Annotated in this window: 43 protein-coding genes (1 of these 43 running past the window's edge); 20 read left to right on the top strand and 23 right to left on the bottom strand. The window is 63.3% G+C overall.

Features of this window, described 5'->3' with window-relative positions; all coding sequences use genetic code 11:
- From HY836_RS09415 to HY836_RS09400, 4 genes are all read left to right on the top strand, one after another.
- A partial coding sequence (locus tag HY836_RS09415) for an electron transfer flavoprotein subunit beta/FixA family protein (RefSeq protein ID WP_290675758.1) occupies positions 1-493 on the top strand: 493 nt, incomplete at its 5' end.
- An 11-nt stretch (positions 494-504) separates the two neighbouring features.
- Positions 505-1,437, top strand: coding sequence for an FAD-binding protein (locus HY836_RS09410; protein WP_290675756.1), 933 nt, complete (start codon positions 505-507; stop codon positions 1,435-1,437).
- A 212-nt stretch (positions 1,438-1,649) separates the two neighbouring features.
- Positions 1,650-3,455, top strand: a complete 1,806-nt coding sequence (locus HY836_RS09405; protein WP_290675754.1) for an acyl-CoA dehydrogenase — start codon at positions 1,650-1,652, stop codon at positions 3,453-3,455.
- Between the two features lie 124 nt (positions 3,456-3,579).
- Positions 3,580-4,542 carry a nitronate monooxygenase family protein gene (locus tag HY836_RS09400; RefSeq protein WP_290675752.1) on the top strand — a complete coding sequence of 321 codons (963 nt, stop codon included), beginning with the start codon at positions 3,580-3,582 and terminating at the stop codon, positions 4,540-4,542.
- Positions 4,543-4,583: 41 nt separating this feature from the next.
- Here the strand turns inward: HY836_RS09400 and HY836_RS09395 are convergent, their stop codons facing one another.
- Together HY836_RS09395 and HY836_RS09390 are read right to left on the bottom strand one after the other, a co-directional pair.
- Positions 4,584-6,428 (bottom strand): hybrid sensor histidine kinase/response regulator, encoded by a 1,845-nt coding sequence (locus HY836_RS09395; RefSeq protein WP_290675750.1) that lies wholly within the window; start codon positions 6,426-6,428, stop codon positions 4,584-4,586.
- Positions 6,429-6,457: 29 nt separating this feature from the next.
- The gene (locus HY836_RS09390) at positions 6,458-7,195 is read right to left on the bottom strand and encodes a response regulator transcription factor (RefSeq protein WP_290675748.1); all 738 of its coding nucleotides are present in this window, start codon (positions 7,193-7,195) and stop codon (positions 6,458-6,460) included.
- 171 nt (positions 7,196-7,366) lie between these two features.
- On the opposite strand from HY836_RS09390, the gene HY836_RS09385 reads away from it, so the two are divergent.
- The 5 genes from HY836_RS09385 to HY836_RS09365 all read left to right on the top strand — a co-directional run bounded on the left by HY836_RS09385 (position 7,367) and on the right by HY836_RS09365 (position 16,109).
- A complete protein-coding gene (locus HY836_RS09385; RefSeq protein WP_290675746.1) occupies positions 7,367-8,902 on the top strand; it encodes an HlyD family efflux transporter periplasmic adaptor subunit in 1,536 nt (511 codons plus the stop codon).
- 12 nt (positions 8,903-8,914) lie between these two features.
- A complete protein-coding gene (locus tag HY836_RS09380; protein WP_290675744.1) occupies positions 8,915-11,083 on the top strand; it encodes a PqqD family peptide modification chaperone in 2,169 nt (722 codons plus the stop codon).
- Positions 11,084-11,220: 137 nt separating this feature from the next.
- Complete coding sequence (locus tag HY836_RS09375; protein WP_290675742.1) at positions 11,221-13,089, top strand: DEAD/DEAH box helicase; 1,869 nt, start codon at positions 11,221-11,223, stop codon at positions 13,087-13,089.
- Positions 13,090-13,196: 107 nt separating this feature from the next.
- Positions 13,197-14,504 carry an efflux RND transporter periplasmic adaptor subunit gene (locus HY836_RS09370; protein ID WP_290675740.1) on the top strand — a complete coding sequence of 436 codons (1,308 nt, stop codon included), beginning with the start codon at positions 13,197-13,199 and terminating at the stop codon, positions 14,502-14,504.
- 81 nt (positions 14,505-14,585) lie between these two features.
- Entirely contained in the window at positions 14,586-16,109 is a 1,524-nt protein-coding gene (locus HY836_RS09365) for a diguanylate cyclase (protein WP_290675738.1), read from the top strand.
- On the opposite strand, the gene HY836_RS09360 is transcribed toward HY836_RS09365, so the two are convergent.
- Both HY836_RS09360 and HY836_RS09355 read right to left on the bottom strand, forming a co-directional pair.
- Positions 16,110-16,955 (bottom strand): urease accessory protein UreD, encoded by an 846-nt coding sequence (locus HY836_RS09360; protein ID WP_290675736.1) that lies wholly within the window; start codon positions 16,953-16,955, stop codon positions 16,110-16,112.
- A 59-nt stretch (positions 16,956-17,014) separates the two neighbouring features.
- Entirely contained in the window at positions 17,015-17,554 is a 540-nt protein-coding gene (locus tag HY836_RS09355) for an MOSC domain-containing protein (RefSeq protein ID WP_290675734.1), read from the bottom strand.
- Between the two features lie 136 nt (positions 17,555-17,690).
- On the opposite strand from HY836_RS09355, the gene HY836_RS09350 reads away from it, so the two are divergent.
- Entirely contained in the window at positions 17,691-18,254 is a 564-nt protein-coding gene (locus HY836_RS09350; RefSeq protein ID WP_290675732.1) for a DUF1415 domain-containing protein, read from the top strand.
- A 9-nt stretch (positions 18,255-18,263) separates the two neighbouring features.
- A complete protein-coding gene (locus tag HY836_RS09345) occupies positions 18,264-19,181 on the top strand; it encodes a prenyltransferase (RefSeq protein WP_290675730.1) in 918 nt (305 codons plus the stop codon).
- 21 nt (positions 19,182-19,202) lie between these two features.
- Here HY836_RS09345 and HY836_RS09340 read toward each other — a convergent pair whose 3' ends face one another.
- Both HY836_RS09340 and HY836_RS09335 read right to left on the bottom strand, forming a co-directional pair.
- On the bottom strand, positions 19,203-19,868 hold the full coding sequence (locus HY836_RS09340; RefSeq protein WP_290675728.1) for a YceH family protein: 666 nt from the start codon (positions 19,866-19,868) through the stop codon (positions 19,203-19,205).
- A gap of 77 nt (positions 19,869-19,945) precedes the next feature.
- Positions 19,946-20,854 carry a LysR family transcriptional regulator gene (locus HY836_RS09335; RefSeq protein ID WP_290675726.1) on the bottom strand — a complete coding sequence of 303 codons (909 nt, stop codon included), beginning with the start codon at positions 20,852-20,854 and terminating at the stop codon, positions 19,946-19,948.
- Between the two features lie 94 nt (positions 20,855-20,948).
- Here HY836_RS09335 and HY836_RS09330 point away from each other — a divergent pair, with 94 nt between their 5' ends.
- Positions 20,949-22,004 carry an SDR family NAD(P)-dependent oxidoreductase gene (locus HY836_RS09330; RefSeq protein WP_290675724.1) on the top strand — a complete coding sequence of 352 codons (1,056 nt, stop codon included), beginning with the start codon at positions 20,949-20,951 and terminating at the stop codon, positions 22,002-22,004.
- Between the two features lie 12 nt (positions 22,005-22,016).
- Here the strand turns inward: HY836_RS09330 and HY836_RS09325 are convergent, their stop codons facing one another.
- From HY836_RS09325 to HY836_RS09300, 6 genes are all read right to left on the bottom strand, one after another.
- Positions 22,017-22,424 (bottom strand): MAPEG family protein, encoded by a 408-nt coding sequence (locus HY836_RS09325; RefSeq protein ID WP_290675722.1) that lies wholly within the window; start codon positions 22,422-22,424, stop codon positions 22,017-22,019.
- Between the two features lie 188 nt (positions 22,425-22,612).
- Complete coding sequence (locus HY836_RS09320) at positions 22,613-23,707, bottom strand: alkene reductase (RefSeq protein WP_290675720.1); 1,095 nt, start codon at positions 23,705-23,707, stop codon at positions 22,613-22,615.
- A 72-nt stretch (positions 23,708-23,779) separates the two neighbouring features.
- On the bottom strand, positions 23,780-24,373 hold the full coding sequence (locus tag HY836_RS09315) for a TetR/AcrR family transcriptional regulator (RefSeq protein ID WP_290675718.1): 594 nt from the start codon (positions 24,371-24,373) through the stop codon (positions 23,780-23,782).
- Between the two features lie 126 nt (positions 24,374-24,499).
- Complete coding sequence (locus HY836_RS09310) at positions 24,500-25,285, bottom strand: ABC transporter permease (RefSeq protein WP_290675716.1); 786 nt, start codon at positions 25,283-25,285, stop codon at positions 24,500-24,502.
- Positions 25,282-26,058, bottom strand: coding sequence for an ABC transporter ATP-binding protein (locus HY836_RS09305; RefSeq protein ID WP_290675714.1), 777 nt, complete (start codon positions 26,056-26,058; stop codon positions 25,282-25,284). The genes HY836_RS09310 and HY836_RS09305 overlap by 4 nt, the downstream gene beginning before the upstream one ends.
- The gene (locus HY836_RS09300; protein WP_290675712.1) at positions 26,058-27,095 is read right to left on the bottom strand and encodes an ABC transporter substrate-binding protein; all 1,038 of its coding nucleotides are present in this window, start codon (positions 27,093-27,095) and stop codon (positions 26,058-26,060) included. Before HY836_RS09300 ends, HY836_RS09305 begins: the two co-directional genes overlap by 1 nt.
- Before the next feature lie 145 nt (positions 27,096-27,240).
- Here HY836_RS09300 and asd point away from each other — a divergent pair, with 145 nt between their 5' ends.
- Positions 27,241-28,083 (top strand): archaetidylserine decarboxylase, encoded by an 843-nt coding sequence (gene asd, locus HY836_RS09295; protein WP_290675710.1) that lies wholly within the window; start codon positions 27,241-27,243, stop codon positions 28,081-28,083.
- On the opposite strand, the gene HY836_RS09290 is transcribed toward asd, so the two are convergent.
- The 7 genes from HY836_RS09290 to HY836_RS09260 form a co-directional block, all read right to left on the bottom strand.
- On the bottom strand, positions 28,080-29,042 hold the full coding sequence (locus HY836_RS09290; protein WP_290675708.1) for a pseudouridine synthase: 963 nt from the start codon (positions 29,040-29,042) through the stop codon (positions 28,080-28,082). The genes asd and HY836_RS09290 overlap by 4 nt on opposite strands.
- A 12-nt stretch (positions 29,043-29,054) precedes the next feature.
- On the bottom strand, positions 29,055-29,948 hold the full coding sequence (locus tag HY836_RS09285; protein WP_290675706.1) for a rhodanese domain-containing protein: 894 nt from the start codon (positions 29,946-29,948) through the stop codon (positions 29,055-29,057).
- 53 nt (positions 29,949-30,001) lie between these two features.
- Positions 30,002-30,631 carry a PEP-CTERM sorting domain-containing protein gene (locus HY836_RS09280; protein ID WP_290675704.1) on the bottom strand — a complete coding sequence of 210 codons (630 nt, stop codon included), beginning with the start codon at positions 30,629-30,631 and terminating at the stop codon, positions 30,002-30,004.
- Between the two features lie 127 nt (positions 30,632-30,758).
- Positions 30,759-32,021: a M20/M25/M40 family metallo-hydrolase gene (locus HY836_RS09275; RefSeq protein ID WP_290675701.1), complete on the bottom strand. Its 1,263-nt coding sequence runs from the start codon at positions 32,019-32,021 to the stop codon at positions 30,759-30,761.
- Positions 32,018-33,799, bottom strand: coding sequence for a 2-oxo-4-hydroxy-4-carboxy-5-ureidoimidazoline decarboxylase (uraD, locus tag HY836_RS09270; RefSeq protein WP_290675699.1), 1,782 nt, complete (start codon positions 33,797-33,799; stop codon positions 32,018-32,020). Before uraD ends, HY836_RS09275 begins: the two co-directional genes overlap by 4 nt.
- Before the next feature lie 14 nt (positions 33,800-33,813).
- Positions 33,814-34,785 carry an allantoinase PuuE gene (gene puuE / locus HY836_RS09265; protein WP_290675697.1) on the bottom strand — a complete coding sequence of 324 codons (972 nt, stop codon included), beginning with the start codon at positions 34,783-34,785 and terminating at the stop codon, positions 33,814-33,816.
- Positions 34,786-34,810: 25 nt separating this feature from the next.
- Positions 34,811-35,596, bottom strand: coding sequence for a GntR family transcriptional regulator (locus HY836_RS09260; RefSeq protein ID WP_290675695.1), 786 nt, complete (start codon positions 35,594-35,596; stop codon positions 34,811-34,813).
- Positions 35,597-35,692: 96 nt separating this feature from the next.
- Between HY836_RS09260 and uraH the strand changes: the two genes are divergently transcribed.
- From uraH to HY836_RS09245, 3 genes are all read left to right on the top strand, one after another.
- Complete coding sequence (gene uraH, locus HY836_RS09255) at positions 35,693-36,103, top strand: hydroxyisourate hydrolase (protein WP_290675693.1); 411 nt, start codon at positions 35,693-35,695, stop codon at positions 36,101-36,103.
- Between the two features lie 9 nt (positions 36,104-36,112).
- Positions 36,113-37,333, top strand: coding sequence for a urate hydroxylase PuuD (locus HY836_RS09250; protein WP_290675691.1), 1,221 nt, complete (start codon positions 36,113-36,115; stop codon positions 37,331-37,333).
- A 143-nt stretch (positions 37,334-37,476) separates the two neighbouring features.
- Positions 37,477-38,196, top strand: a complete 720-nt coding sequence (locus HY836_RS09245; RefSeq protein ID WP_290675689.1) for a PEP-CTERM sorting domain-containing protein — start codon at positions 37,477-37,479, stop codon at positions 38,194-38,196.
- 126 nt (positions 38,197-38,322) lie between these two features.
- Here HY836_RS09245 and HY836_RS09240 read toward each other — a convergent pair whose 3' ends face one another.
- From HY836_RS09240 to xdhA, 4 genes are read right to left on the bottom strand one after another with little or no spacing between them, the layout of a single operon-like run.
- The gene (locus HY836_RS09240; protein WP_290675687.1) at positions 38,323-39,750 is read right to left on the bottom strand and encodes an 8-oxoguanine deaminase; all 1,428 of its coding nucleotides are present in this window, start codon (positions 39,748-39,750) and stop codon (positions 38,323-38,325) included.
- The gene (gene xdhC / locus HY836_RS09235; protein ID WP_290675685.1) at positions 39,723-40,628 is read right to left on the bottom strand and encodes a xanthine dehydrogenase accessory protein XdhC; all 906 of its coding nucleotides are present in this window, start codon (positions 40,626-40,628) and stop codon (positions 39,723-39,725) included. The genes HY836_RS09240 and xdhC overlap by 28 nt, the downstream gene beginning before the upstream one ends.
- Positions 40,625-42,979, bottom strand: a complete 2,355-nt coding sequence (gene xdhB / locus HY836_RS09230) for a xanthine dehydrogenase molybdopterin binding subunit (protein ID WP_290675683.1) — start codon at positions 42,977-42,979, stop codon at positions 40,625-40,627. The genes xdhC and xdhB overlap by 4 nt, the downstream gene beginning before the upstream one ends.
- Positions 42,976-44,511, bottom strand: a complete 1,536-nt coding sequence (gene xdhA, locus HY836_RS09225; protein WP_290675681.1) for a xanthine dehydrogenase small subunit — start codon at positions 44,509-44,511, stop codon at positions 42,976-42,978. Before xdhA ends, xdhB begins: the two co-directional genes overlap by 4 nt.
- 146 nt (positions 44,512-44,657) lie before the next feature.
- Between xdhA and HY836_RS09220 the strand changes: the two genes are divergently transcribed.
- The 4 genes in view from HY836_RS09220 to HY836_RS09205 are tightly spaced (at most 19 nt apart) and all read left to right on the top strand, a layout consistent with a single transcriptional unit that may run on beyond the window.
- Positions 44,658-45,662 carry a LysR family transcriptional regulator gene (locus HY836_RS09220; RefSeq protein ID WP_290675679.1) on the top strand — a complete coding sequence of 335 codons (1,005 nt, stop codon included), beginning with the start codon at positions 44,658-44,660 and terminating at the stop codon, positions 45,660-45,662.
- Positions 45,663-45,681: 19 nt separating this feature from the next.
- The gene (guaD, locus tag HY836_RS09215; RefSeq protein ID WP_290675677.1) at positions 45,682-47,076 is read left to right on the top strand and encodes a guanine deaminase; all 1,395 of its coding nucleotides are present in this window, start codon (positions 45,682-45,684) and stop codon (positions 47,074-47,076) included.
- A complete protein-coding gene (locus HY836_RS09210; protein ID WP_290675675.1) occupies positions 47,073-48,608 on the top strand; it encodes an ABC transporter ATP-binding protein in 1,536 nt (511 codons plus the stop codon). Before guaD ends, HY836_RS09210 begins: the two co-directional genes overlap by 4 nt.
- Positions 48,595-49,240 carry the 5' portion of an ABC transporter permease gene (locus HY836_RS09205; RefSeq protein WP_290675673.1) on the top strand. The gene runs 416 nt beyond the window's last position, so only the first 646 of its 1,062 coding nucleotides appear in the window; it begins with the start codon at positions 48,595-48,597; the stop codon falls past the right edge of the window. The genes HY836_RS09210 and HY836_RS09205 overlap by 14 nt, the downstream gene beginning before the upstream one ends.

The following is a 49,240-nucleotide window of genomic DNA, read 5'->3' as shown; positions in this document are numbered from 1 at the left end:
TGAAACCGACGCTGACGTGCAGCCTCTGGCCGTGGCCAAGGTGCTCAAGGCGCTGGTCGACAAGGAAAAGCCTGATCTGATCATCCTGGGCAAGCAAGCCATCGATGACGACAGCAACCAGACCGGCCAGATGCTGGCTGCGCTGGCCAACCTGCCCCAAGGTACTTTCGCCTCCAAGGTGGAAGTGGCTGACGGCAAGGTGTCGGTGACCCGTGAAGTGGACGGCGGCCTGGAAACGGTCAAGCTGTCGCTGCCCGCCGTGGTGACGACCGACCTTCGTCTGAACGAGCCCCGCTACGTCACGCTGCCCAACATCATGAAGGCCAAGAAGAAGCCCCTGGAAACCGTGAAGCCGGCTGACCTGGGTGTGGACGTGGCCCCCCGTATCAAGACCCTGAGCGTGGCCGAACCGGCCAAGCGTTCCGCTGGTATCAAGGTGGCCGACGTGGCCGCTCTGGTCGACAAGCTGAAGAACGTCGCCAAAGTGATCTGAGGAGATAACCCATGACCGCTCTCGTTATTGCTGAACACGACAACAACAGCATCAAGTCCGCCACCCTGAACGTGGTGACGGCAGCCAAGGCGCTGGGTGGCGACGTGCATGTGCTGGTGGTTGGCTCCAATGCTGGTGCCGCTGCTGCTGCCGCTGCTCAAATCGCTGGTGTTTCCAAGGTCCTGCACGCTGACGGCGCCCAGTTCGCTGACGGCCTGGCTGAAAACGTGGCCGCTCAAGTGCTGGCCGTGGCTTCTGCCTACAGCCACCTGCTGTTCCCTGCTACCGCTGCTGGCAAGAACGTGTCGCCTCGCGTGGCCGCCAAGCTGGACGTGGCTCAGGTTTCGGAAATCACCAAGATCGTGTCGGCTGACACGTTCGAGCGCCCCATCTACGCCGGTAACGCCATTGCCACCGTGCAATCGGCTGACTCGGTGAAGGTGCTGACCGTTCGTGGTACCGCTTTCGACGCTGCTGCCACCACCGGTGGTTCCGCTGCCGTGGAAACCGTGGCTGCCGTGGCTGATTCGGGCTCTTCGACCTTCGTGGGTCGTGAAGTGACCAAGTCGGCTCGTCCTGAACTGACTGCTGCCAAGATCATCGTGTCTGGTGGCCGTGCGCTGGGCTCTGCTGACAAGTTCAACGAAGTCATGTCGCCTCTGGCTGACAAGCTCAACGCTGGCCTGGGTGCTTCCCGCGCTGCCGTGGACGCTGGCTACGCTCCCAACGACCTGCAAGTCGGTCAGACCGGCAAGATCGTGGCGCCCCAGTTGTACATCGCTTGCGGTATCTCTGGCGCCATCCAGCACTTGGCCGGTATGAAGGATTCGAAGGTCATCGTGGCCATCAACAAGGATCCAGAAGCACCGATCTTCCAGGTGGCCGACTTCGGTCTGGAAGCTGACCTGTTCACTGCCGTCCCGGAACTGGTGAAGGCGCTGTAAGCGCCTACCCCCTACGCGCTTTGTGCGCCCCCACGAGGGGCACCACCCGTGGACCGGCAAAGCCGAATCCACGGTGGTCACTGAATCGCCGAGGGGAATGCAAACATTGCTGCATATAAGGGATAATTCATGACAGGCTGCTGTCTGCTTGAATTTGCCCTCTGGGGGCGTCTTGCGAGACGCCCCCTTTGTCGTTTATCGGAGAAAAAAAGATGACTTTCCGCGCCCCAGTCAAGGACCAACTCTTCTGCATGAAAGAACTCGCTGGTCTGGACAAGATTGCCCAGATCCCCGGCTTTGAAGATGCAGGTTTTGAAACCGCCCAAGCCGTGCTGGAAGAGTCGGCCAAGTTCAACGAAGGCGTGGTGGCTCCCCTGAACTGGAGCGGTGACCAGGACCACGGTTCGTGGGACAACGGCGTGGTACGCGCCTCGGCCGGCTTCAAGGAAGCCTACAACGCTCTGGCCGAAGCAGGCTGGCAAGGCCTGCAGCAGCCCGTTGAGTACGGAGGCCAAGGCCTGCCCAAGACCATTGGCGCCGCCTGCATCGAGCAGACCACCGCTGCCAACCTGAGTTTCTCGCTGTGCTCCATCCTGACCGGTGGCGCCATTGAAGCCCTGCTGACCGCCGGCAGCGACGAGCTCAAGACCCGCTACATCCCCAACATGATCTCCGGCCAGTGGACCGGCACCATGAACCTGACCGAACCTCAAGCTGGTTCGGACCTGGCACTGGTGCGCTCCAAGGCCGTCAAGCAAGACGATGGCACCTACCGCATCTGGGGCCAGAAGATCTTCATCACCTACGGTGAGCACGACATGGTCGAGAACATCGTCCACCTGGTGCTGGCCCGTACCCCTGACGCGCCTGAAGGCGTGAAGGGCATCTCGCTGTTCGTCGTGCCCAAGTTCATGGTCAACGCTGACGGCTCGCTGGGCAAGCGCAACGACGTGTTCTGCGCCTCCATCGAAGAAAAGCTGGGCATCAAGGCGTCGCCTACTGCCGTGCTCGTCTATGGCGACAACAAGGGTGACGTGGGCGAAGGCGCCATCGGCTACATCGTGGGCGAAGAAAACCGTGGCCTCGAGTACATGTTCATCATGATGAACGCTGCGCGCTACGATGTGGGTGTGCAAGGTATCGGCGTGTCCGAGCGTGCTTACCAACACGCCGTGGCCTATGCCAAGGACCGCGTTCAGTCCCGCCCTGTGGACGGTTCTCAGCCTGGCTCTGCCGCCATCATTCATCACCCTGATGTCAAGCGCATGCTGATGACCATGCGTGCCCTGACGGAAGGCGCACGTGCCATGGCCCTGGTTGGTGCTTCGGCTTACGACACGGCTCATCATCACCCCGATGCAGCCACGGCCAAGCAGGCTCAGGCTTTCTATGAGTTCCTGGTGCCGCTGATCAAGGGCTTCAGCACTGAAAACTCCGTGGAAGTGACCTCGCTGGGCGTGCAAGTGCACGGCGGCATGGGCTTCATCGAAGAAACCGGCGCTGCCCAGTACTACCGTGACTCGCGCATCCTGCCGATCTACGAAGGCACGACCGCCATCCAGGCCAATGACCTGGTTGGCCGCAAGACCTCGCGTGACGGTGGTGCCATGGCCAAGGCCGTGGCAGCCATGATTGCCGACACCGAAGGCCAACTGGCTGCCCGCGACAGCGCCGCTGCCAAGAAGCTGGCAACCCAGCTGAAGGCTGCCCGCGAGTCCTTCCTGCAAGTGGTGGACTTCGTCGTGGCCAACGTCAAGACCAAGCCCAACGACGTGTTCGCCGGCTCGGTGCCCTACCTGATGCTGACCGCCAACCTGGTGGCCGGCTGGCAGATGGGCCGTTCGCTGATCGCCGCTGAAGACAACCTGGCCGCCGGCAACGACGCGCCCTTCATGGAAGCCAAGATCGCGACCGCCCGTTTCTACGGCGACCACATCCTGGCGCGTGTGGCTTCGCTGCGCGACACCATCCTCAACGGTGGTGAAAGCGTGACGGCTTTGTCGCTGGACGCTTTCTGATCGACCCGCAGTGAGCTGACATCAAGCCTGGTAGTTCAGGATTGATCGGCCCATACAAGGACGCCCCAATCGGTTCACGCCGATGAAGGCGTCCTTTTTTCATTGATAACGAGGAGACAAAGACATGGCATTGCCCGACGTACTCAAGCGCGTTCCCTTTCCCGTCATCGCTTCGCCGATGTTCATCATCAGCACGCCCAAGCTGGTCATTGCCCAGTGCAAGGCCGGCGTGGTGGGCTCGATGCCTGCATTGAACGCCCGCCCCGCAGCCCAGTTGGATGAATGGCTGGCCGAGATCACGGAAACGCTGGCGGCCTACAACGCGGCCAACCCGGACAAGCCAGCTGCGCCTTTTGCGATCAACCAGATCGTGCACAAGAGCAATGACCGCCTGGACCACGACATGGAGATGTGCGCCAAGTACAAGGTGCCCGTCGTGATCACCTCGCTGGGTGCGCGTGAAGACGTCAACCAGGCCGTGCACGGCTGGGGTGGCGTGGTACTGCATGACGTCATCAACAACAAGTTCGCCAACAAGGCCGTGGAGAAGGGCGCTGATGGCCTGATCGCCGTGGCGACCGGTGCAGGTGGCCATGCGGGCACGACGAGCCCCTTCGCGCTCATCCAGGAGATCCGTGAGTGGTTCACCGGCCCAGTGGCGCTGTCTGGCTCCATCGCGCACGGCCGTTCGATCCTGGCGGCCCGAGCCATGGGGGCTGACTTTGCCTATATCGGTTCGGCCTTCATTGCCACCGAAGAGGCCCGTGCCGTGGACGCCTACAAGCAGATGATCGTGGACAGCAACAGCGCCGACATCATCTACTCCAGCAAGTTCACCGGTGTGCACGGCAACTACCTGCGCCCCTCCATCGTGAATGCAGGCCTGGATCCCGATACCTTGGGCAACGGCGACCCCAGCCAGATGAGCTTTGGCAGCAAGGACGGCGGCGACGCCAAGGTCTGGAAGGACATCTGGGGTTGCGGCCAGGGCATTGGCGCGATCAAGCAGATCGTGCCGACGGCGGAACTCGTGTCGCGCCTGAAGGCCGAGTACGAGGCTGCACGCGCGGAGATCTGCAAGGGCTGAGCCCCTCGCGTGTGCGAACCCGCTGAGCCCACACGCGAGGCTCAGCGCGTGCTGAGCTTGAAGGCGATCATGGCGCGCAGCTTGTTGGCCACCACCGGTTTGATCAGCAGGTGGAAGTTGTATTTGCGTGCTTCTTCCTCGTGGCCGGTCATCGTGCTGCCGGTGACCATGATGGCAGGCAGATTCGGGCCGAACCTGGCGCGCATGGCCTTGATGGCGTCGATACCGGTTTGCTGCTCGGGCAGGCGGTAGTCCACGATCAGCAGATCGGGTGGCGAGTCCACCTTGCTGGCCCAGTCTGTCATGGCTTCGACCGTGTCGAATGCGCTGACGGTGGCGCCCCAGCCCTTGAGCAAGACCTCCAGGCCTTCCATCACCGCGATTTCGTCTTCCACCACGACGATGTGGCGGCGATCCAGCGTCACGCCGAGCGTGGCCTTGCTGGGGGCTGCAGCCGGTTGAAGGCGCGGCGCGCGGCCCACGGGCAGCATCAGCGTGAACACCGTGCCATGACCCACGCGTGAGCGCAGGGTCAGTGGCGCTTCCATCAGGTCGGCCAGTCGCTTGACGATGGCCAGGCCCAGGCCCAGGCCCTTGCGGTGATGCGGCTCCAGGGGGCGGTTGCTCTGCGTCTGGTAGAACTCCTCGAAGATGCGGCCTTGTTCCTTCTCGGTGATACCGATGCCGGTGTCCCAGATCTGCAGGCACAGTTGCTCGCCACGTCGGCGGCAGGTCACCAGCACGCCGCCGTCTTCGGTGTAGCGGATGGCGTTGGAGACCAGGTTGCGCAGGATGCGCTCGACGATGAGCGGATCAGCATAGACGTGGTGCTGGTCGCCCCGGAAATTCAGCATCAGGCCCTTTTCGAAGGCGTTGGGCTCGAAAGTGAGGCGGATGCGGTTGAACATGTCGCCCATGCAGAAGTGCTCGGGCTGGTTGTCGACGCCGCCAGTGTCGATCTTGGTGATGTCCAGCAGCTCACTGAACAGGCCTTCGAGCGCGTCCACCGAGCTGTTGATGCTGTTGACCAGGTGGGCGACTTCGGTGTCTTTGCTGCGCTGGCGCAGGGCCTCGGCAAACAGGCCCATGGCATGCAGCGGTTGGCGCAGATCATGGCTGGCCGCAGCAAAGAACTGGGTCTTGGCGCGATTGGCCAATTCGGCCTGACGCTGTGCCGCTTCAGCCGCGGCCATTTCACCCTTGAGTTGATGGGCCAGATTCTGGGTGTGCACCCTCAGGCTGACCATCTCGCCAAACACGTTGCGGAAACCTCGCCCCAGCGCCAGCGCACACAGCAGCACCAGGCAGAGGATGCCCGCAATCTGGACCTCGCCCTGGTTGTTTTGCAAGGCGGTGCGAACGATCATGGGCAGGAAGTACACCCCCATGCACAGCATGAAGAGCCGTGGTTGCGAGGCCATGTTGGGGACGGCACCCAGCGCCAGCGAATAGATCGTCAGGATCATCGCCGTGCGCTCCAGCGGGCCGCCATACGGATAGAACAGCATGGATGCCGCGCTCCAGAGCACGACGCCCAGGAACATGCCGATGTTCCAGCGCTTGAGCCAGAGCTCGTTGTCGGCCTGGCCTTGCAGCACGGCGCGGTCGTAGCTGAGCAGGCCGACGAAGCGGACGGTCCAGATCAAGGCAAAGGCCAGTGCCCACGCGCCGAGGAAGGTGTGGGGCGCGTGGTTCCAGTACACCGCGACGAACACGACCATGCCCAGGAAGTGGGCCATCAGGGCTGCACTCGTCTGGCGGTATACCAGCCGGGTGGTGTCCTGCGTCAGCGCTGCATCCGATGGTTGGGGCAGGGTGGGATAGGCCTCCGTATCGGCGGCGGGCGAGGCTGTGATGGCATGACTGCCCAAGGGGAGCACGCTCATGGTGGCTAGGTGTCTGTGCGTTGGGCAGATCAGCGGGGGCGCCAGGCGCCGGCTGCGCTGGCTGGTGCCACGACGCTGCCGCCTTGTTTTTGCAGGATCTGACTCACTGCAATCACGGCCTGGGTGCGAGAGCTGACACCCAGGGCGCGCAGCACCGCGGCAACGTGGTCTTTCACGGTTTCGACGGACAGGCCCAGTTCACGCGCAATCAGCTTGTTGGGCTGTCCCTTGAGCAGCAGATTGAGCACGTCGGACTGGCGTGGTGTCAGCCCCAGTTGCACCAGAGACGGAACGGTCTGGAAGGACGACACAGTGGCTTCACGTTGAACCTGCTGGATATGCGGCGAACTGCTGAGCTGGGTCATGTTGTCGGCGCCCATGCTCATCGGCGGCACATACACACCACCGGACATGACCTGTTGCAGGGCGTCAAACAAGGTTTCGTTGGTCGCCCGCTTGGGCACAAAGCCCATGGCACCCATGTCGATGGCTCGGATGACGTCGCTGGTGCGGTCGGAGGCTGAAATCACCACGACGGGCAGGGCGGGGTATTTGCTGCGCAGTTCGCCCAGGAGGTCAAAGCCGTCTTCGTCACCCAGATGCAGGTCCAGCAGGACCAGGTCGTAGCTGGGATCCTGGCGCAACGTTTCACGTGCGACCCGACCGCTGTCCGCTGCGGACACCGACACGTTGTCACCCAGGCCCTGGATGACGGACTGCAGGGCTGCCAGGATCAGCGGGTGATCGTCGATCAGCAAAACCTTCATGAAAAACTCCTGAATCGTGTTGGCAGCCTTCAAGAACCCACCTGAATGATCGTCAAGGTGTGAACTTTCTCCGTTTTTCAAGGCATCGGCTGCTTGAGATTTTCGGATCATAGGGGCAAGCCGGGTCAAAAAACCCCGACACCCCCATGTGTGTGAACCAGGAAAGCCGCGTTGAGCACTGTTGTCACGTCCCGCCCCAAAGAGGCAGAGGCCAAGCCGGCCGCGCCCGTGGTGCCCCCTGCTGGCACGCCAAGCCCGGCAAAGGCTGTTGTGCCCGACGCGCCATCAGAGACGCACGCGGTGGCGTGTTTGCAGGCATTTCTCGCCGAAAAGGACTGGACCGCCGGGGCGGCCGCCTTCGTGACACTGTTGAATCAGCAATTGAAGTGCCACCGGGTGGCGCTGGGTTGGGTGAGCGGGCAGTCCTTGCGCTTGCGCGTGCTGTCTGACGGCGTGCTGCTGGATGAAGGGGTGGCCTTGCCGGAATTGCATCAGGCCATGCTGGAAGCAGCGCATCAGCAGCAAATGTTGAGTTGGCCCTTGGCCTTGGCGTCTAGCCACGATCAATCCAAGGCCATTTCGATGGCGCACCAGACTTTGTGTCGGGTCCAGGGCTTGTCCGGCGTGACCACGGTGCCCCTGGCACAGGACGGTGTAGTACTAGGCGCACTGACCCTGGAGCGCACTAACCAGGTTGACCCCTTGCGTCCGATGTCCTTCGAGCAGCTGCAAGCGAACAAGGGCTTCAGCGATGAGGATCTTCGCTGGCTCGCACGCTTGGCTGGCCTGATGTCTCCGGCCTTGAGCCTGCGCTACCGGTTGGAGCAGCCCTGGTACGAGCGCGGTCGCGGGTGGGTCGAGTCCTTGCGCCTTCGGCTGGCCGATCCGCGGGAGCGCGCGCTTCGTTGGTCGGTGCTTGCCTTTTTCGGGGTCATGTCATTTGGCATTGGTTTGCCGCTTCCTTATCAAGTCACGGCGTCGGCCCGGCTGGAGGGGGCTGTGCAGCGTGTCATGAGTGCACCTCAGGATGGGTTTTTGCGCGAGGTGCATGTGCAGGCCGGTGATGTGGTGAAGGCCGGGCAGGTGCTGGCCGAGATGGCCGACGATGATTTGCAGAATGCCCGCCGCGCCCGATTGGCCGAAGTGAATCAACATGAAAACGCCTTTGCAGAGGCCTTTGCCCGTGGGGACCGTGCTCATGCTGTGATCGCTCAGTCGAAGGTGAGTGAGGCCAGGGCGCAAATGGCCTTGATCGAACAACAGATTACGCGTTTGAAAATCGCGTCTCCATTTGACGGCGTGGTCATTGCAGGTGATCTGCGACAGCAACTGGGCGCACCGCTCAAGCGCGGCGACAACCTCCTGACACTCGCGCCTGGGTTGGACTGGCGGGTTGTGATCGAGGTTGACGAGACCGATATCGCCGGCCTGAACAAAGGGCAGATGGCGCGATTGCGGCTGGCGGCCATGCCGGATCAGACGATTGGCCTGATGCTCAACCGCGTGACGCCTGTAGCGAAGTCGACACCCAATGGCGTGCGCTACGAGATCGAGGCCATCCCCACTGGTGCAGGCGCTGGCGCGAAAGGCTTGCGACCAGGCTTGCAAGGCGTGGCACGCATCGACATGCCGCCCAGACCGCTGCTTTGGCGCATGGCGGATCGCACCTGGCAATGGCTTCGCATGCAGGCCTGGACCCTGCTCTGATCGAGGCGGCCCATGCAGGACGTCTTGCTGTCCCCCTACTGGTATCGCATCGCGCAACTGCATCCGCGCTTGCGCCACCACGTCAGCGTGCGCATGCAGCAAACACGTGGTCAAGCCTGGTACGTGCTGCACAACCAGGCCACAGGCCGGTATCACCGCGTCAACGCGCAGGCGTTCGAGCTGGTGGGGCGCCTGGACGGCCGTCAGACCGTCGATGAGATCTGGCAAGCCTTGCTGGAGCAGCAAGGTGATCTGGCTCCGACGCAGAACGATGTGATCCGTATTCTGGGGCAGTTGACAGATGCCGGGCTGGTGCAGGCTGAGGTGACGCCGGATGTGCGTCAGATGATGGACATGGGTGAAGCAAGGCTGCGCAAGGAGCGCCAGGCCCGGCTCAATCCACTGTCTTTCCGCCTGGGGTTGTTCAACCCTTCTGCCTTGCTGGAGCGGGTTTATCCGCAGGTCAAGTGGCTCTTCTCCTCGCGCGTGCTCATGGTCTGGCTGGCCATGGTGGTGTCAGGGCTCATTGCAGCCTGGTTCAACTGGTCGGCCTTGCGCGACTACGGCCACACACATTTCATGACGCCGCGTTTTCTGGGCATGGTCTGGGTCATGTACCCACTGATGAAGGCCGTGCACGAGTTGGGGCATGCGTTGATGCTGCGGCGATTCGGATGCGAAGTGCCGGAAGTGGGTGTGAACTTTTTCTTGTTTGTGCCCATGCCGTATGTGGATGCGTCGGCCTCCAACAAGCTGACGAGTCGGTCTCAACGTGCTTTGGTTGCAGGTGCCGGCATCATGGTGGAGGCTTTCCTGGCCTGCATCGGGCTGGTTTGCTGGTTGCTGGTGGAAGATGGCGTATTCCGTGAACTGCTCTTCACCTTGATGACGCTGGGTGGTCTGTCCACCTTGCTGTTCAATGGCAATCCCTTGATGAAGTTCGACGGCTACTTTGTGGCCTGCGATGCACTGGATCTGCCCAATCTCGCCCAGCGCAGCGCGAAGGTCAACGAGCGCATGTGGCAGCGTGTCGTTGCCAAGGTGCTGCGCATGCCCGACGACTTGCCTGGCGTCGTGGAAGCCGACCCCATCGAACGCTGGCTTTTGCGTCTGTACTCGCCCTTGTCCTGGGTATACAGGCTGAGCGTCAGCGCCATCATGGTGAGCTGGGCTTCTGATAAATCGTCCTGGATCGGCATGGCCATTCTGGCCTGGATGATATGGAGTCTGGTACTGCAGCCATGTCGCAACTGGGCGGAGAGTGTGCTGTCGGCGCCAGGGTTCGAGTCCGTGAGAACCCGGTTCTTGTGGAGTGGTGGTGCAGCCCTGTCGGGTGTGGTGCTGCTGCTCGCGTTGGTGCCAGTACCGTCGTCCATCGTGGCCGATGGCGTGGTCTGGCTGCCGCCAGATGCCCAGGTGCGCGCGACAACTGATGCAGAAGTGGAAGCCGTTCTGGCTCGCAGCGGGCAACGGGTTGAAGCGGGACAGGCCCTGATTCGATTGCGTGATCCGGCCTTGCTGACGGAACGAACCGTGGTGCTGGCTCAGATCGAAGGTGGCCGTGCGGAGTTGAATGCTGCATTCGGGGTGGAGCCTTTGAAGGTGAGCAATGCGCAGCAGGCGCTTCAGCGCGATAACGCGCGCTTGGCGCAAATTGATGAGGATCTGTCCAAGCAGGTGTTGCGAGCAGTTCGAGGCGGTGAGTTTGTGTTGTCTCGGGAAGAAGACCTCAATCAACGCCAGGTCAGTCGAGGGCAGTTGCTGGCGTATGTGATGGCCGATGTGCCCACGGTGGTGCGCATGCTCGTATCGCAACGCGATATCGACGATGTGCGCAGCCGCCTCAAGAGAGCATCGGTTGTTCTGGCGGAGCGACCTGGCGTGCCGATGCCCGCAAGCCCCAATGGCAATACACCTGCAGCCGTCGACAAGCTGCCTTCGGCCGCGCTGAGCAACAAGCAGGGGGGGCCCATCGCTGCGGACGCCCAGGACCCAGACGGCATGAAACCGAGTGAACCCATGTTTGCGCTGGATGTCGTGCTCCAGGAGCGCGTGCCACGGGCAGGCGGCCTGGCCAGAGTCAAGCTGGAACTGGAGCCCAGACCGGCGCTGCAGACTTTCCTGTACCGCTTGAGACAACTGTTCCTCAAACACTTCTCGGACGTACGGGGCATGGCATGAGTGTCCAGCCTCGCCACGCTGACGGCGTTGTGTGGTCCGAACGGATGACACTGGGGGGCGGGCAGGTGCCAAGGCCAGGCTCGGTTCACGGTGACTATCCACTTAAGGCGGCGAGTTTGCGTGCCAGTGGGCCCGGGATGGCTTGGCTGAGGGCGTGGTGGCGCGCACCACCCCAGCCCACGTCGCGCAGCAATGCTGTCTTTCTGCGCGACGTGCGACAAGCGCAGGCCTTCTGGCATGGTCTGAACGAGGTCCAGCGGCAACAGCAGTTGCAATCTCTGCGTCGCCGATTGGGCAGCGAGGGCTTCACACCGGCCTTGAGTGCTTCCAGTTATGGCTTGATTGCAGACGTGGTCAAAGGGTGCCTGGGTTTTCAGTTGCACGATGTCCAATTGCTGGCAGCCTGGTGGATGCTGGGGCAACGGCTGGTGGAAATGGCTACCGGCGAGGGCAAAACCTTGACGGTGCTGCTGACTGCGGCAACAGGGGCCCTGGCAGGCATACCTGTGCATGTCCTGACGGCCAATGACTACCTGGCACGGCGCGATGCCCAACAACTGGAGCCCGTCTATGCGGCGCTGGGCTTGCGTGTGGCATTTGTGACCTCGGCCAGTCTTGCTCACGAGCGCAAGCAGGCCTATCAGGCCGATGTGGTGCATGTCACAGCCAAGGAGGTGGCCTTTGATCACCTCCGAGACAGGTCTGCCCGTACGGTAGGTGATGCGGCTTCCATCGTGTTGCGTGGCCTGTGTATGGCCGTGGTCGATGAGGCAGACAGTATCCTGATCGATGAGGCCTGTACGCCCTTGATTCTGGCCCGTGCCGCAGACCTGAAGGCCGCCGATCAGCGATATCGCCTGGCGCTGTACCTGGCCCGCCAGCTCAAGCAGGATCAGGACTTTGTACGCGGCGACGCCTTGCAGGTTCGACTCACGGATGCCGGGCAGTTGCGCCTCGTCCAGCTGAGCGAGAAGCTGCAAGGTGCATGGCGGTGGCGTCGCTATCGGCATGAACAGGTAAGTTGCGCCTTGCAGGCCCTGCACGCCTTCCAGAAAGACGTGCACTACCTGGTACGCGACGATGCCATTCACATCATCGATGACACCACCGGCCGTCTGGCGGTTGGGCGGGCCTGGTCACGTGGCTTGCACCAGATGATCGCCATCAAGGAGGGCGTGCGCCCTCAACCTGAAAACGAGACCTTGACGCAGACAAGCTATCAGGCCTTCTTTCCCCGCTATCTCAGGCTGGCGGGTTTGAGTGGCACTCTTCAGGAGGATCGCGCAGAGCTATTGCGTGTCTATGGACTTCCAACGTGCAAGGCGCCCTTGCGCACGCCTTCTCGCCGGGATGATCGGGGTACGGTGGTACTCAGTTCAGTCACGCAGAAGTGGCAAACAGTGGTGAGTCATGCCCAACAGGAGGCGGCCAAGGGACGGCCCGTTCTGATTGGCACGGACACGGTGGCTGATTCGGAGGCCGTGTCTCTCGCCCTGGCTGCAGCTGGCCTCGTGCACCAGATTCTCAATGCGCGGCAGGATGAAGCGCGAGGCGAGGCAGAGCAAGCCGTGATTGCCGGCGCAGGGCAGGCCGCCTGCATCACCGTGGCGACACACATGGCTGGTCGCGGTACTGATGTCCACCTGAGCGATGACGCCATGGCCAACGGTGGCCTGCACGTGATCAATACCAACCTGAATCGCTCTCGTCGGACTGACCGGCAGTTGATGGGGCGCTGCGCTCGCCAGGGCATGCCTGGAAGTTGCGAAACGGTGCTGAGTTGGGACGACGCTTGTTGGCGTGAGTTGGCCTGCGGTGGATGGCTGCGTTGGGCCGTCATCTGGGCCCGAGCCGGGTTCGGGGGCGCGTCGTTCGCTCGCTGGATATGTGACCGGACCCAGGAGGCTGCGCGGCACCGTGGCAGTCGTCGCCGCTGGGCGATGTTGCAAAGTGATATTCAGATGGCGCGGCAGTTGGCCATGGCAGGGCGCGAAGACTGGACCTGAGAGGGGTGCTTTTTTCACGGATTACGCGAGGCGCTAGACGCGGATCATCCTGATGACATGCACGAGAGGCGACCTGTTTCGCCCTTTGTGTGAAGTAGGAGCGTCAAGTGAACAAGAAAGCTTTGAGCGTGATAGCCGCTACCAGCATGGCCTGGTGGGGTTGCAGCCATGCTGAATTGCTTGGCTGTCTGATCGAACCGGATCGCGTTGCCGACGTGGGGAGCCAATCCACCGGCGTGATTGAGCACGTCACGGTCGAGCGTGGTGACGTGGTCACGGCGGGCCAGGTGCTGGCCAGGTTGTCTGCGCAAGTGGAAAGGGCTTCGCTGTCGATCGCCGAAGCCAAGTCCAAGGCCGAGGCCGAGGCGCTGCAGGCACAGGCCGCGCACGAGTTGGCCCAACGCAAGCTGGAGCGGGTGAGAGACCTGGTTCGCCGAGATTTTGTATCTGATCAAGCACTGGATCAGGCAGAGGCTGAAGCCCGTGTGGCCGAACAGCGCGTGGCACAGGCGCGCGAGGTGCAGCGTGTCGCCCAACGTGAGTTTCATCTCTCCAATGCCCAACTAAGTCAGCGAGAGGTACGTAGCCCGTTTGCTGGACTGGTGGTCGAGCGCTTTCGGACCGAGGGGGAACGCATCGAGCGCGAGCCCGTGGTTCGCGTGGCTCGCATCGATCCGCTGCGCATCGAAGCCATCGTGCCAGCCGTGCAGTTTGGTCGCATTTCGTCAGGGCAGTCGGCGACGGTCAAGACCGACCTGCCGGACTATCCCTTGCTGACGGCAAAGGTGACCCTGGTGGATCGGGTGATCGATCCGGCCTCCAATAGTTTCAGGGTGCGCCTGACGCTGCCCAATCCTGGCAATCGGGTGCCCTCTGGCGTGCGCTGTCGCATTGCATTTGGCGCTGCGGATGGGGCTGCGGCCACGGTGCAAGGCAATGCATCAGGTGGTGCCGCGCCAGCACCAGCTGCTGCGGGACAGGTCGCACCTGCGACCTTTCAACGTGCACCACAGTGGCGTTCGAGGATTGATGCTGCGCATCCCGTGATGACGGTGTCTGCACCCGTGCGGTCAGCGCCGGCGCTGCCGATCACACCTGCCGCTCAGAGCCTGCCAGTTCAACCCGCGCGCTTCGTGTCTTCGACTTTGAAGTTTGCGATGGCCGAGTTGGGCAAAACGACACCGGGTAGAAAGTGGGTAGAGGGGCCCTTCGAAATCCCTGCGCAGGCGCTGAGCTGGAAGCCTCGCGCGGGGGCCGTGGCCACCATGGCCATGTCGATACAAGTGCCGAACCTCGGGATTCCGCAGTCCTCGGCGGCCCCCATCGTTGCGGCTGTCGCAGGACAAGGCTCGCGCGGCACATCTGGTGCTGCTGTCATGCCGGTGTCAACTTTGCGTCTGGCCAGCGCTCGCTGAGTCGGGTGATCATGTGCGTGGCGCCTCAGATGTATGACTGAAGCGAACACCGTTACGCCACGGTGGCGTCGGCGTTGGGCCATGAGCCCGACGGTGCGCATCACCGCCGGCCTGGTTTCATTGCTGATCGGCTTGCTGATGGTGCTGGATCTGCTCATCAAGGTCTTGCCGGATCAACGCGCCATGACCATGGATCTGCGCGAGCAAATTGCCGTGCACCTGGCTGTGCAAGTACGACGATTGCTCAACGAAGAGCAGAGTGCGGTCAAACTTCAGGCCGCGCTGGTCGAGACGGTGGAGCAGTCTTCCGACATCCAGTCTCTGGCCGTCAGGCGTGAATCAGGTGTGATCTATGCAGCCACATCGCATCATGACAAGACCTGGGTGGCACCTCCATTGGGTGCTTCGACACTCAATGCCGTGGTCGTACCGCTGAATGCGGGGCCTGCGCGATGGGGCCAGCTGGAAGTCGGCTTTCAGTCTCCCTGGCCCGCCAACGTCTGGGGCTGGTTGAAAAGCCCGACCGTGCAACTCGTGCTGACGCTTGGCTCGGCATGCTTCGTGGCGTTCTACCTCTACTTGAGGCGCGTGCTGCAGCATCTCGATCCCTCCAAGGCCATTCCCGAGCGCGTGAGAGTGGCCTTCGACACGCTGACAGAGGGCTTGCTGGTGCTGGACATCGACGGCCAGATCCTGATGGCCAATTCGGCCTTCCGGGGCTTCCATCCTCAGGCGGGTGGCGTGTTGCTGGGGCGCTCGATCGATCAACTGGACTGGCTGGTCAAAGGCTTGACGGATCAGGATGCCCTGCCGCCATGGGAGCGGGCATTGACCACATCCGAGCCCATCCTGGGCGTGCCGGTGGACCTGACTGAAAAGGATGGCGAGCACCGTCGTGCGCTGCTCAATTGCGCCGCTGTGCGTGATGCGGCGGGCAATGCGCGCGGTTGCCTGGTCACGCTGGACGACATCACCGAAATCGACCTGGTGAACCGCCGCCTGCAAGACGCCATGACCGAGCTGGAAGCCTCACGCGACAAGATCCAGAAACAGAACGAAGAACTGCAGTTGTTGGCCAACTGCGATCCCATGACGGGCTGTTTCAACCGCCGTGCCTTCTTCAGCCGGGCAGAGCCGATGCTGGTCCATGCCTTGAAGACCGGCGAGCCGCTGACCTGTTTCATGACGGACATCGACAAGTTCAAGTCCTTCAACGACACCTATGGGCACTCGGTGGGTGACCTGGTCATCCAGCAGGTGGCGAAGATACTCAAGGCGGCGATGCGGCCACAGGACGTGCTGTGTCGGTATGGTGGCGAGGAGTTCTGCGCCTTCATGCCGGGGCTGGACGAGGCCGGCGCCGCCGCCTTGGCCGATCGCATCCGCGAGACCCTGGAAAAGGAAGCCGGCCCGGCTGTGGATGCCGTGCCCAATCTGCGCATTACGTCCAGCTTTGGCGTGGCGCAGCTCGGCAAGGGCAACGCCAACAATGCGCTGTTGTTGATCGAACGCGCCGACCAAGGCTTGTACGCGGCCAAGGAAGCCGGGCGCAATCAGGTGCAGTGCATCGACTGGCACCCTGACAAGGCGCCTGCAGCACACTGATCAGGTTCGCCAGACGCGCGGCGGGCAGGGCGCCAGATCCCAGGCCGTCTGCCGCCATTGCGCCCACACTTGCGTCAACAGGTTCATGGCGGGCTCCACGCGGTCTGCCAGCACACGCAGGATAACAACCTGTTCATGCGGGCTGGTGCTGCCAGCGGTAGCGGCCAGCGGGCTGTTGCCCTGAATGGCCCGTGCGCTGTCCAGCAAGGCCTCACGCCGTTCGCGTGACAACGGCGCGCCACTGGCCAGCCACATGGTGGCCATGACACGGTGGCCTGCCCAACCCAGCGGGCTGTCCAGCAGGCGTGCATCGTCGGCGTGCACCGTGCCCTTTTCCAGCCAGACACCAGGCAGCTCGATTTCCTGCGTGAAGCGGCCTTGCCCATGGGCCGCATCGTCAAAGGCTTCAGAGGCGGCGGGCAGTCCCAAGGCGAGCACGTCCCAGCCCATCATCTCGGCGCCGGGTGCCAGCTCGAAGCGCATGCGGTTGGTGGCGAGGCAGGAGCGATAGGCCAGCGTCTCCAGCGGGAGCCATTCCAGCCGCGCGCCGGGCGCCACCCGGGCAGTCAGGGTCTGTACCGCTTCGGCGCCCGTGCTTTTGTAGAAACGCGTGGCGCCTGGCGTGGTGATCAGGGCATGGCTGCCTGACTGCAGGTTCATGGCGATGTCCAGCACGTCGCCACCGACCAACCCGCCCGGTGGGTGGACCAGCACATGGTGGCACACACGATCCCCCTCGGGATACAGCCGTTGCAGGACGCGCAAGGGGCCGTCGTGGCGGTCCAGCGCGATGGTGCGTTCGCCATCAAGGCGATAGTCCAGATTCAAATGGCCGTGCCAGCTCATATCAGGTACTGCGTAGGGGCGATCAAACTCAGGTCAGTGTACGCGGCCCGCCATGCGGCTCAGAGCGCCAGCGGCAGGCTGCAGGTGATGGCGTCACCCACCTGAATGTGGCCGCCTGCCAGCACACGGGCATTGACGCCACCGTGCCCGCGCATGGCGTTGTAGCCGCCGGGGCCGAGGATCTCTTCCATGCGCGAGCAGGGCTCGCAAGGGCCCGTGATCTCCAGCATGACGTGCGCGCCGATCCGCACGATCATCGGCTCGTCCTTGAACATGGCGCGGGTGGCCAGCAGGTTCAGGCCTGACACCACCAGGTTGCGCCGCAGCCAGGCCGGGTCAACATGGTCTTTTTGCGTGAAGGCTGCCACCACGGGCATGTGCTCCGCCTGGATCAGGGTGACCTGACGCTTGTTGCCACCCACGCGCCAGGGTGTTTTGGCCGCAGCTCTGTCGCCAGCCAGGCCGCGATCGACCAGGGCTTCGACCTGCTGAACCTGGGTCACGGGCTCACGCCGGGCGGGGCGCAGGTAGATGGCATCGAGCCGGCCGGGATGCGCAAACTGCCGGACGAGGTGATGCAGGCTGACGGGTTGGCTCATGGGGCGTTCCGCGGGCTGATTTCTGGTACGGTTGGGGGTATGCTTGCGGCGGCAGCGTGTGTGCACTACTGCCCTGGATGACGTATTGAACCACGCCATCATTCAGCCAGACGCCTTGACAGGGGACAATACAGCCATGAGCCTCGATCACGACACCATCATCGCTGACACCCAGACCTGGTTGACCCGTGCGGTCATCGGGCTGAATTTGTGCCCCTTCGCCAAGGCGGTGCACGTGAAGAACCAGATTCGCTACCGCGTGTCGGAGGCCAGCACGCCTGAGGCCTTGCTGGAAGACCTCATCGCCGAGTTGAGCATCCTGCGCGATGCCGATCCCGAAGAGATCGACACCACCTTGCTGGTCCATCCTGCGGTCCTGACGGACTTCATGGATTTCAATGATTTCCTGGACGTGGTGGATGCGGCTGTCGAGGAGCTGGACCTGGAAGGCATCATCCAGGTGGCCAGCTTCCACCCGGATTACCAGTTCGATGGCACCGATCCGGATGACATCGACAACTACAGCAACCGCTCGCCTTATCCGACCCTGCACCTGATCCGCGAAAGCAGCCTGGAGCAGGCCGTGGCCGCCATCCCCGATCCCGAAGACATCTACGAAGCCAACATCGCCACGCTGCGCAAGCTGGGGCACGAGGGCTGGAAGAAGCTGTGGGAAGTGGGCAGCGACGACAAGGCTTGAGGCGCGCACATGGCTGACAAGCAGCCCTGGTGGGGCCCGGTACGTGTGCCATTTCTGTTGTTGACGCCGGCCTGCATGGCCCTGGGCGTGGCGGTGTGCTGGTGGCTGGCCCGTTCAAGCGGCGCCACGCTGGCATGGCCGGATGCGCTGCTGGCGGTGCTGGGTGGCCTGGCGGCGCATGTCAGCGTCAACGCACTCAACGAGTACATGGACTTCAAGTCCGGGCTGGACATGCAGACCCAGCGCACGCCGTTCAGTGGTGGCAGTGGTGTGCTGCCCGCCAGGCCGGAACTGGCCTCAGGTGCATTGGCGATGGGCCTGGTGGCGCTGGGCTGGACCGCGCTCACCGGCCTGTATTTTCTGTGGCGTGATCTGGTCGTGTTGCCCGCCTTGATGCCCGTGGGCCTGGCGGGGCTGCTGCTGGTGGTGGCCTACACGCCCTGGGTGACCCGTCACCCCTGGTTGTGCCTCATGGCGCCTGGACTGGGTTTCGGGCCCTTGATGATGCTGGGCACAGCTGCCGTGCTGCAGGGCCGGTGGGGTGCCGAGATGGTGGTGATGGCCTTGCTGCCGTTTGGCCTGGTCAACAACCTCCTGCTGCTCAATCAGTATCCTGACGTGGACGCTGACAGGCGGGTAGGGCGCGTCACCTTGCCGATGTGGCTGGGCAAGTCGCGTTGCTGGCCTGTGCTGCTCGCTCAATATGGTCTGGCGTACGTGGCCTTGGTTTGCACCGTGATCTGGATGGGGGTGCCGCAAGGTGCCTTGTTGGGCTTGCTCACCTTGCCGGTGGCGCTGAACGTGGTGCGAGGCGCGGCGCGCCATGCTGACGACACGCCCGCGCTGTTGCCCTATATGGGCATGAATGTGGTGGTCAATCTGCTGACACCTGTTCTGACGGCGCTCGGCCTGCTGTGGAGCGCTTGAGCGCCAAGTCAACGCACAGCCTCAGCCCTTTGGGTCCACGCCCAGTTCAGTCGCCATGCGCAGCACCAGCGCCCGCAGTTCACTCAACTCGGCAGCCATGCGGGCTTGTTCGTCCCTGATGGCGGCCAACTCTTCGTCATGGGCGGCCGCTCGGGTTGAGGCTGGCGCGTAAGCCGCGGCCTCCGGGATCTGCACCTCACCACACAGCAGGTGCGCCCAGCGGTTTTCGCGCGCGCCGGGGGCGCGAGGCAGTTTCACCACCCGTTTGGGCTCGCGCTCTGCCAGCTCTTCCAGAAAGCCCTCGACCGATGAAATGTCGGCAAAGCGGTGCAGGCGCTCGGTATGCAGGCGCAACTCCGCCGAGGTCTGGGGCCCGCGCAACAACAGCATCGTCAGCAAGGCAACCGATTGGCTGGGCACGCCCAGGCCTCGCGCGGCATTGTGATCAAAGCGCACTACGCGGCTGCCACTTACCTCGTTGACCAGGCTCAGCTCCTTGAGGCCATTGACAGCCTGCAACACATCGGCTTCGCTCAACTGCATCACCGGATCGCGCGCGGTCTTCTGGTTGCAACCCAGGGTCAGGGCATTGAGCGACAGGGGGTAGCTGTCTGGCACGGTGTGCTGCTTTTCAACCAGCACGGCCAGAACGCGGGCTTCTTCAGCGGTGAGGGGGCGGTGGCTCAATCTTGACTCCTGGATGAGAAGGTGTGGTTTATGTTCTGGCCTGGAGGCCAAGCTTATACCGGTCTGTGATGACACGATCAGTCGGTGCGCTGGCTGGACAGCGCATAGGCACTCAGTTCCTGCGTCAGGTATCGGTACAAGGCCATGACCCGCTTGTTACCTCGCAGGTCCCCGTGGGTCAGCAACCACATGTCCAGGCTGAAGGTCAGCTGGTCTGGCAGCACGGGTTGCAAGGCAGGATCACGCCTGGCGACGCCGATCTGGCTGCCGCCGATGCCAAGGCCGGCACGCAAGGCCGCCAGCAAGGCCAGATCGTTGTCGCAACGGAAGCTGAACATTTCACGAGAGATGGGGATGCCGTGTTGCGCACCCAGCCGGGTTGTGAAGGTGTCCTGATCGGGGCCGATCATGGCGTGCTGCGCCAGTTCGGCCAGCGTGCGGGGCAGCCCCCTGGCCTGCACATAGCGCTGATGGGCGTACAGCCCGATGTCCACTCGGCCCATTCGTTTGGCAATCAGGGCTTGCTGGGTCGGGCGCTCCATGCGCACGGCGATGTCGGCCTCGCGTTTGAGCAGGTCGTCCATCTTGTTGTTGAGCACCAGCTCGATCGTAAGCAGCGGGTGTTGGGCCTGGTAGCGCGCGAGGATCTCTGGCAGCACTTCGCCGCCCATCATCTGGCTGGCCGTGATGCGTACCGTGCCGCGTTCGTCGTGCTCGCTGCCGGAGGCCACGCGCATGGCGTGTTGCGCCGCCGACGCCATGGCCTGGGCCGAGGCCTGCATCTCCAGTGCGGTGGCGGTAGGCTTGACGCCGTCCGGCCCTCGCGTGAAAAGGGGCGCGTTCAAGGCCGTCTCCAGCGCCGCGATGTGCCGGCCCACGCTGGGTTGCGTCATGCCCAGCGCCCGTGCCGCAGCAGACAGGCTGCCTTCCTGCATCACCGCCAGGAAGGAGTGATAGAGGTTCCAGTCCACATGTGCTGAAGTCATGCATAAATGTATGGCATGTATGCATTGATGGGCAATTGTCGTATGGGGTGGGTTTGCCTAGCATGAGGCTTGTCTTCAACAAGGGATCAAGGCCATGACATTCCCAGGCGCATCTTCAGCAGCCCCCGGCGCGACCGTGCTGGTCGTGGGGGCTACCGGTGGTTTCGGTCGTGCGGTGGCGATCAGGCTGTTACAACAGGGATGGCGTGTTCGAGCCCTGACGCGGCATGCAGACATGGCCCAGCGTGTGCGCGCTGACTCGGCTGCGTTTGGTGAGCTGCAAGCGGTGCAATGGCACGTGGGCGATGCCATGAAGCGGTCGGATGTGGTGGCGGCCGCGCAAGGCGTGCAGTTCATCGTTCATGGGGCCAACCCGCCGGGCTATGTGCGCTGGCGCGAACTGGCCTTGCCCATGCTGGCCAACAGTGTGGAGGCGGCTCGGCAGGTGGATGCCAGGCTGCTGCTGCCGGGCAATGTCTACAACTTCGGGCCGGATGCGGGCGAGCTTGTCAACGAGCAATCCCCGCAGCGACCACTCACGCGCAAGGGTGCCGTGCGTGTGGAGATGGAGGCGATGTTGCAGCAAGCGGCGAGCGATCCACATCGGCCTTTGCGCTCGTTGGTCTTGCGCGCGGGTGACTTCTTTGATGCGCATTCGCCTTCTTCATGGTTCGGTACCTTGCTGGTCACGCCCGGAAAGCCCGTGCGCAAGGTGGTGTACCCGGGTGTGAAGGAGGTGGGGCACGCCTGGGCCTATTTGCCGGATCTGGCCGAGGCCACCGTGAAACTGATGGCGCTGGACTTGCGTGACCCCGATCGCCTGGCACGCTTCGAGGTGCTGCACTTTGGCGGGCACTGGTTGCCTCAGGGTGGCGAGATGGCGCGTGCCATCGCGCGCGCGGCCGGGGATGCCAGCTTGCCGATCAAGGCCTTGCCCTGGCCTGTGTTGAGGCTGCTGTCGCCCTTCGTGCCGATCTTGCGAGAAATCGTCGAGATGCGCTATTTGTGGCGTGTGCCCTTGAGACTGGACAACGCGAAACTGGAGGCCCTGATCGGGCCTGAGCCGCACACACCGCTGGACGATGCGGTGCACGCGTGTCTGCAGGGCATGGGCTGCTTGAGCACAGACCTCATGCCAGCCAAGGCCTGATCAGGCCTCAAATCAGAACAGATTGCTCAGCGTGGGCGCGAACATGGCGATGTTGGCGGCCAGGGCGCCAGCCCACACCAGGCTGCGCAGCGGCGCGATGTTGGCCAGGTACAAGGCCGTGTACACCACGCGCAGGCCGATGAAGGCCAGTGCCAGTTGGTCAGTACGAGCCTGATCCAGGCCGGCAGCTTGGGCGGCCAGCACGCCGAACACGAAGAGGGGCAGGGCTTCAAAGCCGTTGTTCTGCGCAGCGGCTGCACGGGCCTTCCAGCCTTCTTGCTTGGCAGCCCAGGCGCGTGGATCGTTGTTGTCGTAGCCGCCCTGGCTGCGCTTCTTTCCAGCGGTAGCGGCTTTGGCCAGGCCCATGGTGATCACGGGCATCACGGCTGCGATCAGCACGGCGGTATTGGCGATGGTCATGTCTGGTGTCTCCTACAGAGTGTTTTGAAAGCATTGCCCATCAGAAAGGCTCGGCCATTCTGGTGTTGACAATGATTCATGTCAATTCCAAAAAAGGACCGAGCCGGGTTTAGCGCGGGCCGTTCAGTCTGCCATGCGCCAAGCGCCACCTGTGCGGGCCTCGACAGGTGGCGCTTTGAGCATGCTCTTTAGTCAGCCAGGGCAGGGTAGTCCGTGTAGCCGTGGGCGCCGGAGCCGCCATACAGGCCCGTGTCGGAGAACAGCTCGTTGAGCGGCGCGTTCTCTTGCAGGCGGCGGGGCAGGTCGGGGTTGCTGATGGTCAGGCGGCCGAAAGAGACAAGGTCGCCCTTGCCGTTGGTGATGGCTTCCTGCGCCATGTCCTTCGTGTAGCCGTTGTTGACCATCCACACGCCGCTGTAGAGCTTGTGCAGGGCTTCGTAGTCGAAGGGGGCGTTGTCACGGGGGCCGCCAGTGTGGCCTTCCACCACGTGGATGTACACGGGGTGCAGCTTTTCCAGCTCGCGCACAACGTATTCGAACAGCGGCTGTGGGGCGCTTTCGCTGGAATCGTTGACGGGCGAGACAGGCGACAAGCGGATACCGACCTTGCCGGCGCCGATTTCAGCCGTCACGGCGGTCATCACTTCGAGCAGGAAGCGCGCGCGGTTTTCGATGCTGCCACCGTACTGGTCCGTACGCTTGTTGGCGCCATCGCGCAGGAAGGCGTCGATCAGGTAGCCGTGGGCGCCGTGGATCTCCACGCCGTCAAAGCCAGCGTCGATCGCGTTGCGCGCCGCGGTGCGGAAGTCGTTGACCACGCCATCGATTTCCGCGGTTTCCAGGGCGCGGGGCACCGAGGTGTCGACCATGCCTTGGCCGTGCACATAGGTCTTGGCCTTGGCCGCGATGGCCGAAGGCGCCACGGGTGCTTGCTCACCCGGTTGATAAGCGGTGTGCGACATGCGGCCGGTGTGCCACAGTTGCACGAAGATCTTGCCGCCCTTGGCGTGCACGGCGTCCGTCACCTTGCGCCAGCCGGCCACTTGTTCGGCCGTGTGCAGGCCGGGTGTGGAAGGGTAGCCTTGGGCCGTGGCCGACACCTGTGTGGCTTCCGCAATGATCAGGCCGATGCTGGCGCGCTGTTCGTAGTACTCGACCGTCAGCGGGCCAGGCACATTGCCTTTTTCAGCACGACTGCGGGTGAGCGGGGCCATGACCATGCGGTTGGACAGGGTGATGTCGCCGAGTTGGAAAGGCTGGAAGAGAGCGTCTTGGGTTCCCATTGAAGTGGCTCCAGTTTGGGTCAGGTTGCGGTCGCACATGCGGCCAGATGGGTACTGCAAAGATTCAGTGATTCAGGGCTGGAAGAACTTGTCGAGCATCAGGTCGACGACTTCCTTCAAAGCCTGTGTGCTGTGTTCGACCTTCATGCGCAGCACGGCACCTTCCCAGGCATCCCAGAAGAAGCCGGAGAGGGTGAGGGCATTGAGGTCGGATCGGATCAGGTGTTGGGCCTGGCCTTGAGCGATGAGCTCGGCGAGGCGCTCGCGCCAGCCCACCATCACGCCGCACAGCACGGCGCGGCAGGTCGCGCTGGATTCGGCCATCTCGGCTGCGAAATTGCCTACCAGGCAGCCTTGCAGGCCGGTGTTCTCGTGGTGCTGGATGAAGCTGGCAAACAGGTGGCGCATGGCGCCGACCGAATCGGCTGGCGCGTCCTGCATGGCGGCATCCCAGGCCTTGTCCACCCAGGCGCCGTAGTTGCGGATGATCTGTGCCGCGAAAGCTTCCTTGCTTTCGAAGTGGTTGTAGAAGGAGCCCTTGGGCACGCCGGCCTTGTCCGTGATCTGCTGGATCCCGGTGGCGTTGTAGCCCAGCTGATTGAAGAGGGCGTAACCCGCTTCGCTCAGGCGTCTGGGGATGTCGGTTTTGTCGGCGGTGCGAGGCATGGACAAATAATATGACCAGTCGTCTTAAAACGAGTGCATCCTGTATTTGCCCGACAAGAGAGTGGGGTTATTAGGGCTGAAATCCGTTAGATGCCGCTCGGCGTGCGGCGTGGCGATGTGCCGGGCTCAGCGCATTTCGCTTTCGTGCCAGCCGCCCAGCACCCAGCGAGACAGCGCGGCCAGCGAAGCAAACACCGCCACCCCCGTGAGCGAAATCAGCACCAGCGCGGCGAACATCCGGGGAATGTCGAGCTGGTAGCCGGACTGCAGGATCTGATAGGCCAGGCCGGTGCCTGTGCCACCCGTGCCGGCCACGAACTCGGCCACCACGGCGCCAATGAGTGACAGCCCCCCGGAGATGCGAAGGCCCGCGAAAAAATACGGCAGCGCAGACGGGATCTGCAAGCGCAGCAAGGTTTGCAGGCGTGTGGCCCGGTTCAGCTTGAAGTAGGCCGCCAGGCCCGGGTTGACACTGCGCAGTCCGATGGTGGTGTTGGAGATGATGGGGAACAAGGCCACCAGCGTGGCGCACACCACCAGCGAGGCTGTCGGGTCTTTCACCCAGATGATGATCAAAGGCGCGATGGCCACGATGGGCGTGACCTGCAAGAGCACCGCATAGGGCAGAAAGGCCGCTTCGATCCAGCGGCTTTGCACCATGGCAAAGGCCACCAGCACGCCGATCAGCGTGGCGCAGAAGAAGGCCAGCACCGTGATCTTGAGCGTGACCAGCAAGGCGCTGCTGAGCAAGGCCCAGTCCTTGACGAACGTCTGGGCGATCACCCAGGGTGAGGGCACGAGGTAGGCGGGCACCTCGTCGATCACGGTCCAGGCCTGCCAGATGCCCAGCAGGATGACGGTCATCAGCAGCGGTAGGGCTGCCTGTTTGAGCCGGTCAAAGAGCGCATTCATGCCTGGTGCTCCGTGGCCATGGCAGCGGCCTGACTCAAGCAGTGCTGGAGGTGCCGCACCTGATCGTTGAAGGCGGCGCTGGTGCGGTAGTCGTCGTCACGTGGCCAGGGTTGGGCCATGCGCTGGTCTTCCACGATGCGACCAGGCCGCGCGCCCATCACGATCACCCGCGAAGACAGGTATACCGCTTCCGTGATGCTGTGGGTGACAAACACGACCGTCAGGCCCCGTTGGTGCCACAGTTGCAGCAACTCGTCATCCAGCTTGTTGCGCGTGATCTCGTCCAGTGCGCCAAAAGGCTCGTCCATCAGCAGGAGGCTGGGCTTGGTGACCAGGCCACGCGCAATGGACACGCGCATCTGCATGCCACCTGACAGCTCACGGGGGCGTTGATCGGCGCAAGCCCTGAGGCCCACTTGGGCGAGGGCCTCGTCCACGCGGGCGTCGGCCTCCTGGCGCGCCACACCCGCGAGATCCAGCGGCAGGCGCACATTGCGGCGCACGTCCGCCCAGGGCATCAAGGTCGCTTCCTGGAACACGAAGGACAGCGTCTGCCCAGACAGGGTGATGCGCCCACTTGTGGGCTGCAGCAGCCCGGCCACCATCTTGAGCAGGGTGCTCTTGCCGCATCCCGATGGGCCCAGCAGTGTCACGAACTCGCCTGGCTCCACGCGCAGCGAGACCGGCGCCAGCGCGCGCGTGCCATTCGGGTAGACCTGCTCGACGCCTTGCAGATCGATCACCGGTGAAGGGGATGCCGCGGGCAGTCCCATCAGGGCATGACCTTCAGGTCCTTGACGAACTGCGTGGTGTAGGTCTTTTTGACATCCACCTTGGCGGGATCCAGCAGCTTGTGTTGCACCAGCAGGTCGTAGGTCTGCTTCATGCGCTCATCGGTGATGATGCCGATGCCGTACCTGGCTGCGTCCCCGCCCAGCACGGCACCTTGCTGCCTGATGCTGCCGATGCCATAGGCCAGCAAGTCATCGGTCATGTTGGGGTTGTCTTTCTTGATCAGGGCATTGCCGGGCTTGGGGTCACCTGTGAGGTAGCTCTTCCAGCCTTCCATCGACGCTTTCACGAACGCGGCCACCTGCCTGGGGCGTTTCTGGATGGTCTGCGTCGAGCAGACGACCGTCATCGCGTAGGGAGGCCAGCCGAGGTCGGACAGCATGAACACGCTCGGCTTGATCTTGCTTTCGCGCTCGATCGAGAACGGCTCGGAGGCCAGATAGCCTTGCTGCGCGATGTTCTTGTCAGCCAGGAAGGGCTGGATGCTGAAGTTGTAGGGCTTCATCTGCGCATCGGTGAAGCCGTATTTCGTCTTGAGCCAGGGCCAGTAAGTGACCTGGCCTGCGCTGCCCACCAGCAGGGTGCGGCTCTTGAGCTGCTCGAACTGCTTCACGTCCGGGTGGGCGATCATCACAACCGGGTCTTTCTGGAACGCGGCGGCCACCGTCACAGCCTGTATGGCTTTTTCCCAGGCCTGGATGGTCTGCACATCAAAACCCATGATGCAGTCGGCCTGGCCGGCCATCATCAGCTGCATCATGTTGACCTGCGGGCCGCCCATCTTGAGCGTGACGTCCAGCCCGGCCTTGGCGTACAGGCCTGTCGCCTGAGCCTGATAGAAGCCGCCATGCTCGGCTTCGGCATACCAGTTGGTGATGTAGGTGAACTTCTCGGCAGCGTGGGCCAGCGGCTGAGCCAGCAGGGCGGCTGTGGCGGCCAGGGCCAGCGCCGTGCCACGTGTGGCGGCGCCCAGGTGGTGGCGCAGCAAGTGGCGCAAGGTGGTTGGGATGCGCGTCATGGGGCGACTCCAGTCAAAGACAGGCTACTTTGTACCCGAGGCCGCGTGTGCTTGCTGGATCCCCGTCCGATTTGTGAGGTTGCCAGACGACAAAGATAGAATGCTCGGCTTCGTTCAAACCACCACACACCACTGAGGGGCGCACGTGTCGGACCGTCTATTCGTTGCCATGCAGTATGTCTTGCCCAAGAAGGCATTGACCCAGGCGGCCGGCGCATTGGCATCGCTGCGCGGCGGTGCCGCCACGACGCGCTTCATTGCCTGGTTCGTCAAGCGCTATGGCGTGAACATGAGCGAGGCGGCCAACCCGGACATCGCCAGCTACCCGACCTTCAACGAGTTCTTCTCGCGCCCACTCAAGGCCGGTGCCCGCCCCTTGGCCCAGGCCGACCTGATCAGCCCGGTGGACGGCGCCATCAGCCAGATCGGGCCGATCAAGAAGGACCAGGTCTTCCAGGCCAAGGGCCATGCCTATTCGACGACGACACTGGTGGGTGGCGACGCCCAGCTGGCGGCACGTTTTGAAGATGGTCATTTCGCCACGCTCTACCTGAGCCCCAAGGACTACCACCGCATCCACATGCCTTGTGACGGCAAGCTCACGCGCATGATCTACGTGCCGGGTGACCTGTTCTCGGTGAACCCCGCGACCGCACGTGGTGTGCCCGGCCTGTTTGCGCGCAACGAGCGCGTCGTCTGCGTGTTCGAATCGGCCAAGGGCCCCTTTGTGCTGACCCTGGTGGGCGCCACCATCGTGGGCAGCATGGCCACCGTCTGGCATGGCGTGGTCAACCCGCCTCGCAGCGCCCAGGTGCGCGAATGGCGTTATGACGATCAGAACATCGTCTTCAAGCAAGGCGACGAGATGGGCCGCTTCCTGCTGGGCTCGACTGTGGTCATGCTGTTCCCCAAGGGGCCGCTTCAGTTCAACGCCGCGTGGGAGCCTGCTCGTGCGATCCGCATGGGCGAGGCGATGGCGCAGCGTTAAGCCTCACCCGGCTGGTCTGTTGGGCTTGACTGGTCTGACTGACGCAGCGCCGATGTCAGATCCAGGCTGCGCCCGCAGTGAATGTCACGTTGCTGGGCAGTGATCGGGTCCATGAACGACAGAGACTGAGCCAACAGTTGCAAAGGACGAGAGAAGTCTGGTGCAACTTCTGGTGGCAAGGCGGGCAACAGTTCCGGGTAGATCTGGTCGTTGAGCAGCGGCATGCCCAGCGCCGACATGTGCGCGCGCAACTGGTGCTTCTGGCCCGTGACGGGTTGCAGCTTGAATCTGCCCCAATCGCCAGCTGATTCGATCAGTTCGATGCGGGTTTCGGCATTGGGTGTGCCGGCCACTTCATGCATGGCCATGAAGCGCTCGCTTTCTGCCAGGCGCGAGCGGTAGACCATGGGCAGCGCCACCGCCTTGCTCAAGGGCGCGATGGCCTCATAGGTCTTGTTGACCACCTTGTCCCGAAACAGAGCCTGGTAGGCATTGCGCGTGTGCGGCTGGATCGTGAAGGCCACGAGCCCAGCCGTTTCGCGGTCGATGCGGTGCATGGGCACCAGGGTGTCAATGCCGAGCTTGCGCTTGAGGCGCACCAGCAGTGTCTCCTGCAGATAGCGGCCTTTGGGCGTGACAGGCAGGAAGTGCGGCTTGTAGGCCACCACCAGGTAGTCATCCTGGAACACCACCTCTTCGTCAAAGGGCACCCGGTGTTCGAAGGGCAGGCTGCGCCAGTAGTAGAGCTTGGTGTGGGCACGATAGGGCGTGTCAACCGAGATGGGGTGACCGTGGGCATCGACCACCTCGCCCTTGCCCATGCGATCGGCCCAGTCTTCGCGCGACACGGCAGGAATGCGCTGAGCGAGGTAGTCCAGCATCGTCGGCCAAGGGCCATCGGGCAGGGCCACACAACTGGCGCTCACGCCGTTGATCGTGGGCAATGTGGGCTTGCTCATGGACGGCAGTGATCAGTCTTGATCGTCCGGGCCCGCAGTGGGGGCATCAGGCGTGTTGACCCGGCTCGCCTTTGGTGTCACCGAGTCCAGCCGGTGTGCGCGCTCCTTGCGCCACAGCTCATCCGGGCTGTCGTTGTAAACCTCATCGGCCGTCGTGGGGGTCTCTTGCAGGCGGGTGTCAATGGCGATGCGGTTGTCGAACACGAAGCACTCGCCTTGCCAGTCCTTGTCGGCGTCGGGCAGGCTCTGGAAGAAGTTCAGGATGCCGCCATCGAGCTGGTAGATGTCCAGGCCGAACTGCTGCATCCAGGCGCTGGTTTTTTCGCAGCGGATGCCGCCTGTGCAGTACATGGCGACCTTCTTGCCTTCGGCTCTCCATTGATCGGCGTGCGAGGACACGTAATCCGGGAAGTCGCGGAAGTTGTCCACGTGCGGGTCAATCGCGTTCTTGAAGCGGCCTAGGCGGTACTCGAAGCTGTTGCGGTTGTCGATGACGACGACGTTGTCTTGCGCGATGAGGTCGCGCCATTGCTGCGGGCTCAGGTGCTGGCCCTGGGCGCGGTCGGGCACCAGGCCCGAGACACCATCCAGCCCCAGGGCCACGATCTCGCGCTTGCGGTGCACGCGCACCTTCCAGAACGGCGGCGTCTGGCAGGCGCTGCGTTTGAAGGGCATGTCGGCAAACAGGCCTTGCAGGCGCGGGTCCTGGTGCATGGCGCGCTCAAAAGCATCGATCTGCTCGACGCTGCCGGCTAGCGCGCCGCTGATGCCTTCTTCTGCCACCAGCGCGCTACCGGTCAGGGTTGCGACCAGTTCGCGCAGGATCCCGGCGATGGCGTCAGGATCGCTCAGCGCGACAAAGCGGTAGAAGGAGGTGTGAACCAGTGGCAGGGCGGATGAGGGCATCCGCGCATTGTCGCCAATTTTGCTTGGATTGCCCTGGCCTGCACTGCCACGTGTCAGCGCTTGCCAGCCAGGCCTTGGCGGAACTTGCGGGAGGACAAGCCCAGGCCCAGTACGCCAGCGAACAACAAGCCATACGTGCCGGGCTCAGGGACGGCGCCGGCAACCGTGATGCTGGAGTCGCCAAAGAAGCGAATGGAGCCTTCACCCTGAGGAATGGTGTTACCCAGGGCGAACGTCACCGTGTAGGCGTCGTTGCCAACGATGGGTGCGAATGCGCTGCTGCTGAAGTGAAGGGTCTGGTTTTCGTTGCAGTAATAGCCGCATGCCAGCGCGTTCAAGGAACCAAGCAGGCTCCCATTGAGCAAGACATTGATCTGAAGGTCAGTGCCTGTGGTGCCGTTGTACGTGCCAAGCATGTTGTGAATGTTGATCGAGGCTTCCAGCGAAGTCACACTGCTCAGTCCACTGGTTGTGAACGCCTTGGTAACGTAGTCGCCTGTTGTCCACATTGATTGTGACGAGCCCGCTGCGCTGATGGTGCCGCTGCCGTTGGTGGCTGACAAGTAGGAGGCCCCGTCGAGTGACACTGTGGCGCTGGCTGCACACGCCGCGGTCGATGCCAGCGTGGACAGAATGGCGACACCACTTGCCAGCGCGCTGGACAGGCTAAAACGGACGTTCATGATCATGTGCTCCCTTTTTGAGATAAATGGTTAGGCTGGAGAAGGAAATTCGAGCGGCACTCCGTGCTGCAAGTTCTGTTTCCATATTACTGACGCGCGCTGCCTGAGATGGCCCCCATTTCGGGGGTCAACCGCCGAGTAGATCCCAGAGGCTGCGTGCCACGACCTTGGTGGCGCGTCGCAGATCTGCCAGCGCCAGATGCTCGTCGGCCCGCTTGGCGTTCGACTCGAACACGGTGCGCGGGCCAGCACCGTAGATGGCCGCCGGGATGCCGTGCGCGCCGTACAAGCGCACATCGGTGTACAGCGGTGTGCCACTGGTCGGGATAGGTTCGCCGAAAATCGCCTCGCCGTGTCGCTGCAGGGCTTGAACCAGAGGCTCGTGTCCCGGCAGAGGCCGCAGCGAATGGGCCAACAGCAGGCGCTTGATCTCGACGCGGATGCCGGGGAAGGAGGCGGCCGACTCGGCGATCACGCGGCGGATGTCGGCTTCCACCTGTGCGGGATTCTCTTCGGGGATCATGCGGCGATCCAGCTTGAAGACCACCTTGCCTGGCACGACATTGGTGTTGGTGCCGCCTTCGATGCGCCCGACGTTCAGGTAAGGATGCTTGATGCCAGGCACGCTGGATGTGATGCCCTGGTAGACCTTGTTCTGGGCGTACAGCGCGTTGAGGATGGTGACGGCGCCTTGCAAGGCATCGATGCCAGTGTGCGGTATGGCCGCATGGGCCATCTGGCCGTGCACCGTCACCTCCATTTGCAGGCAACCGTTGTGCGCGGTGACCACCTCGTAGCTGAAGCCGGCGGCGATCAGCAGATCGGGCTTGGTCAGGCCTTGTTTGAGCAGCCAGCCGGGCCCAAGTTCGCCGCCGAACTCTTCGTCGTAGGTGAAGTGCAGCTCCACCGAGCCTTTCAAAGCCGCGTTGCCGCTCGATGCGGCCAGGGCCTCCAGCGCACGCAGGGCAAAGCTGTAGGTGGCGAAGTCACTCTTGCTGACGGCCGCGGCGCGTCCATAAAGTTGCCCATCGACCACTTCGCCACCGTATGGGTCATGCGTCCAGCCTTCGCCTGGCGGCACCACATCACCGTGGGCATTGAGGGCGATGGTGCGGCCACCTTCACCGAAGCGGCGGCGCACGATCAGGTTGGTGAGGCTTTGCAGGCCGTAGGCCTTGACCTCGGCGTCGGGCACGCTGTGAGCTTCGGGCTGCCAGCCAAAGCCCTTGAGCAGCTCGGCGGTGCGCTCTGCATGTGGCGCGTTGTTGCCCGGTGGGGTGTCAGTCGGTACCTGCACCAGGGCTTGCAGGAAGCGCACCTCTTCATCGAAATGCGCATCGATCCACTGATCGAGTCGGGCGTAGTGCTCAGCGGCTTGGGTCGTGCTCACAGTTGCTCCAGCAGGTGCATGAAGGCGTCCACGCACAGTTGCGCGTCGTCGTTGGTGATGGTTTCCAGCGGGTTGTGGCTGATGCCGGCGTTGCCGCCACGCACGAAGAGCATGGCCTGCGGCATGCATTCGTGCAGCTTCATGGCGTCATGCCCGGCACCGCTGGGCAGCTTGAAAACGGGCAGCCCTGTGGCCATGACGGCTGCTTCCCAGCGCGCCTGCCAGCTGGGGTCGGAGGGCGCAGCACTGGCCTGCATGCTCAGCGTGAGCGTATGGCGCAGGCCGCGCCGCTCGCAAATCGCTGCCAGCTGCTTGTGCACATCGGCCACCAGGGCGTCGCGCTGCGCGTTGTCAGGTGCACGCAGGTCCAGCGTGAACTGGCATCGCCCGGGCACCACGTTGACCGAGCCCGACGGCACGTTCAACACACCCACCGTCCCGACCGAGGGCCCTTGGGGCGAGTGCGCGTCCCATGCGGCACGTTGCTCCACATACAGCACCAGCTCGGCCACCGCGGCGGCGGCATCCTTGCGCCTGTCCATGGGCGTGGTGCCGGCATGGCTGGCCTGCCCGATGACCTCGCCCGCATAGCGTGCGCTGCCATTGATGGCTGTGACCACGCCAAGTGGCTGGTCGATCTCGTCCAGCCAGGGGCCTTGCTCGATGTGGACCTCGACGAAGCCGAGGTAGCGTGCGGGGTCGCGCTTCAGCGCGTGGATATCGGCCAAGCTGGCGCTCAGGCCGGCAGCCTGCATGGCCTCGCGCAGGCTGATGCCATCGGCATCCTGCTGATCGAGCCAAGAGGGCGGAAAGTCGCCCACCAGTGCGCCGGAGCCCAGGAAGGTGGCCTTGAAACGCTGGCCTTCTTCTTCTGCAAAGCCGATCACCTCGATGCCGTATTTCAAACGACGTCCCTGGCGGTGCAGTTCTCGTACGCAGGCCATGGGCACGAAGATGCCCAGTCGGCCATCGTATTTGCCGCCGTTGCGCACCGTGTCGTAATGGGAGCCGGTGAGCAGGCGCGGCGCACTGGCATCGCTGCCTTGGTAGATGCCTACGACATTGCCCACGGCATCGATCGAGACCTCGTCAAAACCGCAGTCCTGCATCCAGGTTGTCAATTGCGCGGCACAGGCCTGATGGGCTGGCGTCATGTAGGTGACGGTCAACTGGCCTTGTTCTGCATAGCCTGGCTCGCTGTGTGCAGCCAGGCTTTCAGCCCAGTCCCACACCAGGTTGCCGAGCACGGGCTCGGTCCCGAACTTGTCGTGCAGGCGAATCTCGGCGATGCGGTGGATGTTGCGCAGGCACTCGGCCAGTTCGAAATCCGCCGGGTTATCCAGACGCCGCGCGAAGGTGTCGATGATCTGCTCGCGTGTCAGCCCCAGGCCCCGCGGGCCACGTACGGCCAGGATGAAGGGCCAGCCAAAGCGGGCGTTGTAGTCGGCATTGAGTTGCTGCAGCCGGGCGAACTCTTGCGCGGTGCAATGGGTGAGCCCCGCACGGCTTTGCTCGTTGGTGGATTCGGCCGTGAGCTGGCCCGCGACCGCGGCCTTGCCAGCCAGTTCAGGGTGGGCGCGGATCAGCCCCTTTTGCCGTTCTTCGCCAGATTGACGCACCACTTGTGCGAGGGTGTACTTCAGCTGCGGGATGGTTTTGAACGGGCGCTGAGACCAGGCGGCATCGGCGATCCAGGGCGAATGCTCGTAGACGCCATCCAGCAGCGCCACGAAGCTGTCGCGGCCCGCCGCATTGAGTTGATCCAGTGTGAGGCTCATGTCGTGTGCCTCGTTCAAGGCTGGGCCGGTGTCGAGCCGGTTGCCGCGGGTTGACAGGGGTGCACCTGCTTCCAGTGCCTGGCGATGTCAATCCGGCGGCACACCCACACCTGGTCATGTTGGGCAACGTGATCCAGAAAGCGCTGGAAGGCCCGGAAGCGGCCAGGGCGCCCCAGCAAGCGGCAGTGCATGCCCACGCTCATCATCTTGGGGGCGTTGTCACCCGCCGGGTCGCCCTCTGCGTACAGCAGGTCGAAGGTGTCCTTCAGGTAGGTGAAGAAGTCCTCGCCTTGCGAATAGCCCTGCGGCAGGGCGAAGCGCATGTCGTTGACGTCCAGGGTGTAGGGCACGATCAGGTGCGGTACCGTCTGGCCATCGCTGCGCTGCACTTGGGTCCAGAAGGGCAGGTCGTCACCGTAGTAGTCGCTGTCGTAGTCGAAACCACCGTAGTCGGCCACGAGGCGGCGCGTGCGCGGGCTGTCCCGGCCTGTGTACCAGCCCTGGGCACGCTGGCCGGTGAGCTCTTCAATGATCTGCATGCCGATGCGCATGTGTTCGCGCTCGGTGGCTTCGTCCATGCTCTGGTAGTGGATCCAGCGCCAGCCGTGGCAGGCGATTTCATGCCCGAGGTCGACAAAGGCCTGGGTGAGTTCGGGGTGGCGTTGCAAGGCCATGCTGACGCCGAAGACGGTCAAGGGCCAGCCACGTTTTTCGAATTCGCGCAGGATGCGCCACACGCCCGCCCGTGAACCGTACTCGTAGATCGACTCCATGCTCAGGTGCCGATCCGGGTAGGAGGCCGGGTTGAACATCTCGCTGAGGAACTGCTCGCTGCCCGCGTCACCATGCAGCACGCAGTTTTCGCCACCTTCTTCGTAATTGAGCACGAACTGCACGGCGATGCGTGCGCCACCCGGCCACGAGGCGTGTGGCACGTGGCGGCCATAACCAATGAGGTCGCGGGGGTAGGGCGTGGGGCTGGTCATGGGCCTGTCGGTTGGGGTTTGGTGTTCAGCTTGTCACGAGGGCATCGCTCACAGGCAAGGCCTTCGTGCGGGGTTGCTCGATCAGTTGGCGCTCGACGGTGTCAAGGTGTTCGTGCAGCAGTTTCAAGGCCAGCTCGGTGTCTCGGGCCTCCATGGCCTTGAGCAACTGCACGTGCTCGGCATTCGATGCCTGCGCGTTGTCGGCAGACTGGTACATCAACGTGATGAGTGAGCAGCGAGACACCAACTCCTGCATCAGGTCCACCAGCACCTGGTTGCCCAGCACCTCGGCCAGACGCACATGGAAGTCGAATAGCAGCTTGGTGCGTGTGGGCACATCCACGCGATTGACGGCTTCGCGCTCGGTCTTGATATGGGCCTTGAGCGCACGGACGTCAGCTGGCTTGAGGCGCGGGATCAGTTCGCGCAGCATCTGCGCTTCGACCATGCGACGCACGGCGAAGACCTCTCGCGCTTCCTTGATCGATGGTGCGGCCACGAATGCACCACGAGCAGGCTCCAGGCGCACCAGTTTGAGTTCCGACAGGCGGTACAGCGCTTGCCGTACGACGGTGCGCGACACGCCAAATCGGTCACCCAGTTTCTGTTCGACCAGTTTGGCGCCGGGCAACAAACGGTGCTCGACGATGGCGCGCGTCACGGCGGCCACGATGTGTTCGGTGCTGGAGACATCGCCGTCGGCTTGTGGTTCAGGCGCCGAAGGGATGAGATCGGCATCCGCACGGGGCAGGCGGGCACGCCGGCTGCTTGTGCCTGTTGAGGAGGGAGATGTCTTGCGCGCGACGCTCATCATGTTTAAAGTGTATACACTTTCAGATTGCAAATGCAAGATGAACCGGCTGCAAAACCTTATTTTGGGCGCCGGTTCCCGAGAGCGAGGCCACTCATGAATACCGCTGACGACACGCCGCAGGCAGCCAGTACGGGCTACCTCACCACCCATGTGCTCGATACCGTACACGGCACGCCTGCCGAGGGCATGAAACTGGAGTTGTATGTCCGCGAGTCTTCTCCGGACGGTTGCAGCGACGGGCGCTGGCTGTCCTTGCGCAGCGTGGTCACCAATGCCGATGGCCGGCTGGATCGGCCCTTGTTGTCCGGGGATGACTTCAAGAAGGGCTGCTACCGCCTGATCTTCGATGTCGAGGGCTACTTCAGGTCCAAAGGTGTGGCGCTGCCCCAGCCAGCCTTTCTGGGCAAGGTGCCCCTTGATTTCGGCATCGCCGATGCACAGTCGCACTACCACGTGCCCTTGCTGGTGAGCCCCTGGTCGTATTCAACCTATCGTGGAAGCTGAGGTCTGCGCATGCTGGAGTTGTCGCCCTTGCTGACCTATGCCCTGGATTGGGCCAACCTGTTGCTGCGCTGGTTGCACGTGATCGTGGCCATAGCCTGGGTAGGGTCGTCCTTCTATTTTGTCTGGCTCGACAACACCTTGACGCCCCCGACAGATCCCGAACTCAAGAGCAAGGGCGTGGGCGGTGAGTTGTGGGCGGTGCACGGCGGCGGGTTCTACAACCCACAGAAATACCTCGGTGCGCCCAAGTCGCTGCCGGAGAACCTCCACTGGTTCTTCTGGGAAAGCTACTCGACCTGGTTGTCCGGCTTCGCGCTGTTCACGGTGATGTATCTTTTCAACGCGGGCACCTTTTTGATCGACCAATCGGTTCACGCCTGGTCGCCCGGTGTGGCAGTGGCTTCCGCCTTGGGTTTTCTGGCGGGTTTCTGGTTGTTGTATGACCTGATCTGCCGGACCCTGGGGCAAGGCAAGCGGGGTGACCAGCTTGTGGGGGCTTGTGTGTTCGTCATTGTGGTGGGCTCGGCTTGGGCCGCCTGCCAACTGTTTGCCGGGCGAGCGGCCTTCCTGCTGGTGGGCGCCATGATCGCCACCGCCATGAGTGCCAATGTGTTTTTCTGGATCATCCCGGGGCAACGCAAGGTCGTGGCGGCCATGAAAGCCGGGCAGCCGGTGGATCCGATTCATGGCAAGCGCGGCAAACAGCGCAGCGTGCACAACACCTACTTCGTGCTGCCGGTGCTGTTTGCCATGCTGAGCAACCACTATGGCTGGGCTTATGGCCATGCGCATAACTGGCTGGTGCTGGTGTTGATCATGCTGGCGGGCGCTTTGATTCGGCAGTTCTTCGTGGCCCGGCACAAAACCGAGGTTGCGGGCCAACCTGCACCTTGGAGCTGGGCAGTAGCGGGCGGTGGCCTGCTGCTCGGGGTGGCGGTCTGGCTGGCGCCGGCTCCGGCACCGTCGAGCCAGGCGGCCTTGCAGACGAAGCCGGATCTGGCGCAGGTCCAGGCAGTGATCACCCAGCGCTGCGTGATGTGCCATAACGCGCAACTGGCCAACAAAGGCGTGCGCCTGGACACTGCCGAGCAGATTCAGGCGCATGCGCAGCAGATCTACCAGCAGGTCGTGGTGCTCAAGGCCATGCCAATGAACAATGCAACAGGTATCACCGAGGCCGAGCGGGATGTTCTGCGTCGGTGGTTTGATCTAAATCAGCTGAGCCGGTAGGTTGTGCAGTTGATTTCGCATCGTGAACGCTATCCCCCCTAATTTCACGGGCCTTTCCCCGTGGCTAGGGGGGGATCCATGCTGGCACTAACGCACCAAGGTGGTTATAGTTGGCACATACCGTTACAAACCAAGGTCTCGCCGTGAAAAAGTTCGCTGTTGCTGCACTGATGCTGGCCGTGTCTAGCTCGATGTCCGTCGCCAATGCGGCGCCTGTGACTGTTGATGCAGCCACGTACACGTTGACCTATGACAACAGCTTCCTGGCTGGCGTCCCGTCGGTTGGCGTGGTTGGTGATGCCGTGACGTTCGGTGGTGCTAGCGCTGTGGCGGCATCCCCTCTGCTGGGCACGCCATCTGTGGCCGCGTATGCGATTGACAGCTACAACGGCAATCCCTTCCCGATCATCGTGACCGCCAAGGCTGGTTACAAGATCACGGGTCTGACCGAGACGGTTTCTGGTCTGTACAACGCTTTTGTGTCGCCGACGGCCGCTGGGACAGCGATGTCCGGTGCTGGCTTCCAGTCTTTCTGGGTTGCCAATGATGTGGTGCAAGGCAACAGCGGTAGCCAGTTGCTGGCCAACGTGAGCGCCGATGCCCAACCGTTCAGCGCCTCCGGTGCTTACGATGTCAGCGGCACGCTGGCACTGGCTTCTTCGGCCAGCACGGTGAACATGTCTGCTACCGGTTTCATGATTTTCGCCGACGCGACTGGTTCTGGCTTGGCCCAGACGAGCCTTTCGTCTTACAAGTTGAACGTGCAAACCGCAGCTGTGCCAGAGCCTGAAATGCTCGGTCTGATGCTGGCTGGTCTGGGTGTGGCTGTTTTCTCGCTGCGCCGTCACCGCGTCGTTCGCTGATCATTCTTCGAGCTTCTTTCAAAAGGGCGAGACTCGCAAGGGTCTCGCCCTTTGTCCTTGGTGCGTGGGTTGGCTGGGAGTTGGGCAGGACGGCTCGCTGACAGGGGGGGGATCCACGTGACGTGCTCAGATGATCGATTGCGCCATGGCGTTGTGCTGGCCGATCAGCTTGGGCAGATCAACGGTCGTCAACTGGCCATGGTCAGCCACGACGCGGCCATGAACGATGGCCCAGGCCGTTTGCGCTGGTTGGGTCATCAGCAGTGAGGCGATCGGGTCATGCACGGCGCTGCCGGCCATGCCCAGCGTGCGCAGGTCATAGATGGCCAGGTCTGCCGCCATGCCTGGCGCGATCTGCCCGATGTCATCTCGGCCCAGTACCTGGGCCCCACCGCGTGTGGCCATGCGCAGTGCATGCCGAGTTGTCATGTCTGCAGGCCCATGGTCGCAACCAAAGGGCGCAAGGCTGCGGCCTACGCGCGCCAGCAGCATGGCCTGGCGGGCTTCGCCCAGCAGGTGCGCGGCGTCGTTGCTGGCGGAGCCGTCCACGCCCAGGCCAACAGGTACGCCCGCATCCAGCATGCGCCTGATCGGCGCGATGCCGGAGGCCAGTCGCATGTTGCTGCAGGGGCAGTGGGCCACGCCAGTGTGTGTGGCAGCAAAGCGGCCAATGCCATGGTCGTCGAGCTTGACGCAGTGCGCGTGCCACACGTCATCACCCAGCCAGCCTTGTGCTTCGGCGTATTCGGTAGGCGTGCAGTTGAACTTCTCGCGCGTGTAGGCGACGTCGTGGTCGTTTTCGGCCAGGTGTGTGTGCAGGCGCACGCCGTGCTTGCCGCATTGACGCGCCAGTCGGGCTGATTCGCGCATCAGGTCCGTGCTGACCGAGAAGGGCGAGCAGGGCGCCAGGGAGATGCGCAGCATGGCGTGGCGTTGCTCGTCGTGGAAGGCCTCGATCAGGCGCTGGCTTTCGCGCAGGATGGCGTCTTCACGTTCCACGAGGCTGTCAGGCGGCAAGCCGCCGGCGCTTTCCCCCACACTCATGCTGCCCCGGCAGGCATGAAAGCGCATGCCGATCTCTTGCGCGGCATGGATGCTGTCGTCCAGGCGAACCCCGTTGGGGTAGAGGTAGAGGTGATCGCTGCTGGTGGTGCACCCGCTGAGCAGCAACTCGGCCATGGCGACCTGGGTGGACACATGGATCATGTCCGGCGTGAGGCGTGCCCACATGGGGTAGAGCGTGCGCAGCCAGCTGAACAACTCGGCATCCTGCGCGGCGGGGATGGCACGCGTCAGGCTCTGGAACATGTGGTGATGGGTGTTGACCAGGCCCGGGATGACCACGTGGCCGCGCGCGTCGATGGTCTGTGTGGCCTGGGCCAGCCATTCGGCGGGCAACGCTTCGGTCGGGCCGGCGGCCAGGATTTCGTGGCCGCGGATCAGCACGCTGGCGTGTCGCCATTCGGTGCCTTGATCGTCCATGGTGGCGATGCAGTCGGCATCCTTGATGAGCAAGGTGGGCTGGGTCACGGCTGGGCCTTGTCTGGTGCACATGGTGGTGTGCAACTCAGTGATTGTCTCAGCAGGAGCAACTGGGCCACCACAGAGACCGCAATCACGGCCGGCTCCTTGCCCTTGAGTTCGGGCAAGCCGATCGGGCAGGTCATGTGGGCGAGTTGAGCGTGATTCAAGCCTCTGGCTTCCAGCCGATGCAGGAACTTGGCCTGCTTGGTCTGCGAGCCGATCATGCCTGCAAACAGGCTGTCGCCACGGCGCAGGACGGCCTCGATGATGCGCAGATCCAGGTCGTGCCGATGCGTCAGCACCAGATGGATGGCGCCTGGTGGCGCATCGGCCACCTCGTCTGGCGGCGCGTCGCTGGGGTGCCAGGTGATGTGCGGCGGCAAGGCAGCCAGGGTGGCGGCATCGGGCAGGCCGCATGGCGATGCTGAGTCGTCCGTGCCGCTGTCGCGCGTGTCGATCCAGCGCACCGAGAAGTCCAGGTCGGCCAGCAATTTGACGATGGCCTGGCCAACATGGCCTGCGCCATGCAGTTCGATGTGCAAGGCCGTGCTGATCGGCCACTGGTGCAAGGCGGCCTCATCCAGCGGGGCGAAGTGAAGTTGAACCACGCCGCCGCAGCATTGCCCGAGCGAGGGGCCCAGGGCAAAGGTCTGTGTCCAGCCGGTGGTTTGGTCAAGGCTGGTCGAACATTCCTTCAAGGCCTGTCTGGCCAGCTCGATGGCTTGCCACTCCAGGTGGCCACCACCTATGGTGCCCTCCATGGCATCGGCGCTCACGAGCATGCGTGTGCCGGCATCGCGTGGCGTGGAGCCCTGGCTGTTCACCACGGTGAGCACCATGGCGCGTTGACCGGCTTGAAGCCAGTCGCAGGCCAGTTGGCGCAGGGCGGGGGCGCTCCAGGCGCTCATGGTTGCGCCGCACAGGCGGCTTTGACGGCATCCACCGCATCCAGGATGGCCTCGGGCGTGGCGGGCGCGCGCAGGGGCGGATCCACGCGGTGCTGGCCCATGGATGAGATCGCATCCCGGATGGCCAGGAAGACCGAGAAGGGCAGCAGCAATGGCGGCTCGCCCACGGCCTTGGACCGGTAGATCGTGTCCTCCACGTTCTGGTTCTTGAACAGCTGGAAGCGGAAGTCGGCAGGGCAGTCGCTGGCAGTCGGGATCTTGTAGGTGGATGGCGCGTGCGTCATCAGCTTGCCGCTCTGCGGGTGCCAGTAGAGCTCTTCACTTGTCAACCAGCCCATGCCCTGGATGAAGGCGCCTTCGATCTGGCCGATGTCCAGCGCCGGGTTGATCGACTGGCCCACGTCGTGCAGCACGTCGGCGCGCAGCAGCTTCCACTCGCCCGTGAGCGTGTCCACCAGCACCTCGCTGACGGCCGCGCCATAGGCAAAGTAGAAGAAGGGGCGGCCTTGCATGGTGTCCCGGTTCCAGTGCAGTTTGGGCGTGGCATAAAAGCCGTCCGACCACAGTTGCACGCGTGCCAGGTAGGCGTCCATCACGACGTCTTCAAAGCGCAGCGTCTGTTCGCCAATGCGCACCTCGTCGTCGGCAAAGTGGATGGCTTCATCAGGCAGCGTGTGACGTTCTGCCAGCATCCTGATCAGTCGTGACCGGATCTGCATGGCCGCGTCGGCCGCCGCCTTGCCGTTGAGGTCCGAACCTGTCGATGCCGCTGTGGCCGAGGTGTTGACGACCTTGCTGGTGTCCGTGGCGGTGACGCGCACCCGCTCGGGTTTGACGCCCAGGGTATGGGCCACCATCTGCGCCACTTTGGTGTTGAGCCCCTGGCCCATCTCGGTGCCACCGTGGTTGACCAGGATGCTGCCATCGCTGTAGATGTGCACCAGTGCGCCGGCCTGGTTGAGGTGCACCACATTGAATGAGATGCCGAACTTGAGCGGCGTGAGCGCCAGGCCCTTCTTGAGCACCGGGCTGCTGGCGTTGAAGGCGGCCACCTCGGTGCGACGCGCGCGGTAATCACTGCTGCCGACCAGTTGATCCAGCAAGGGCATCAGGACGTTGTCTTCAACAAGCTGGCCATAGGGCGTGGTGTTGCGGTCCGTGGTGCCATACAGGTTGGCCAGGCGCACGTCCAGCGGGTCCTTGCCCAGCTGGCGCGCCACCGAGTCGAGGATGACCTCGATGGCCAGTGCACCCTGCGGGCCACCAAAGCCTCGAAAGGCCGTGTTGCTCTGCGTGTTGGTGCGGGCGCAGTAGCCATGCAGGTCCACCGCAGGCAGGAAGTAGGCATTGTCGAAGTGGCACAGTGCCCGGGTCATCACCGGCGCAGACAGGTCGGCAGAGAAGCCCGCGCGGGACACCATCTCGACCTTGGCACCCAGCAAACGGCCATCCTGGTCATAGGCAATGTCGAAGTCGTGCACGAAGCAATGGCGTCGGCCGGTGATCATGAAGTCGTCGTCACGATCGGGGCGCAGCTTGACGGGCTTTTGCAGCTTGTAAGCTGCCATCGCCGCCACGCAGGCGAACACGGCCGATTGCGACTCCTTGCCGCCGAAACCGCCCCCCATGCGTCGGCACTCGACGAGCACATGATGCGCATGCAGGTTCAAGGCATGGGCAATGGCATGCTGCATTTCGCTGGGGTGCTGGGTGGAGCTGTGAACCAGCAAGCCATGGTTTTCTTTCGGGATGGCGTAGGCGATCTGGCCTTCCAGATAGAACTGCTCCTGCCCGCCCAGATGGAATCGGCCTTGCAGGCGATGCGGGGCTTGCGCCAGGGCCTGGGCCGCATCACCCCTTTGCATGTGCATGGGTGGCACGACATAACTTTGGGCTGCGTGCGCGGCCTCGGGCGTCAACAGGGCGGGGAGCGCTTCGATCGTGGTGAAGTCCCGCGCCATCGCGGCCACGCGACGTGCCGTTTCTCGTTGCGCCGATAGCACCACGAACATGGGTTGACCGAGGTAATGCACCTCACCGTCTGCCAGGATGGGGTCGTCGTGGACGATGGCCCCGCAATCATTGACGCCAGGGATGTCGCGCGCGGTGAGCACGGCCACCACACCCGGTTGTGCTTTCAGGCCATCCACATCGATGGACAGCAGCCGACCATGCGCCACCGGCGACAGGCCCAGGGCTGCATGCAGCGTGCCGGCCAGCTCGGGCAGGTCATCGATGTAGGTGGCCTGACCGGCCACATGCAGGTGAGCGGATTCATGCGGCAAGGCGCGGCCCGCCGCAGTGGGTGAGGCAGTGGGCGAGGGCAGGAAGGCTTCCACGGTCTTGTTCATGCTGTTTGCGCAGGCCATACCTGCACCTCGTCGGCGCGCAGTGGGTTGTGTGGACGGGTTTCAAGCCAGAAACGTTCCAGCAGGTTGGCGGCGACCTTGATGCGGTAGTCCTTGCTGGCGCGCAGATCGGTCATGGGCTGGAAGTCCTGTGCCAGCGCGGCCTGGGCCTGGCGCAGGGTGGTTTCGGTCCAGGCTTGTCCGATCATGGCGGCTTCGGTCTGGCTGGCGCGGCGCGCGGTGGCCGCCATGCCACCCCAGGCCAGTCGTGCCTGCTTGATGGTGTCGCCTTCCAGCTGAATGAACAGGCCCGCGCACACGGCGGAGATGTCGCTGTCGCGCCGCTTCGAAATCTTGTAGGCCCGCAGGATCTCGCCCGCATCCTTGCTGAAGATCGGAACGCGCACGGACTGGATGAACTCGCCGGGCTTCAAGGCGTTCTTCATGTAGTCCAGATAGAAGGCTGGCAGCGGCATCTCTCGCGTGAACTGGCCGGCGCGCAGCACGAGTGTGGCGTCCAGCGCCAGCAGGATGGGGGCGCTGTCGCCGATGGGTGAGCCGTTGGCCAGATTGCCGACCAGGGTGCCCGCATGGCGAACCGGCGGCGAGGCAAACCGCAACCAGAGTTCTCGCAGCTCGGGTATGTGCGAAGCCAGCGTGGACCAGGCCTCTTCCAGTGTCACGGCCGCGCCGATGTCCAGTGCATCTGGCTGACCCGTGACGCTCGCCGGTGTGAGGATGCGCCGCAACTCGGGCACCTGCCCCAGATAAATGATGTCGCCCAGCGCCTTGAACTGCTTGGTGACCCACAGGCCGACATCGGTGCTGCCAGCCAGCAAGCGCGCATCGGGCATTGAAAGCCGCAGGCTGGCGAGATCGCTCAAGGATGTCGGGGCGAAGAAGCGGCTGCGCATGCGGCTGTCCGTCTGCGCGGGGCCTTCGTACTGCAGGCCATCTGGTGACTGGCCTTGCAGCGCTGCGAGCTGTTGCAGCCATGGCTCGGGCGCAAACGGCTGGCGAGGCCCTTCAAACATCTTTTGCCCGGCGTCCAGGATGGGGCGGTAGCCCGTGCAGCGGCACAGATTGCCTGCCAGCGCATCAGCCAGCGCCGTGCGCGAGGGGGGCTGTTCATGCGTCTGGTAGATGTCCCACAGCGACATCACGAAGCCCGGCGTGCAGAAACCGCATTGCGAACCATGGCAATCCACCATGGCTTGCTGGCAGGGGTGAAGCTGATCGCTGCTTGCGGGTTTCAGATCTTCCACGGTCAGCAGGGCCTTGCCATCCAGCGTGGGCAGGAACTGGATGCAGGCGTTGACGGTTTTCTGTTGCCACTGCCCGGTTTCAGGGTGGCGCTCGCCCAGCACCACGGTGCAGGCGCCGCAGTCACCCTCGGCGCAGCCTTCCTTGGTGCCGGTGCAATGCGCCTGTTCGCGCAACCATTGCAGTACGGTGGTCGTGGGGGGGAGGTCTTTGACCTCCTGTATCTGCCCCTGGTGCACGAAGCGGATCGGGCGGGGGGCTGCGGTGCTCATGGTCGAGGCTCCTGAAGGCGTGGGTCAGTTGTGGGATGAGGTGTCCGCAAATGCCGTGGCCATGCGCTCACTCACCACAAAGAGGGTATATCCAGTGCTGGCGCCGGTCATACTATTTCGTGAATAGACACTATCAGAGTCGGTGTATGAATAAGAACACGCTTTTCGAGAAGATCGACCTCTCCCTCATCCGTGTCTTGCACACCGTGATCACCGAATGCAGTGTCTCGCGGGCGGCCATACGCCTGCAATCCAGCCAACCGGCCGTCAGTGCTCAACTCAGGCGCTTGCGTGAGTTGACGGGCGACCCTTTGCTGGTTCGCTGCGGGCAGAGCATGGCCCCCACTGATGTGGCCTTGAACCTGCTGGAGCCGGCATCGGCCATCCTGCAACATGCACAAAGCATGTTCGGCCACAACAACTCTGTGCGGGAATTCGATCCGGCCACCACCAACCTGACGTTCAGGCTGGCCGCCACCGATTACCTCGATCCCTTCTTCCTGCCGGAGCTGACACTGCGCCTGCGTCGTCTGGCGCCGAATGTGCGTGTCGAGGTGGTGCAGTTGTCGGCCGATCTGGATTACCGCCGCAGTCTGGCGCGTGGCGAGGTCGATCTGGTCATCGGCAACTGGCTGGAGCCATCGGACGAGTTGCATCTGGGGCGGCTGATCAGCGACGAGGTGGTCTGCCTGGTATCCGAAGATCATCCAGCCGCGCGCTTGCCCAAGGAAGGCAAACGGGCCTGGTCCATCGAGCAGTACCTCTCGTGCGAGCACGTGGCACCACCAGCCTTGCACCCGGGCGCGCTGGGCATCATCGACGAGCATCTCGCCGCTCAGGGGCTGCGCCGCAACATCGTGGTCCGCAACCCCCACTTTGCGCAACTGCCCTATATGGTGGCGGGCTCCTTGCTGGTGCTCACGACAGGGCGCCGCTTCTGTGAGCGTTACGCGCAACAGTTGCGCGTGAAGATCGTGCGTTGCCCGGTGGCCTTCCCGCCGATGAACTACTATCAACTCTGGCATGACCTGACGCATCACTCCGCCGCCAGCCGCTGGTTGCGCGAGCAGGTGCGAGATGTTGTGCGCAGTCTGCAACTCGTTCGTCCCCCCACGCGCGCAGAGGCCCTGCCTGTGCGCAGTACCAGTTGACCGCGCGATCCCATCCTCCATGACCCACTCAGGCACAGATTCGTCCGCATCCGCAGCGGCTTCGGCATCGCCGGCGGACACCGTTTCATCCGGGCGTCGCGTGCTGTGGGGCGATGTGCTCGACTTCACCGCAGACCCGGGATTCGCGCCGCCGAAGGAAGCGCCCGGTGTGCGCTGGCGGCCCGATCATGTGGTGCTGATCGAGGAGGGGCGTATTGCCGCGGTACAGCCGCACGCGAAGGCCTTGCCGGCCGGCTGGCAGGATGTGCCCGTGGAGGACCATCGCGGCCAGTTGATCATGCCGGGTTTCATTGACACCCATGTTCACTGCCCGCAGCTGGACGTGATCGCCAGTTTCGGGACGGAACTGCTGGACTGGCTCAATACCTACACCTTCCCGGCTGAGCGACGCTATGCGGACCCGGCCGTGTCACAGGCTGGCGCCGAGCGCTTTCTGCTGGCCTTGTGGGCGCACGGCACGACCACGGCCGTGGTGTTCCCGACCGTCCACAAGGTCAGTGCGCATGCCTTGTTCGAGCAGGCCCATGCGCAGAACATGCGTCTGATCACGGGCAAGGTGCTGATGAACCGCCATGCACCCGAAGGCCTGCGAGACGATGTCGACCAGGCCGAGCGTGACTGCGTGGACCTGATCGACCTGTGGCATGGCAAGGGCAGGCAGGCCTTTGCCGTGACGGTGCGTTTTGCGCCCACCAGCACGCCCGAGCAGTTGATGATGGCCGGCCAGTTGTGCCAGACCTATGACGGCACCTATATGCAGACCCACGTGGCCGAAAACCGCGACGAGGTGCGATGGGTGGCGTCGCTGTTCCCGGATGCGCGCAGCTACCTGGATGTGTACGACCGCGATGGCCTGATCGGTGCCCGTGGCGTGCTGGCGCACGGCATCTGGCTGGACGACCGCGACCGTGCCGTGTTGCGCGAACGCGGCGCGCAGATTGCCCACAGCCCCTCGTCCAATCTGTTTCTGGGCAGTGGTTTGTTCGACTGGGCCCAGGCACAGCAGGAAGGCGTCAACGTGAGCCTGGCCAGTGATGTGGGCGGTGGCACCAGCCTGTCCATGCTGCGCAACATGGCCGATGCCTACAAGATCCAGGCCTTGCAGGGCACGCGGCTGACCGCCTGGAAGGCCTTGTACACCGCCACGCTGGGCGCTGCTCGCCATCTGGGGCTGGACGAAGAAATAGGTCAGGTGGAGCCCGGGCGCATGGCCGATCTGGCTGTGTGGGATTGGGCTGTTGGGCCTGTGGCCACGCACCGCGATGGCCTGGCACAGGCCTCAGGTGACCTGCACGAACGCGCCTTCGTCTGGATGACGCTGGGTGATGAGCGCAACCTGGCAGGCACGATGATTGCTGGTCAAACTGTATACAAAAAGCGAATCACAGCATGACCCCTCGTCTTGAATTGCGCGGCATCACCAAGCAGTACCCCGGCGTGCGCGCCAATGACGCGGTCAATTTGAAGGTGCAGCCCGGTGAAATCCACGCGGTGCTGGGCGAAAACGGCGCTGGCAAGTCCACGCTCATGAAGATCATCTTCGGTTCGGTCAAACCAGATGCGGGTGAGGTGTACTTCAACGGCGAGCGCGTCAGCGTCAAGTCGCCTCATGAGGCACGCGAGTTGGGCATCAGCATGGTGTTCCAGCACTTCTCCCTGTTTGACACGCTCACGGCGGCCGAGAACGTGTGGCTGGGGCTGAACAAATCACTCAGCCTGGAGGAGGTCACCCTGCGCATCCGCCAGGTCGCGGGTGAGTACGGCCTGGATGTGGACCCGGATCGACATGTGCATTCCCTGACGGTGGGGGAGCGCCAGCGCATCGAAATCGTGCGTGCCTTGATGACCAACCCCCAGTTGCTCATCCTTGATGAACCGACCTCGGTGCTGGTGCCTCAGGCTGTGGAAAAGCTGTTCGGTACCTTGCGGCACCTGGCCGATCGGGGCTGCGCCATCCTCTATATCAGCCACAAGCTCGACGAGATCCGCGCGCTGTGCCATCGCTGTACGGTGATGCGAGGTGGCAAGGTCACGGGCGAGGTTGATCCACGCCTGGAAAGCAACGCCAGCCTGTCGCGCTTGATGATTGGCTCCGAACCGGTGGAGCTGGAGCGCAAAGCCCCCATGCTGGGCGAAGTGGCGCTGGCCGTCAAAGGCCTGAGCGTGCCCAGTGAAGACCCGTTCGGCATGTCGCTCAAGGACATCCACTTTGCCTTGTGCGCGGGTGAGATCCTGGGCATCGCCGGGGTGTCGGGCAATGGTCAGCAGGCCCTGATGGCCGTGCTCAGTGGCGAGGACCCGCGTGGCGCGCCGGGCAGCGTCACCCTGTTCGGGCACGACGTCACCCGTCAGTCACCCATGAAGCGGCGCAAGCTGGGGCTCAACAGCGTGCCCGAAGAGCGCCTGGGGCGCGGTGCGGTGCCTACCTTGTCGCTGGCAAAAAATACCTTGTTGACCCGCATGGATGCGGTTGGCCCGGGCGGCTGGCTGCGCATGCAGGGCGTGATCGGCATGACCAACGAGCTGATCGACCGCTTCAAGGTCAAGGCCGCGGGCCCGCATGCGATGGCGCGCAGCCTGTCGGGCGGCAATTTGCAGAAATTCATCATGGGGCGCGAGATTGATGCCGAGCCCCGTGTGCTGCTGGTGTCCCAGCCCACCTGGGGTGTGGATGTGGGTGCGGCGGCGCAGATTCGTGGCGAGCTGCTCAAGCTGCGTGATGCGGGTTGCGCCATCCTGGTCGTGAGCGAGGAGTTGCACGAGTTGTTCGAGATCTGTGATCGCCTGATGGTGATGGAAAAGGGGCGCCTGTCACCCAGTGTGGCGGTGGCAGATGCCACGGTCGAGCGCATCGGTGAGTGGATGAGTGGCTTGTGGGATCAGCACGAGACAGCCGGGCAGGGGGGCGCGCATGTTCAAGCTTGAACCTCGCCCCGCGCCGTCGACCACCTTGATGCTGGCTTCGCCGCTGCTGGCCTTGGCCATCACTGTGCTGGTGGGTGTGTGCCTGTTCATCGCCCTGGGCAAGGACCCTCTGGCGGGCTTGCAGATGTTTTTTGTGGAGCCCCTCAAGAGCACCTATGCCTTGTCCGAGCTGAGCGTCAAGGCCACGCCCCTGATCCTGATCGGGCTGGGGCTGGCGGTGTGCTTTCGCGCCAATATCTGGAACATCGGTGCCGAAGGGCAGTTCATCATGGGCGCCATCTTTGCGGGTGGCGTGGCAATGCGCGCCACGCCAGACAGCGGCGCCGGCCTGTGGGTGCTGGTGCTGGCTGCAGGCGCCCTGGGCGGCATGTTCTGGGCGGCCATCGTGGCCTTGTTGCGTGATCGCTTCAATGCCAGCGAGATTCTGTGCAGCCTGATGCTGGTCTATGTGGCCGAGATGGTATTGAGTTACCTGGTCTACGGGCCCTGGAAGGACCCGCAGGGCTACAACTTCCCCCAGACCATCACCTTCCTGGAGGCCTCGCGTGTGCCCAAGCTGGTGTCGGGCTTGCGCATGAACGTCGGCATCTACATTGCAGCGGTGTCTGTGCTGGTGCTCACGGTGTTTCTGG

The organism is Aquabacterium sp. (genome assembly GCF_016234775.1).
Taxonomy (GTDB): domain Bacteria; phylum Pseudomonadota; class Gammaproteobacteria; order Burkholderiales; family Burkholderiaceae_C; genus Aquabacterium.
Note: the sequence above shows the minus strand (reverse complement) of the source record. Positions and strands in the feature narration are given on the sequence as shown.

What these genes read in the sequence shown, in the direction of transcription:
- HY836_RS09300 (WP_290675712.1), bottom strand. Translation starts at nt 27,095, where the DNA reads ATGACGCGCATCCCAACCACCTTGCGCCACTTGCTGCGCCACCACCTG.
- HY836_RS09355 (WP_290675734.1), bottom strand. Translation starts at nt 17,554, where the DNA reads ATGAGCCAACCCGTCAGCCTGCATCACCTCGTCCGGCAGTTTGCGCAT.
- HY836_RS09320 (WP_290675720.1), bottom strand. Translation starts at nt 23,707, where the DNA reads ATGGGAACCCAAGACGCTCTCTTCCAGCCTTTCCAACTCGGCGACATC.
- xdhB (WP_290675683.1), bottom strand. Translation starts at nt 42,979, where the DNA reads ATGAACAAGACCGTGGAAGCCTTCCTGCCCTCGCCCACTGCCTCACCC.
- HY836_RS09210 (WP_290675675.1), top strand. Translation starts at nt 47,073, where the DNA reads ATGACCCCTCGTCTTGAATTGCGCGGCATCACCAAGCAGTACCCCGGC.
- guaD (WP_290675677.1), top strand. Translation starts at nt 45,682, where the DNA reads ATGACCCACTCAGGCACAGATTCGTCCGCATCCGCAGCGGCTTCGGCA.
- HY836_RS09260 (WP_290675695.1), bottom strand. Translation starts at nt 35,596, where the DNA reads ATGAGCGTCGCGCGCAAGACATCTCCCTCCTCAACAGGCACAAGCAGC.
- HY836_RS09410 (WP_290675756.1), top strand. Translation starts at nt 505, where the DNA reads ATGACCGCTCTCGTTATTGCTGAACACGACAACAACAGCATCAAGTCC.
- uraD (WP_290675699.1), bottom strand. Translation starts at nt 33,799, where the DNA reads ATGAGCCTCACACTGGATCAACTCAATGCGGCGGGCCGCGACAGCTTC.
- HY836_RS09280 (WP_290675704.1), bottom strand. Translation starts at nt 30,631, where the DNA reads ATGAACGTCCGTTTTAGCCTGTCCAGCGCGCTGGCAAGTGGTGTCGCC.
- HY836_RS09395 (WP_290675750.1), bottom strand. Translation starts at nt 6,428, where the DNA reads ATGAGCGTGCTCCCCTTGGGCAGTCATGCCATCACAGCCTCGCCCGCC.
- HY836_RS09250 (WP_290675691.1), top strand. Translation starts at nt 36,113, where the DNA reads ATGCTGGAGTTGTCGCCCTTGCTGACCTATGCCCTGGATTGGGCCAAC.
- HY836_RS09315 (WP_290675718.1), bottom strand. Translation starts at nt 24,373, where the DNA reads ATGCCTCGCACCGCCGACAAAACCGACATCCCCAGACGCCTGAGCGAA.
- HY836_RS09390 (WP_290675748.1), bottom strand. Translation starts at nt 7,195, where the DNA reads ATGAAGGTTTTGCTGATCGACGATCACCCGCTGATCCTGGCAGCCCTG.
- HY836_RS09290 (WP_290675708.1), bottom strand. Translation starts at nt 29,042, where the DNA reads ATGAGCAAGCCCACATTGCCCACGATCAACGGCGTGAGCGCCAGTTGT.
- HY836_RS09325 (WP_290675722.1), bottom strand. Translation starts at nt 22,424, where the DNA reads ATGACCATCGCCAATACCGCCGTGCTGATCGCAGCCGTGATGCCCGTG.
- puuE (WP_290675697.1), bottom strand. Translation starts at nt 34,785, where the DNA reads ATGACCAGCCCCACGCCCTACCCCCGCGACCTCATTGGTTATGGCCGC.
- HY836_RS09350 (WP_290675732.1), top strand. Translation starts at nt 17,691, where the DNA reads ATGAGCCTCGATCACGACACCATCATCGCTGACACCCAGACCTGGTTG.
- HY836_RS09240 (WP_290675687.1), bottom strand. Translation starts at nt 39,750, where the DNA reads ATGTGCACCAGACAAGGCCCAGCCGTGACCCAGCCCACCTTGCTCATC.
- HY836_RS09345 (WP_290675730.1), top strand. Translation starts at nt 18,264, where the DNA reads ATGGCTGACAAGCAGCCCTGGTGGGGCCCGGTACGTGTGCCATTTCTG.
- HY836_RS09330 (WP_290675724.1), top strand. Translation starts at nt 20,949, where the DNA reads ATGACATTCCCAGGCGCATCTTCAGCAGCCCCCGGCGCGACCGTGCTG.
- HY836_RS09380 (WP_290675744.1), top strand. Translation starts at nt 8,915, where the DNA reads ATGCAGGACGTCTTGCTGTCCCCCTACTGGTATCGCATCGCGCAACTG.
- HY836_RS09220 (WP_290675679.1), top strand. Translation starts at nt 44,658, where the DNA reads ATGAATAAGAACACGCTTTTCGAGAAGATCGACCTCTCCCTCATCCGT.
- xdhC (WP_290675685.1), bottom strand. Translation starts at nt 40,628, where the DNA reads ATGAGCGCCTGGAGCGCCCCCGCCCTGCGCCAACTGGCCTGCGACTGG.
- uraH (WP_290675693.1), top strand. Translation starts at nt 35,693, where the DNA reads ATGAATACCGCTGACGACACGCCGCAGGCAGCCAGTACGGGCTACCTC.
- HY836_RS09405 (WP_290675754.1), top strand. Translation starts at nt 1,650, where the DNA reads ATGACTTTCCGCGCCCCAGTCAAGGACCAACTCTTCTGCATGAAAGAA.
- HY836_RS09310 (WP_290675716.1), bottom strand. Translation starts at nt 25,285, where the DNA reads ATGAATGCGCTCTTTGACCGGCTCAAACAGGCAGCCCTACCGCTGCTG.
- HY836_RS09305 (WP_290675714.1), bottom strand. Translation starts at nt 26,058, where the DNA reads ATGGGACTGCCCGCGGCATCCCCTTCACCGGTGATCGATCTGCAAGGC.
- HY836_RS09400 (WP_290675752.1), top strand. Translation starts at nt 3,580, where the DNA reads ATGGCATTGCCCGACGTACTCAAGCGCGTTCCCTTTCCCGTCATCGCT.
- HY836_RS09375 (WP_290675742.1), top strand. Translation starts at nt 11,221, where the DNA reads ATGGCTTGGCTGAGGGCGTGGTGGCGCGCACCACCCCAGCCCACGTCG.
- HY836_RS09365 (WP_290675738.1), top strand. Translation starts at nt 14,586, where the DNA reads ATGAGCCCGACGGTGCGCATCACCGCCGGCCTGGTTTCATTGCTGATC.
- HY836_RS09335 (WP_290675726.1), bottom strand. Translation starts at nt 20,854, where the DNA reads ATGACTTCAGCACATGTGGACTGGAACCTCTATCACTCCTTCCTGGCG.
- xdhA (WP_290675681.1), bottom strand. Translation starts at nt 44,511, where the DNA reads ATGAGCACCGCAGCCCCCCGCCCGATCCGCTTCGTGCACCAGGGGCAG.
- HY836_RS09360 (WP_290675736.1), bottom strand. Translation starts at nt 16,955, where the DNA reads ATGAGCTGGCACGGCCATTTGAATCTGGACTATCGCCTTGATGGCGAA.
- HY836_RS09285 (WP_290675706.1), bottom strand. Translation starts at nt 29,948, where the DNA reads ATGCCCTCATCCGCCCTGCCACTGGTTCACACCTCCTTCTACCGCTTT.